The sequence below is a fragment of the Fibrobacter sp. UBA7003 genome (genome assembly GCA_002449765.1).
Taxonomy (GTDB): domain Bacteria; phylum Fibrobacterota; class Fibrobacteria; order Fibrobacterales; family Fibrobacteraceae; genus Fibrobacter.
The window spans coordinates 1-57,671 of record DJXN01000005.1; the positions used below are offsets into that span (position 1 = coordinate 1).

General features: G+C 55.7%; 51 protein-coding genes (1 of these 51 running past the window's edge). 35 read left to right on the plus strand and 16 right to left on the minus strand.

Annotation, left to right across the window (positions count from 1 at the left end; genetic code table 11):
- A partial coding sequence (locus B2952_RS03740; RefSeq protein ID WP_290781503.1) for an NPCBM/NEW2 domain-containing protein occupies positions 1–653 on the plus strand: 653 nt, incomplete at its 5' end.
- 16 nt (positions 654–669) lie between these two features.
- Positions 670–1,584, plus strand: a complete 915-nt coding sequence (locus B2952_RS03745) for a glycosyltransferase family 2 protein (protein ID WP_290734959.1) — start codon at positions 670–672, stop codon at positions 1,582–1,584.
- 93 nt (positions 1,585–1,677) lie between these two features.
- On the opposite strand, the gene B2952_RS03750 is transcribed toward B2952_RS03745, so the two are convergent.
- A complete protein-coding gene (locus tag B2952_RS03750; protein WP_290781505.1) occupies positions 1,678–2,640 on the minus strand; it encodes an FISUMP domain-containing protein in 963 nt (320 codons plus the stop codon).
- A gap of 73 nt (positions 2,641–2,713) precedes the next feature.
- On the opposite strand from B2952_RS03750, the gene B2952_RS03755 reads away from it, so the two are divergent.
- A complete protein-coding gene (locus tag B2952_RS03755; RefSeq protein ID WP_290732019.1) occupies positions 2,714–2,986 on the plus strand; it encodes a hypothetical protein in 273 nt (90 codons plus the stop codon).
- A 120-nt stretch (positions 2,987–3,106) separates the two neighbouring features.
- Here the strand turns inward: B2952_RS03755 and B2952_RS03760 are convergent, their stop codons facing one another.
- Positions 3,107–4,432 (minus strand): hypothetical protein, encoded by a 1,326-nt coding sequence (locus B2952_RS03760; protein WP_290734961.1) that lies wholly within the window; start codon positions 4,430–4,432, stop codon positions 3,107–3,109.
- Between the two features lie 189 nt (positions 4,433–4,621).
- Here B2952_RS03760 and gmk point away from each other — a divergent pair, with 189 nt between their 5' ends.
- The 11 genes from gmk (at position 4,622) to B2952_RS03815 (ending at position 13,101) form a co-directional block, all read left to right on the plus strand.
- The gene (gmk, locus tag B2952_RS03765) at positions 4,622–5,185 is read left to right on the plus strand and encodes a guanylate kinase (protein ID WP_173366190.1); all 564 of its coding nucleotides are present in this window, start codon (positions 4,622–4,624) and stop codon (positions 5,183–5,185) included.
- Positions 5,186–5,386: 201 nt separating this feature from the next.
- Entirely contained in the window at positions 5,387–5,806 is a 420-nt protein-coding gene (gene rpsP, locus B2952_RS03770) for a 30S ribosomal protein S16 (RefSeq protein ID WP_290732027.1), read from the plus strand.
- 76 nt (positions 5,807–5,882) lie between these two features.
- Positions 5,883–6,476, plus strand: coding sequence for a ribosome maturation factor RimM (rimM, locus tag B2952_RS03775; protein WP_290734963.1), 594 nt, complete (start codon positions 5,883–5,885; stop codon positions 6,474–6,476).
- Positions 6,476–7,180 carry a tRNA (guanosine(37)-N1)-methyltransferase TrmD gene (trmD, locus tag B2952_RS03780; protein ID WP_349679834.1) on the plus strand — a complete coding sequence of 235 codons (705 nt, stop codon included), beginning with the start codon at positions 6,476–6,478 and terminating at the stop codon, positions 7,178–7,180. Before rimM ends, trmD begins: the two co-directional genes overlap by 1 nt.
- Before the next feature lie 16 nt (positions 7,181–7,196).
- Positions 7,197–7,544 (plus strand): 50S ribosomal protein L19, encoded by a 348-nt coding sequence (rplS, locus tag B2952_RS03785; RefSeq protein ID WP_173382384.1) that lies wholly within the window; start codon positions 7,197–7,199, stop codon positions 7,542–7,544.
- Between the two features lie 25 nt (positions 7,545–7,569).
- Entirely contained in the window at positions 7,570–8,481 is a 912-nt protein-coding gene (locus B2952_RS03790) for a cyclic nucleotide-binding domain-containing protein (protein WP_173366194.1), read from the plus strand.
- Positions 8,481–9,410, plus strand: a complete 930-nt coding sequence (locus tag B2952_RS03795; RefSeq protein WP_290732034.1) for a cyclic nucleotide-binding domain-containing protein — start codon at positions 8,481–8,483, stop codon at positions 9,408–9,410. Before B2952_RS03790 ends, B2952_RS03795 begins: the two co-directional genes overlap by 1 nt.
- Before the next feature lie 56 nt (positions 9,411–9,466).
- Positions 9,467–9,850, plus strand: coding sequence for a preprotein translocase subunit YajC (yajC, locus tag B2952_RS03800; RefSeq protein WP_290734967.1), 384 nt, complete (start codon positions 9,467–9,469; stop codon positions 9,848–9,850).
- A 20-nt stretch (positions 9,851–9,870) separates the two neighbouring features.
- Positions 9,871–10,410 (plus strand): peptide deformylase, encoded by a 540-nt coding sequence (gene def / locus B2952_RS03805; protein WP_173366197.1) that lies wholly within the window; start codon positions 9,871–9,873, stop codon positions 10,408–10,410.
- A 10-nt stretch (positions 10,411–10,420) separates the two neighbouring features.
- Positions 10,421–11,776, plus strand: a complete 1,356-nt coding sequence (locus tag B2952_RS03810; protein ID WP_290734969.1) for a SpoIID/LytB domain-containing protein — start codon at positions 10,421–10,423, stop codon at positions 11,774–11,776.
- Entirely contained in the window at positions 11,773–13,101 is a 1,329-nt protein-coding gene (locus tag B2952_RS03815) for a MiaB/RimO family radical SAM methylthiotransferase (RefSeq protein WP_290734971.1), read from the plus strand. The genes B2952_RS03810 and B2952_RS03815 overlap by 4 nt, the downstream gene beginning before the upstream one ends.
- Before the next feature lie 69 nt (positions 13,102–13,170).
- Here the strand turns inward: B2952_RS03815 and B2952_RS03820 are convergent, their stop codons facing one another.
- On the minus strand, positions 13,171–15,903 hold the full coding sequence (locus tag B2952_RS03820; protein ID WP_290734973.1) for a fibro-slime domain-containing protein: 2,733 nt from the start codon (positions 15,901–15,903) through the stop codon (positions 13,171–13,173).
- A 219-nt stretch (positions 15,904–16,122) separates the two neighbouring features.
- On the opposite strand from B2952_RS03820, the gene B2952_RS03825 reads away from it, so the two are divergent.
- The gene (locus tag B2952_RS03825) at positions 16,123–16,737 is read left to right on the plus strand and encodes a hypothetical protein (RefSeq protein ID WP_290734975.1); all 615 of its coding nucleotides are present in this window, start codon (positions 16,123–16,125) and stop codon (positions 16,735–16,737) included.
- Positions 16,738–16,813: 76 nt separating this feature from the next.
- Here the strand turns inward: B2952_RS03825 and B2952_RS03830 are convergent, their stop codons facing one another.
- Positions 16,814–17,686, minus strand: a complete 873-nt coding sequence (locus B2952_RS03830; RefSeq protein ID WP_173382391.1) for a DUF3078 domain-containing protein — start codon at positions 17,684–17,686, stop codon at positions 16,814–16,816.
- Positions 17,687–17,793: 107 nt separating this feature from the next.
- On the opposite strand from B2952_RS03830, the gene B2952_RS03835 reads away from it, so the two are divergent.
- Complete coding sequence (locus tag B2952_RS03835; protein WP_290732051.1) at positions 17,794–18,294, plus strand: hypothetical protein; 501 nt, start codon at positions 17,794–17,796, stop codon at positions 18,292–18,294.
- A gap of 57 nt (positions 18,295–18,351) precedes the next feature.
- Here the strand turns inward: B2952_RS03835 and B2952_RS03840 are convergent, their stop codons facing one another.
- The 3 genes from B2952_RS03840 to B2952_RS03850 form a co-directional block, all read right to left on the minus strand.
- Positions 18,352–19,623, minus strand: coding sequence for an argininosuccinate synthase (locus B2952_RS03840; protein WP_290723486.1), 1,272 nt, complete (start codon positions 19,621–19,623; stop codon positions 18,352–18,354).
- A 42-nt stretch (positions 19,624–19,665) separates the two neighbouring features.
- On the minus strand, positions 19,666–20,481 hold the full coding sequence (locus tag B2952_RS03845; RefSeq protein WP_290734977.1) for a hypothetical protein: 816 nt from the start codon (positions 20,479–20,481) through the stop codon (positions 19,666–19,668).
- 75 nt (positions 20,482–20,556) lie between these two features.
- The gene (locus tag B2952_RS03850; RefSeq protein ID WP_290732060.1) at positions 20,557–21,552 is read right to left on the minus strand and encodes a tryptophan--tRNA ligase; all 996 of its coding nucleotides are present in this window, start codon (positions 21,550–21,552) and stop codon (positions 20,557–20,559) included.
- Between the two features lie 70 nt (positions 21,553–21,622).
- On the opposite strand from B2952_RS03850, the gene B2952_RS03855 reads away from it, so the two are divergent.
- The 11 genes from B2952_RS03855 (at position 21,623) to B2952_RS03905 (ending at position 36,952) form a co-directional block, all read left to right on the plus strand.
- The gene (locus B2952_RS03855) at positions 21,623–22,780 is read left to right on the plus strand and encodes a ribonuclease D (protein ID WP_290734979.1); all 1,158 of its coding nucleotides are present in this window, start codon (positions 21,623–21,625) and stop codon (positions 22,778–22,780) included.
- A gap of 3 nt (positions 22,781–22,783) precedes the next feature.
- Positions 22,784–23,374: a 5-formyltetrahydrofolate cyclo-ligase gene (locus B2952_RS03860; protein ID WP_290734981.1), complete on the plus strand. Its 591-nt coding sequence runs from the start codon at positions 22,784–22,786 to the stop codon at positions 23,372–23,374.
- 34 nt (positions 23,375–23,408) lie between these two features.
- Positions 23,409–24,371, plus strand: coding sequence for a TrmH family RNA methyltransferase (locus B2952_RS03865; protein WP_173364835.1), 963 nt, complete (start codon positions 23,409–23,411; stop codon positions 24,369–24,371).
- 39 nt (positions 24,372–24,410) lie between these two features.
- Positions 24,411–26,156, plus strand: coding sequence for an AAA family ATPase (locus B2952_RS03870; RefSeq protein ID WP_290734983.1), 1,746 nt, complete (start codon positions 24,411–24,413; stop codon positions 26,154–26,156).
- A gap of 54 nt (positions 26,157–26,210) precedes the next feature.
- Positions 26,211–27,554: a hypothetical protein gene (locus B2952_RS03875; protein ID WP_290734985.1), complete on the plus strand. Its 1,344-nt coding sequence runs from the start codon at positions 26,211–26,213 to the stop codon at positions 27,552–27,554.
- A 48-nt stretch (positions 27,555–27,602) separates the two neighbouring features.
- The gene (locus tag B2952_RS03880; RefSeq protein ID WP_173364832.1) at positions 27,603–28,787 is read left to right on the plus strand and encodes a LysM peptidoglycan-binding domain-containing protein; all 1,185 of its coding nucleotides are present in this window, start codon (positions 27,603–27,605) and stop codon (positions 28,785–28,787) included.
- Between the two features lie 128 nt (positions 28,788–28,915).
- On the plus strand, positions 28,916–30,955 hold the full coding sequence (locus B2952_RS03885; protein WP_290734987.1) for a sensor histidine kinase: 2,040 nt from the start codon (positions 28,916–28,918) through the stop codon (positions 30,953–30,955).
- 1 nt (position 30,956) lies between these two features.
- Entirely contained in the window at positions 30,957–31,664 is a 708-nt protein-coding gene (locus tag B2952_RS03890) for a response regulator transcription factor (RefSeq protein WP_173382595.1), read from the plus strand.
- Between the two features lie 5 nt (positions 31,665–31,669).
- On the plus strand, positions 31,670–34,201 hold the full coding sequence (locus B2952_RS03895; protein WP_290734989.1) for a PQQ-binding-like beta-propeller repeat protein: 2,532 nt from the start codon (positions 31,670–31,672) through the stop codon (positions 34,199–34,201).
- Positions 34,202–34,323: 122 nt separating this feature from the next.
- A complete protein-coding gene (locus B2952_RS03900; protein WP_290734991.1) occupies positions 34,324–36,096 on the plus strand; it encodes an ABC transporter substrate-binding protein in 1,773 nt (590 codons plus the stop codon).
- Between the two features lie 64 nt (positions 36,097–36,160).
- Positions 36,161–36,952 (plus strand): CDP-alcohol phosphatidyltransferase family protein, encoded by a 792-nt coding sequence (locus tag B2952_RS03905; RefSeq protein ID WP_290734993.1) that lies wholly within the window; start codon positions 36,161–36,163, stop codon positions 36,950–36,952.
- Here the strand turns inward: B2952_RS03905 and mpaA are convergent.
- The 3 genes from mpaA to ruvC are packed head-to-tail and all read right to left on the minus strand — an operon-like array spanning position 36,949 to position 38,903.
- Positions 36,949–37,641 carry a murein tripeptide amidase MpaA gene (gene mpaA / locus B2952_RS03910; RefSeq protein WP_290734995.1) on the minus strand — a complete coding sequence of 231 codons (693 nt, stop codon included), beginning with the start codon at positions 37,639–37,641 and terminating at the stop codon, positions 36,949–36,951. The two genes, B2952_RS03905 and mpaA, sit on opposite strands and share 4 nt — an antisense overlap.
- Positions 37,642–37,656: 15 nt before the next feature.
- A complete protein-coding gene (locus B2952_RS03915; RefSeq protein ID WP_290734997.1) occupies positions 37,657–38,331 on the minus strand; it encodes a M15 family metallopeptidase in 675 nt (224 codons plus the stop codon).
- A complete protein-coding gene (ruvC, locus tag B2952_RS03920) occupies positions 38,328–38,903 on the minus strand; it encodes a crossover junction endodeoxyribonuclease RuvC (RefSeq protein ID WP_173382035.1) in 576 nt (191 codons plus the stop codon). The genes B2952_RS03915 and ruvC overlap by 4 nt, the downstream gene beginning before the upstream one ends.
- Positions 38,904–38,980: 77 nt before the next feature.
- On the opposite strand from ruvC, the gene B2952_RS03925 reads away from it, so the two are divergent.
- Positions 38,981–40,861 carry a CHC2 zinc finger domain-containing protein gene (locus B2952_RS03925; protein WP_173364823.1) on the plus strand — a complete coding sequence of 627 codons (1,881 nt, stop codon included), beginning with the start codon at positions 38,981–38,983 and terminating at the stop codon, positions 40,859–40,861.
- Positions 40,861–42,051 carry a glycosyltransferase gene (locus tag B2952_RS03930; protein WP_290734999.1) on the plus strand — a complete coding sequence of 397 codons (1,191 nt, stop codon included), beginning with the start codon at positions 40,861–40,863 and terminating at the stop codon, positions 42,049–42,051. The genes B2952_RS03925 and B2952_RS03930 overlap by 1 nt, the downstream gene beginning before the upstream one ends.
- A gap of 153 nt (positions 42,052–42,204) precedes the next feature.
- On the opposite strand, the gene B2952_RS03935 is transcribed toward B2952_RS03930, so the two are convergent.
- Both B2952_RS03935 and B2952_RS03940 read right to left on the minus strand, forming a co-directional pair.
- A complete protein-coding gene (locus B2952_RS03935) occupies positions 42,205–44,826 on the minus strand; it encodes an MMPL family transporter (protein ID WP_290735001.1) in 2,622 nt (873 codons plus the stop codon).
- Positions 44,827–44,852: 26 nt separating this feature from the next.
- The gene (locus B2952_RS03940) at positions 44,853–45,866 is read right to left on the minus strand and encodes a hypothetical protein (protein ID WP_173382038.1); all 1,014 of its coding nucleotides are present in this window, start codon (positions 45,864–45,866) and stop codon (positions 44,853–44,855) included.
- Positions 45,867–46,011: 145 nt separating this feature from the next.
- Here B2952_RS03940 and rpiB point away from each other — a divergent pair, with 145 nt between their 5' ends.
- Genes rpiB through B2952_RS03960 form a run of 4 tightly spaced genes read left to right on the plus strand, consistent with a single transcriptional unit; the run spans position 46,012 to position 50,500 of the window.
- Positions 46,012–46,449 carry a ribose 5-phosphate isomerase B gene (gene rpiB, locus B2952_RS03945; RefSeq protein WP_173364819.1) on the plus strand — a complete coding sequence of 146 codons (438 nt, stop codon included), beginning with the start codon at positions 46,012–46,014 and terminating at the stop codon, positions 46,447–46,449.
- 51 nt (positions 46,450–46,500) lie between these two features.
- Entirely contained in the window at positions 46,501–46,995 is a 495-nt protein-coding gene (locus B2952_RS03950; RefSeq protein ID WP_290735005.1) for a hypothetical protein, read from the plus strand.
- Positions 46,996–47,016: 21 nt separating this feature from the next.
- Positions 47,017–48,870, plus strand: a complete 1,854-nt coding sequence (locus B2952_RS03955; RefSeq protein WP_290735008.1) for a UbiD family decarboxylase — start codon at positions 47,017–47,019, stop codon at positions 48,868–48,870.
- On the plus strand, positions 48,860–50,500 hold the full coding sequence (locus tag B2952_RS03960; RefSeq protein ID WP_290735011.1) for a hypothetical protein: 1,641 nt from the start codon (positions 48,860–48,862) through the stop codon (positions 50,498–50,500). The genes B2952_RS03955 and B2952_RS03960 overlap by 11 nt, the downstream gene beginning before the upstream one ends.
- A gap of 225 nt (positions 50,501–50,725) precedes the next feature.
- Here B2952_RS03960 and B2952_RS03965 read toward each other — a convergent pair whose 3' ends face one another.
- Genes B2952_RS03965 through B2952_RS03980 form a run of 4 tightly spaced genes read right to left on the minus strand, consistent with a single transcriptional unit; the run spans position 50,726 to position 56,210 of the window.
- Complete coding sequence (locus B2952_RS03965; protein ID WP_290735014.1) at positions 50,726–52,342, minus strand: glycoside hydrolase family 57 protein; 1,617 nt, start codon at positions 52,340–52,342, stop codon at positions 50,726–50,728.
- Positions 52,343–52,374: 32 nt separating this feature from the next.
- Positions 52,375–53,580 carry a DUF4912 domain-containing protein gene (locus B2952_RS03970; RefSeq protein ID WP_290735017.1) on the minus strand — a complete coding sequence of 402 codons (1,206 nt, stop codon included), beginning with the start codon at positions 53,578–53,580 and terminating at the stop codon, positions 52,375–52,377.
- A gap of 21 nt (positions 53,581–53,601) precedes the next feature.
- Complete coding sequence (locus B2952_RS03975; protein ID WP_290735019.1) at positions 53,602–54,843, minus strand: hypothetical protein; 1,242 nt, start codon at positions 54,841–54,843, stop codon at positions 53,602–53,604.
- Positions 54,840–56,210 carry a hypothetical protein gene (locus B2952_RS03980; protein WP_173382045.1) on the minus strand — a complete coding sequence of 457 codons (1,371 nt, stop codon included), beginning with the start codon at positions 56,208–56,210 and terminating at the stop codon, positions 54,840–54,842. Before B2952_RS03980 ends, B2952_RS03975 begins: the two co-directional genes overlap by 4 nt.
- Before the next feature lie 242 nt (positions 56,211–56,452).
- Here B2952_RS03980 and B2952_RS03985 point away from each other — a divergent pair, with 242 nt between their 5' ends.
- Together B2952_RS03985 and thrC are read left to right on the plus strand one after the other, a co-directional pair.
- Entirely contained in the window at positions 56,453–57,433 is a 981-nt protein-coding gene (locus tag B2952_RS03985; protein WP_290735022.1) for a hypothetical protein, read from the plus strand.
- Between the two features lie 66 nt (positions 57,434–57,499).
- Positions 57,500–57,671: the 5' end (the start) of a threonine synthase gene (thrC, locus tag B2952_RS03990; protein ID WP_290735025.1), read on the plus strand. 1,169 nt of this gene lie beyond the right edge of the window; 172 of the gene's 1,341 nt are visible here — the first part of the coding sequence; the start codon lies at positions 57,500–57,502; its stop codon lies beyond the right edge, outside the window.

Consider the following 57,671-nt stretch of genomic DNA (forward strand, 5'->3'; position numbering starts at 1 on the left):
CCCCGCTGCTCCTGAATTACAAGCTCAAGGAACAGGCAGAAGCGACCCGGAACTGGGCACTCCGGATTACGCTTGACAAGTTCCTGCTGAAAGATACAGTCTACGCCCCCGGAGAATACAACGTTCTGGTGGGTTATGACAAATTGCAGCCCGGTTACAACACCATCCGCTACATCGTCACGGACACGGAAAAGCGCACGAAGCTTGCCGATGTTTCAAAATACTACTTCAACGATGCCGGGGGGACAACTCGCCTTCCGCAGTCGATACTCGTCGAGCACCGCCAGGACTGGGGCAAACTCCACTGGGGCAAGAGCATCGAGAACCACGACATGATTCTCGACGGCAAGCACTTCGCCGAAGGATTCTCGACTCACGCCGCCTCGGAAACATCGTTCAATCTCGAAGGCAAGTACCGCGCGTTCCGCACATCGTTCGGGCTCGACGACGAAAGCCTCTGCAGCGAGGGCGTTTCGGTGCAAATCATCGGTGACGGGAACGTGCTTGCCACGAGCCCCGTATTCCAGAACGGAATCATCCACACGCTATCAGCAAACACCGAGGGAGTCCAGAAACTCACCCTCAAGACTATACCCAAGGGGAGCATCGACTGCAGCCACGTGGACTTCGTCCATCCCGTCCTGATTCCTTAATTACTATTATTTAGCCATGCTTTTATCTGTCATCATTCCCGTCTTTAACGAAGAAGAAATCGTTGCCGAAACCTACCGCGTTCTCGAAGAAGAACTCAAGGATATCGAACACGAACTCATTTTCGTGAACGACGGTTCGAAGGACAAGACGCGCGAAATTGTCGAGGGACTGCTTCCGGGCAATCCGAATAACAAGATTATCAACTTCAGCCGCAATTTCGGGCACCAGGCTGCCTTCAGCGCGGGGCTCGACCATGCAATCGGCGATGCGGTGGTGATTATCGACGGCGACCTGCAGGACCCGCCAAGCCTCATCCACGAAATGCTCGCAAAGTGGCGCGAGGGCTACCAGGTCGTCTACGCGCAGAGGAACAAGCGCAAGGGCGAAACCATCTTCAAGCGTTTTACCGCGTTCTGCTTCTACCGTGTCATCGGCAAGCTCACGAGCATCGAAATTCCGCCCGATACCGGCGACTTCCGCCTCATGGACCGCTGCGTGGTGGACCAGCTCAAGAACTTGCCGGAACGTAGCCGCTTCTTGCGCGGGCTTGTCTGTTGGGTTGGCTTCAAAAAGATTGGCGTCAAGTATGACCGTGCCGAACGCACTGCGGGCAAGTCCAAGTACCCGCTCAAGAAGATGCTGCACCTCGCCTTCGACGGCATTACCGGATTCAGTTCCGCCCCGCTCAAGGTCAGTTTCTACATGGGACTTTTTGCAACCGTTGTCGGTTTCGGCGTATTCGTATGGTCCATCCTCGAAAAAATACTGAGCCCCGCGACGACAGTCCCCGGCTGGGCTTCGCTCATGACGGCCATCGTGTTCTTTGCGGGCGTGCAGCTCATGTCAATCGGGATTCTCGGAGAATACATCGGCCGCATCTACGACGAAGTCAAGCAGCGTCCGCTATACATCGAAGATAAGAAGAACTAGCAGTCATCCAAAAGCAAGTCATCCCGGAGCCATCGGCCCCGGGATTTATACGGTTATATGTAGACGTTTAAATTAGGCGCAATACTATGAAAGCTAACGGCAGCTTGGATTTCGTATTAAGCGAATTGGATGATATTCAGCTACAGGGAGTTTAACGATTGATCCAGTGAGATCTTTTTTTATACAAAATGCATCCGACTCGTAAAATGCATCCGACTCGTCATATATTGCATCCGCAAACAACCAGAAACACGCTGGATATTCAGATTCTTCCACAGTTTTGAAAACCGCACCTTTTGCATAATGGCCCGATGGAACTATATCAAATTCAGCGGCATTCGTCCCTTCCATCCCAACAGATGCGAGTTTATCTACACCTCCAACAGTTTCTATTAATGTATTTACATCTGATTCTGTCGGAAGAATCCATTTGCTATCGTATGTGCTACACTTTTCATCAATTTGTTGCGAACTATTCCAAGTAAAATAGTTGCCATATACCCTGCAAAGAGCTTTATTTCCATCATAACACTTCTCTGCGACGCCAAAGTTATAATAATAGAGTAGGTTCTCCGCCATCCAAGTCTGGTCGCCTATTGTTACAGTCACATAAGTGCTGTCATAGATTTTTTCCTTTGAAAGTTTAATCGACAGAGAAGAACTTCTCGGTTCATTAAACATATTACCACTTGGCTGGACACAACGAACAGGTAACATTACCGACTTATCTTCAAAACCTATATTTACACTGACAATTTTGCCAGCCCCACCGTTTTTCTTAAGCGAAAAGACTTCGGCATAACCACCTGTAGTGTCACTGGTCCAATACATGCCCTCTTCGCCTACTTTGTGCCATTTAGTATAAAGGAAATAACCTGCCAAAGCACCACTATCATTAAAAGATGTGCTATTTTCTAAATTACGAGACTTTCTAATTTCCTCAGATTTCGGCAAGCGCCACCCATTCGGGCAAGCTTTCTTAGCCTCTGACCATGTGAAATATTTGGGAGCACCATTCCATTCACCTGAAGAATGCCCCCAAACACTGTTTACCAAATCCTGGTCCATCCAAATATAATTGTTATGTCTCACATAGCTTGAAGTGTATGTTTTACTATTGATCACATAAGTGAAGCTTCCGCTCGACCCGAAACTGGACGACGAAGAAGAGGTCTCCGAACTACTCGATTTTACCGAACTGCTCGACTTCGCGGAGCTACTAGACTTTGCGGAGCTGCTAGATTCAGCAGAGCTACTGGACAATTTCTCAGAACTCTGGGTCGGAACCGCTTCCGAAGACTGCGGTTCGGCACCGCTCGATGTCGGAACAGAAGATGACGACGGATTATCAACATCCGAAGACGAAGGCAACGGATCATCGTCTCCCGACGACGAAGAATAATCAACATCGTCCACATACTCAAGCGCCCCGAAGTTGTTGTCGAACTCTTCCTGGTAGTTGCTGCAGGCCGCAAAGAGGAATGCGAGGATGAGCGCAAAAATCTTTTTCATAGTTTCCTCCCTAGAATGCGATGCTCAGCCCGAGGCCGATTCCACCCACAATGGCAATGCCGATGCCCGCGGTGCGATACTTCTGGTACTTCCCGATGTCGTCGTGGCGTTTATTGAATTCTTCGCGCGAAGCCGGCATTTTTTCGCTTTCGCTTTTCGCCTTGTTGTTGTAAACCACAGCAAGCGTCGTGCCCGTAATGAGCGTTGCCGCCGAAATACCGATAAGCACCCAGTGCGTGTCTCCCGACTTTTCCGCTTCGGGAATGCCGGTATCGACCTTGTCGCCCGCCTGCGGGGCCGTTTCCGCTACCGGAGCGGCATTGGACACCGTTCCCGAGGCAGTCACCACCTCGGATGCAACCGTCTTCGTATTCATCTTGGGCATCGCCTTGATGGCCGTAGAATCGCGACCCCAAATCCAGCGGCCCACCAGGTCGTCGCTCGCCTTCTCGAATTCCACGCGGCCCTTGTAAGTGGCCATTTCGCCGTCACGTCCCTTCGGGAAGTTCACGGACTTGTCCTTCATGTTCACAAGCAGGTGCGCGTTCTCCTTGCCCGAAGGAATCTGCGTCACGTTGAAGAGTTCGGCGCCGCTCAGGTAGTACGCGCCCGCCACCGGCCTGTTCAGGTCCAGGTAGAGCGAGAGGTCGCTCGTATCGAGAACCACCTTCAGGTTCGTCTTCGTATGCAAAAGCGAGTCGTTCATGTGGTCGAGCGCCTGCACAAAGAGCGGTGCAAACTCGTCGCCCGACTTGCGCAGCACAATGTCTCCGCACTTCGAGAGCCAGAGTTCGGTAAAATGCTTCTGCTGGTCCATGCGGCGTTCGTCGTAGCGCAGCTTGAAGTTGTAAGATGCATCGAAAGCGCCCGCATGCGAGAGCGGTTCCAGGTCCACGCCGCCCTCGATTTTCAGGAGGTTCTCCTTGCTCGCGATAATGCGAGAAAAGGCGTCGGTACAGGCGTCAATCTGCTGCGTGCGCTGTTCCAGGTCGTTCGCCATGGTCACCACGCCCAGGCGCAGTTCGCCGGTCACTTCCATGTAGCGCGATTCGAATTCGGGGAGTTCCACGGCATAAAAATGACCGCACTCCTCGTCTAGCACGTCATTTATAGAAACCATGCTACACCGGTCGTTCATTTTCGCGATGCGGTTCGCACGGGTAATCAGGGAATCAAGTTCGGGGTTATCGCTCCCGATGCCCGCCTTCAACTGCTGCAAGTCAGCCTGTATCGCCTGGAACTCGGAGGCGTCCTTCACAAAGATAGATACAGTCGGGTCGGCAAAGGCCATGCCTGCAAGGCACGCCAACACAACAGCAATAAAACTAGATTTCATAGAATCTCCTAATCCCTTTCGCCAAGTGAATATAAATATAACAATCGCAAAACTTTTTTTTAACAACATCGCGGAGCTCTTGCGTCATATCACATCCTCGGCTTTCATTTATTTGAGCAAAATCAAATTCGCGGAGCCCCTTTTGTCAAAAATCACACCCGCGGGCCCGATTTTACTAAATTTTACATCATGAAGAACAAACTTTTCGTGATGAGTGCCGCGAGCGGCGCAGGCAAGACCACCCTCAAGGACAAGGTCATTGGCGAATTCCCGGACATCGTGTATTCCATCTCGGCCACCACCCGCGCCCCCCGCGAGGGCGAAGTAAACGGCGTGCACTACTTCTTCAAGACGAAGGAAGAGTTCGAGCAGATGATCAAGGACGATGCGCTGGTGGAATACAACCTGGTGCACGGCAACTACTACGGCACTCCCAAGTTCTTTGTCGAGGACATGCTCCGTCAGGGCAAGCGCGTCCTGTTCGACATCGACGTGTTCGGCAAGGTGAACTTCGACAAGGTCTACCCCGACGCGACCGGCATCCTCATCCTCCCCCCGAGCGAAGAGGAACTCGAACGCAGGCTCCGCGGCCGCGGCACCGACTCGGAAGAAGTCATCCAGACCCGCCTCCACAATGCGAAAAAGGAGATGGAATTCGCGAAAACGCAGGGAAAATACGAATATACCATCGTGAACGACGACCTCGAGAAGGCCGCAAATGAGCTCCGCGCCATCCTAAAAGGTGGCAACTAGCCCCCGGGCAGGGAATCCGCAAAAGTCTTTTTTTGGCGATTTTGAAGAAATTTCGCCAAATTTTATAGTTTTGAACGTTAATTTATACGTAAATGACGGAAAAATTTACATTTCCGTCCTTTACACACAAATGGTTTATTTCTATATTGCCCCGGCAAAAACAACAACCCCGGTCTCCGGGAACCCCAAAAAGAGGTTAAAATGGCAACTGTTATCCGTCTCGCCCGCTTCGGCAAGCGTCACAACCCCATCTACCGCGCCGTCGTCATCGACAACCGCAAGGCTCGCGACGATAGCTTTATCGAACAGGTCGGCTTCTACAACCCGAACCTCAAGAAGGCCGATATCCGCTTCGACCAGGAAAAGATCCTCAAGTGGCTCTCCGTCGGCGCCCAGCCGTCCGACACCGTCCGCAACCTCCTGAAGCAGGTCGGCATCCTCGACCTCTTCCACGAGATCAAGGCCGGCCGCTCCATCGAAGGCAAGACCGCCACTCCGCGTCCGGAAAAGAAGAAGGCCGTGAAGCTCGGCCCCAAGGCCCTCGCCAAGATCGAAGCCGAGAAAGCCGCCAAGGAAGCTGCCGAGGCCGCTCCCGCCGCCGAAGCTCCGGCCGAAGCATAATCAAGCTTTGCTAAAGAGTCCTGTGCCCCACGCACGGGACTTTTTTTATCCCCCGAACACTTCAAACCACTATAAGATGTCCGATTCCGAAGCCTACATCACCGTCTGCCAGCTCATGCGCACGCATGGCGTGAAGGGTTACATCAAGGCGATGCCCCTCACCCACGACATTACGCGCCACAAGAGCCTCAAGGACGTGCGCCTCAAAAAGACGAACGGCGAGGAACTGGACCTGCGTATCGAGGATTCCAAGCAGGCGAACGACATCTGGCTTTTGAAGTTCGAAGGCTACGACACGCCCGAATCGATCGCGCACTTCGTGAACGGCGACGTGATGATTCCTGAATCGGAGAGGCTCCCCGCACCCGAGGGCGAGTACTACATCGACGACCTGGAAGGCTTCCGCGTCCATACCGAAGACGGCAAGGACATCGGCGAAGTGCTCGAGGTGCAGGAACTCCCGACGGTCAACGCTTTCAACATCAAGTTCGACGGCGCCTTCCAGTCCGAATTCAGCAGCAAGTCCATCCTCGCCCCGTGGATAGACGACTGCGTGCTCGATATCGACGAGGACGGAGGGTTCATTGTGTGCGACGCGGCCTACCTGAAGGCGCTCTGCCCCGAGGACCACTCCTCGGAAGCGCTGCCCGAGAACAGCGGGGAGGCATGATGGTCATCGACTGCATCACCATATTCCCCGAGATGTTCGCCCCGATGAAGCAATCCATCATGGGGCGCGCACAGGCGAAGGGCCTCATGGAATTCAACACGGTCTACCTCCGCGACTTCGCGATAAACGACTACGGCCAGGTGGACGACGTGCCCTACGGGGGTGAACCGGGCATGGTGCTCCGGCCCGAACCGCTCGCCGCAGCCATCCGCAGCACGGGCGTAAAGCAGGACGGCGGGAAGGTCATCTACCTCACGGCAGACGGCGTGCCCTTTACGCACAAGATTGCGGAGGAACTCTCGCACGAATCCCACCTGGTTCTCGTGTGCGGGCACTACAAGGGCATCGACGACCGCATCCGCCAGACCGAGGTCGACATGGAGATTTCCATAGGCGATTTCGTGGTCAGCGGGGGCGAACTGCCCGCAATGCTTTTGACCGACGCGGTCGTGAGACTCATCGACGGGGCGCTGGGCAACCGCGAGAGCGGCGACACCGACTCCTTCGCGCAGGGCGTACTGGGATGGCCGGTCTACACCCGCCCGGAGGAATTTGAGGGAAAAAAGGTGCCCGAAGTGCTGCTTTCGGGCCATCACAAGAACATTTCGGAGTGGCGGAGGCAGGAATCCTTGAAAAGAACGCAAGAAAGACGCCCCGACATCCTTGAAAAAATCAAATTAAATGCTAAATTTGGCGACAAATAATTAAGAGGTACACATTATGTCCCTGAACATCGAAGCAATCCACAACGAAAACGTGAAGTCCGATATTCCGGCTTTCCGCGCCGGCGACACCGTTACCGTGAACGTCAAGGTCATTGAAGGCACCAAGGAACGTATCCAGCCGTTCAAGGGTGTCGTGATCCAGCACAAGAACTCCGGCATTTCCAAGACGATCACCGTCCGCAAGATGTCCGGCTCCGTGGCCGTCGAACGCATCTTCCCGGTCAACAGCCCCCGCATCGACTCCATCGTTCTCGACCGCGCCGGCAAGGTCCGCCAGTCCCGCATCTACTACATGCGCAACCTCCGCGGTAAGGCAGCCCGTATCGAAGAACGCGAGGCCTAATTAGGCTTCAAGGGGTAGTTTCCCGATGAACGGGAATTCCCGGCAGCAAGTTATCCCGCCCACGCATTCGCGCGTGAAGGCGGGTTTTGTTGTATATTCTCCGGACTCCGGAAATCGGGAACTCATCATCCTCGACGAGGGCGAACTCGTCGCCGTGGACAAGGCTGGTGGCAACCGAACCGTCAAGTTCAAGATGCAGCCGGGCGATATCGTCGGCGTGGCATCGCTTTTCGAACGCGAGCCCCTGCGCTACACCATCGAGGCTTCCGTAGATTCCGAAATCACCGTGCTCTCGGAAGAATGTCTCGAATCCGAGCTCAAGAACATCCCCGTCTGGCTGCTCGCCATCCTGAAGAACCTCGCCGTAAAGACTCGCCTGCTAAAGGAATCCGCACGCACGACCCCGGTCGAGAATACGCTGATGAGTCTCGCGGAATACTGCGCCCACCTGGAATCGGGGCACAAGTACGCATTCGAAGATCTCGTCCGTGAATTCAACTGGATTACCCGCATCCCGGCAGCGACCATCAAGGAAGACGTGAAGGCCCTTGCCCGCCGCAACTTCATTGCCATTTCGAAAGACGGCGATTCGCTCTACCTGCAGGTCCACAACGCGATGCTCATGCAAATCTATTCGGACTACCTGTTTGCGCAGGACGAAGGCATCTCATGGGAACCGCTCCGGCTGAGCCTCCCGCAAAAACGCATCCTCGTGCACCTCACCACGCTCGACGAGACCGTCGAGATGGAAGCTCCCGAATGGATATCGCTCCTGAACGAGAGGGAACTCCCCATCGATGTCGCGCAGTGGATTACGCTCCAGGACCTGGGCTGCTTCAAGGAAGGGCTTTCGAACAAGTTCCACATCGACCTCAAGAAAATTGAATACTTCCTCACGGCGCTGCGTTACGACTCCAACCTCCGGGGGGCCGTCTGATGCTCGTCAAGGAAGGCGAATACCTGTTCCTCGAAGGCGACAAGGCATCGAGCCTCGTCATCGTCAAGTCGGGCATGCTCGTCGGCATGTCCAAGCAGCTGCGGCAGAGGCACTGGCAGAACTTCGGGCCCGGCTCGCTCATCGGCGAATTCAGCCTCCTCGAAAGCGCCCCCCGCGAATACACGGTCCGCGCCGCCGAAAATAGCGAAATAGTCTTCATCGAGCAGGCGGCACTCCAGCGTGAACTCGAACTCAAGCCTGCCTGGTTCCGCTCCACGCTTTCATTTATCGCAAACCACTGCCACATCGCCGAGAGCAACCAGAAAAAGCACAAGATCGTGCAGGCGCTCCCGGCACTGCTGTTCCTTTTCAGCAAGCACCTTTCTACCTCGGGCGCGGACAACATCCCGGTTACGACCATCCGCAAGAAGATGCTCGTCCTCAACAACACGGACGCGTCCGACACAGACAAACTATTGCAGATTCTCGAGGGCATCGGACTTTTGAAAGTCGAAGGCGAAACGGTGAGGGTCTCCAGCCTCCAGATTGTCCCCATGCTCTACGAGGCCCTCCGCTACCGCGCCATCAACAAGCAGGTATCGCCGAACATCCTTTCCATCACCGACCAGCTCGTGCTCACCGCATTCGTAAAGGCCGTCCGCGACAACGGGATTCCGCTCAAGAACGGGCATGCCACCGTTCCCATGGATACGTTCGAGTCGCAGGCAAAAAAGACCCTGTTCGGAAGCACACTTTCGATGCGCACGCTCGCGCCGCTACTGCAAAGCGGGACACTCCAATCCGAGCCTGCGTTTGGCGAGGAATCCGCCCTCGAAAACATCGAGAGCATCTCCGGCGACTTCGAGCATATCCTCGACCTGCTCGAACTCAACCGTATATTCCCGCTGCTCGACAAGAAGCTGGTATAGCGAATTTTTCTATATTTCCGCGCGAAACAAACAATCACCTTAAAACAAGGCTAAACATGAAACTTTCCGCACTCCTCGTGACCCTTTCCTCCATCGCCGCATTCGCCCAGGAAGCCGACCCTGCACAGCAGCCCGGCGGCGGCATCATGGGATTCCTTCCCATCATCCTCCTGTTCGTCGTGATGTGGCTCTTCTTCATCCGCCCGCAGAGCAAGGAAAGGAAGAAGATGGAAGAAATGCGCAAGGCCCTCAAGAAGGGTGACAAGGTCATGACGACCGCCGGCATCATCGGCACCGTCACGAACATCGAGGATTCCACGGGCTACGTGACCGTGCGTACATCCTCCACGACCCTCATCGAATTCGAAAAGGGCGCCATTCTCCGCGTGCTGAACGCCGAAGCAAAGTCCGCCGAAGAAAAGAAGGACGAAAAGAAGTAATCCGCGACAAGGAATAACCCATGGCCCTCCTCCCCATCCGCATTTACGGCGACCCGGTGCTCCGCAAAAAAAGCGAGCCGATTACCGAAATCACTCCGGAACTGCGCCAACTGGCACAGGACATGCTCGAAACCATGTACGACGCCCCGGGCTGTGGACTTGCCGCCCCGCAGATTGGCAGGAACATCCGCCTCGTGGTCATCGACACGGCCATCCCCGGCGAGGAGGACCCGCGTCCCTACATCATGTTCAACCCCGAATGGGAACCCGAAGAAGATGCGAAGCCCGTGGACTACGACGAAGGCTGTCTCTCTCTTCCGGATATCTTCTGCAATGTAGTGCGCCCGGACAAGGTGTGTGTGCGCTTTTTCGACATCAACGGCGAACCGCAAGAAATCCATAACTGCGAAGGGCTCTTTGCCCGCTGTATCCAGCACGAGACGGACCACCTGAACGGCGACCTGTTCGTGGACAAGATTTCTACCGCCGACCGCACGATGAACCAGTCCAAGCTCCGCAAGATGGCGAAAGAGACCCAGGCAAAACTGAAGAAGAAGTGACCGGCGGTTGGTGATTGGGTGTCCTAAATTTTCCGCGCTCTGCGTTTTCGCACTTTCGGCAATAGCGTTTGCCGACGATTTTGAACTGCCGGTTTTGCCCGAGACAAAACCCGTCCAGCAAGCTCTACCGCAGGACTCCGCCGGACAGAAGCAGACAAACGACGAATCCGATTACGGGGCACCCGTAAATTTCACACCGATCGAAGCGACAAGCGTCTCCGAAACGCACAACGCAAGCGCAAACTTGCCGGCAGGCGTCATCGCAAAAAAGATTCCCGAGAACCTGAACCGCCCCCTGAAAGTGGGAGTCTATGTCGGCGTCAAGGAACTCTACCTGAAGCTCGAAGGCGAGACCATACACATAACCCCAGCGGGCAACAAGGTGAAGTTCCAGGGCAAGGAAAACGCCGCCACGCTCGACAGCAAGGAAATCTACGGCGAAGGGAATTGCATCTCTATCGCGCCGACGACAAAGGAACTCGCCACCGCGTGCTACCCCGGGCACTTCTACGTAAGCGCAAGCAAGGGTTTGATAAACGCAGTAAACGTGGTCGACGTAGAGGACTACCTGCGCGGTGTCGTGCCCTACGAAATCGGCAAGCTCGACAGCAGCAGGTTCAGTGCCCTCGAATCGCAGGCCATCGCCGCGCGCACGTATGCCTACAAGCACTTCGGCAGCCGCGAATCCATGGGCTTCGACGTGTACGCCGACACCAAGGACCAGGTGTACAAGGGCCTACAAAGCGCAACCCCGCTCACCGACAGCGCCGTGAAGGCGACCGCCGGAATCGTGATGACCTACAACGGCGAATTCATCATCGCCTACTACCATTCCACCTGCGGCGGCGAAACCGAGACGCTCGCCACCTGGGAACGCCCCGACCTGCCCTACCTGAAAAGCAGCCCCGACCTGCGCCCCGACGGAACGCCCTGGTGCAGCGAATCGAGCTACAGCAAGTGGGAACGCAAGTTCGGCGACAAGGAAATGGAAACGCTCGCGAAAAAGAATGCGAAAGAGGCCAAGGCGAAAGCCCCGGACTTCAAGAAAATCAAGGACATCGCCATCAAGGATACGCTCCCTAGCGGAAGAATCCTCACGCTCGCCGTCGAAACAGACAAGGGCAAGTTCGAAGTCCGGGGCGACAAGGTGCGATGGCTGTTCAAGAAGGGCGGGACAATCCTCCCGTCGTCGTTCTTCAGGATAGAACACAAGAAAGGCGAATGGACAGTCTCCGGCAAAGGGTTCGGACACGGAGTCGGCATGTGCCAGATGGGCGTCCGCGCCCGGAGTGCCGCGGGCCAGGATTTCAAGACCATCCTCACGCACTACTATCCGGGAATCACGCTGGAGCGGTTCGAGAAATGAGTGCCGAGAATCCGGTTTTTGCCGTAATCAGCCAGGGGTGTGCCGCAAATTTCGGCGACGGGGAACGCATAGCAAGGGCGCTAGCCACCCTACACCCGGATTGCCGAATCCTGTTCAGCCTACCGGAAGCGAAGTCAACCGCACAAGGAAAGCCAAGTCAGCAGGTTACGCCTGATGCCATCTACCTGAACGTCTGCACCGTGAAGGGCAACGCGGGGGCTCTGAAGCTTTTACGGGCCGCATCCGAATCGTTTCCGGATGTGCCGCTGTTCATCACAGGGTGCGCCCCGAAGGACTTCCGCGAGGAAGCCTCCAGGTTCACAAACAAAGTAGTTTTTACGGATTTAAAGGAAATCTCCGCCACCTCTGGAATTAGCAACCTTGTCGCGGAATCCAAAATTCCGATGCAAGGCAGGATCCTTCGAGAATCGCCGTTCACAGGAATCGTGAATATCGAGGAAGGCTGTCTCGACGCCTGCGCGTTCTGCAGCACGCACCTCGTGAAAGGACGTCTCAAAAGCTACGCTCCCGAAGGAATCGTCGAGCAGGTCAAGCAACTCGTAGCTGACGGCTGCTCCGAAATCCAGCTTACCGGCCAGGACTGCGCCTGCTACGGGTTCGACATCGGGACAAACCTTGCGAAACTCACGCAGGACATTCTCGCGCATGTTCCCGGCGACTACCGGATACGCCTCGGCATGGGAAACCCGCGCCACATGCAGCAATACGCAGATTCGCTCTGGGAATGTTTCCAGGACGACCGTCTCTACAAGTTTATCCACATTCCCGTGCAGAGCGGAAGCGACAGCATTCTCAAGGCGATGAACCGGAGACACTCCGCAAGTGACTTTTTCCGGCTCGCCGACGAATTCAACACGCGCTTCCCGCTAGCGACCCTCAGCACCGACCTCATCGTCGGATTTCCCGGCGAAACGGACAGCGACTTCGAGGCGACACTCCAGCTGCTCCGTAACACCCGACCGACGGTATGCAACATCACGCGCTTTGTCGCCCGGCCGGGAACGGCCGCCGCGCGGATGGAGGCCGACACGGCACTGCGCGTGCCCGACCGAGTCAAGCACGAACGATCGGCCATCCTCGCCGAAGCCTTCCAAAAAATCGCGCAACAGAACAATTCCCGATGGATGGGTCGCGAGTGCCGCGTCACCGCCGAAAAGGCGGGCCACCGGAGTGGCACCTCCATCGCGCGGAACGAGGCCTACCGCCCGGTAGCCCTCGTCGGCGACATTCCCGCAGGCAAGTCGCTAAAGGTCCGCATCACAGGTGCAGAACCCTTCGCACTCATCGGGGAAAAACAGGACTAGGGCGGGCCTCGAGCATATATAAAAAAGGCCCGGCTTTTGCCGGGTCCTTTTCAAGCTTGTCCTTCCGAACTAGTTTCCACGGCGGAGGTAGCCGCGAGTCGTCGTGTAGGAGGCGCGCTGGTACGGGGCATCCACGAACTGCGTGGCGCCATTGCCCATGTAGGCGCAGTACTTGTAATGTTCCTTAATGATGGACACCTGGTAGATGTAGGGACCCGTGCCGAGCTTGCGGCCCTGCTGAGAAATCGGATACATCTTGATGGTCACCATCATTTCGGCAACACCGCTCGTCTGGACCGGTTCGCCCTTGTCCGGGAAGCAGTATTGACCCTGCAGACCAGCATTCACAACCGGGTCCGTCACCATCTGGCGGAACACGTTGGGATCCTTCACGCTTTCGGTGTACTGGCTGATGAAGTGGCCAAGGTGGTCAAACACGCGCACGTTCACCTGGAAAGGCTGCGACGTACGGAACGAGATGCTGGAGCAGCTTTCGGTGCCGTTCGCATCCGCATAGCAGCGGCCCATCACCGGAGTCCCGTTATCGCCCTGCACACCGTTGTTGTTTTTGATCTTGGCGTTCGGCCATGTCACAGCAGCACCGGCATGGCCATCAGCACCAACCGGAGCTCCCGTAATGGCGTCCCAGTTGTCCTTGAGCCAGCCGTTCTGGTCTCCGCCATCAATAAAGTCTGTCGGAAGCGGAGTAATCAGCAACTCGGCAGTGGCGTTATTCTTAAGCATTCCGTCATCGGACGCTTCGGCCAAAGCCGTCAACTCATCCACATAGAATTCCGGACGGACAAGCGTCGTATCCTTCATGTCGATAACCGTAGTCGGGTTCACAATCAACTTCGTCGAAGCCCATTCCGTCGGGAAGCTTTCAACCGTCTTGCCCGCCGAAGAAGTGATGTAGACCGGAACCAGCTGACCCAATTCGTTTACCACGAACATCTTTTCGCTCCAAGCGTTATGCGCTTCGCTCAGAGGATCATTGTTCGGATAGTTGAACGCAATCATATCGCCACCCTGAAGGGACTTTTCTACGTTATTCTTGTCCTTCACTTTGCCCTTGATATCGTAGACAACACCTTCGGCACCCTTGTCCATGACAAATTCCACGCTGGTCACATACATGCCAAGCGTATCATAAGCGGCACAGGCACCGGCGGCAGCATCGTAGTTGGTGCAGTGCGCCACGACGAGGGTCGGAATCTGTTCCGAGTTGCCGCCTGCAATCATCATGGCAATCGTCTCGTCAGAAAGCGGCGTATTCAAAATAAGGCTTGTCGTCGCCACACCGTCGGTCACGGTAACAGCGGCATCCTTGACTGTCGGCTGACCATACTTGGTCGGAGCAAGTTCAGCAAGGGAAGTCTTCATGTACATGTTGGAACCGTCGGACTGGCGGTCCGCATAGAAGAAGTGCAGGTGATGCCAGGTGTTGTCTGCCCAATGGACAGAGCCATCGCCCTTCGGCTGGCAGTTTTCACCCGTTCCCGTCTTGTTCGCAAGAGGAGGTGCCCCCAGAACGGCAAGGGCAGGGTCCGTCACGCAGCCATGACCATTCGCAGCAAGCGTCTCGATATCGACACGGCCCGGAGCGGCAAGGTGTGTACCGCCAAGGTCCACGGCAAGCACGCCGTCCACGAAAATCCACATATCGTCGTCACCCGTGAACTCGAAGATTTCGTGGTTCGGGGACTGGTTCTTGGAATGATACTTGAACTTGGCGTAACCCATCATCGTAAAGCCGTAGTTGCGGAGGTGTTGCTTACCGAGCGTACCCGCACCGTCAGCAGCAGCCTGGGCGGCCGTCGGAGTACGGGGGCCACCGTTAGTAAGCCAGGAATTGCAGAGGGCATTGGTCTTCGAGCCCATCATGTCCGTCTGGTCACCCGCATACTGGTAATCATACGGCGGGCAGAAGATGGAGAGCGTCTGCGGACCCCACTGGTCACACTGGTCCGTCGAGCAGCCGCCGTTCGCCTTGGTCGCCATATCAATACGCATCTGCGTGTTCGTATCAACGATATCGAGCGGGAAGTATCCGCCGTTACTGTAGTTATAGTCAATGGAATAGACACCCGTAGATACAGACGGGAGGACCAGAACCGTGTTGCTACGCTTGCTCCAGCCGTTTCCGTCGGCATACCACTGGTCGAAGAACTGGTTGTCGCACAACGGAGCCCCGGTTCCCAGGATTTTCACGCCGTCAAGCATGTCGAGTTCTCCCGTAGCGGGATCGGGGATAAACTGCAGGTAGGACTGGACCATGCCGGGAGTATAATACACCGTATTAGCCCAGAAGTTTCCGGACGCACATTTAGCTCCACTAATTGCACCCGCCTGGTAAGCTTCATAACCACGACGGGTCCATCCCCTGGCCGTCTTGTCGTTACATTCGCCGTACTTGAGTTCCTGGGCCGTCGTAACCCCCTGCAGGTACGTTGGCAAATACGGGTTCAAAACATTAGGCTTGCCATCCTGTCCAATCCATGCACCGGCCTTGGAACGGCCGTTACCGCAAGAATTGTGATAAGGAGCGAGTCCATACCACGCCTGGTCGTAACCGGGATAGTTCTTGGCCAAAATCTTATTGCCGCATTGGCCACCACAGTAGTTTCCGTCACCCGTGCTGATGTATTCTTCGGAAAAGTTCTCGAAGTCCGGATGATTCACGGGGAAATCGCGAACGATGATATCCAGGTTCGCCGCGCCAGCGACATCGGCGTGAACCGGAGTTAATCCAAACAATCCGACAAAAGCGACGGAGAGTCCTGCTACCAATTTTGTCTTCATATAATCCAATCTCCACCTACTCAACATAGGTTCTATTCGTATATATACATACTAAATATAAACCAAAATCGACGATTTATTCTCTTTTTTTTTCAAAAAGCACCGCAAAAAAGCTGTTTTACGGTTTTGCGTGACAAAAAACATGAAGTTTGGACCTCCAGTCGGGGTCCAAACTTCCCTTTTCGTCAAATTTGTGTGACCCAGTTCTATATTTGGGACATGAACTGGTCCATTATTTTCGCCATCGCCATCGCGCTCATCCTGCTAAGGGTCCTCTACCTGCGCATCAAGGCCAACAGCCTGGAATCGGATTCCTTCAAGAACATGCTCCCCAAAGACAAGCTCGCCGTGCTCAAGGAATGCCTGCTCAACAACCCCACGCGCACCACCCTCGCAAACCTCGACACCTTCCTCAAGGAACAGGGAATCGAGACGGACACCGAAAGCTACCGTCCCTACATGGAGCGCCAGTTGCAGCTGTTGCGCAAGAAAAACGCCATCGCCGAAGACAACGAGCTATACGCCGAAGAAACCGCCTGGGTCGACAGGATCCGCCCCCTGGAGTTCACCGAAGCCGAGAAGGCTTTTGCCGAAGGAAACGAGGACTCGTTCGTCGACCACACGCTCGAAGGCATCTCGCGCCTCTATTCCGACGATGCCATCCTTGACGAACTTTCGAAGCTCGAACCACGCTATGCCAAGGCAACTTCCCTTATCGACGGCTACAAGAAACTCATCGCGCTCCGAGACGAAAGCGGCGCCGACGACAAGTCGCTCGAAGCGCTGCGCAAGCACCGCGATGCCTGGATGAACGATTTGCTCACCCGCGCCTAGCAGTTAAAAAAATTAGTTTGTACAAAAAAATTCCCCGGCTAGGCCGGGGATAAAATTTTTTCCGTTCGCGAGTCGATTAGAACCAGCGCCAGGTGAGGCCGAAGAGTACCATCGTCTTGTACTGGGCGTCGCGGTCCAAGTCCTTGTCGTAGGCCATATCGTAGCCGACCTGGAGTTCCACGTAAGGAACGAGCGTCACGGCGAGGAGGTTTTCCCACTTGCCGTCGATTTCGTCAATGCCCTTGAAGTTCACGAAAGCCCACAGACGGCTCTTGAAGCTAGCAATGTTGGAGAACGCATACTTGAATTCCGTGATGGATTCAAGGCCCGGTTCATCCTTGAACTTTTCGAACTTTTCCGTATCCTTGTCATCGGCAAAGCCATAGCCGTTGGAAATCGTCATGCGGTTAGCAAAACCGAGACGCTGGCTGAACATGTCGTTCGGGATGAAGGCCACACCGGCGACCTGCGTTTCATATGCAGGATCCATGAAGCTAGATACGGCCTTCTTCACTTCGTTGCCCTCGTCGTCCGTGCTGTAAGTATAGCCGGCGAGGAACTGGGTCTCGAAGCGGTTACCCGCGTAAAGCTTGAACTTCTCGGTGATGTTGAAGTCGACCATGGATTCCCAGAAGATCTTGTCAGCGGACTTGCGCTGACCAAGGCCATCTGTCCAGGTCTTGCCCACGGCGAGGTTCACGAGGTTGCGCCAGTTGGCCACCTTCCACTTGCCCGTCACGTCGGCATCGAAGGACACAAGCCAGGTGTAGTTGGAAGTTCCATCCTGCTGCCAGTTGGAGAAGTTGTAGTAGTTCCACTTGACAGCGGCGACCACATCGGCAGTCCAGTTCTCGGGAAGCGAGCCCTCGAACATGCCGCCTTCCGCCATGGCGGGAGCAGCAAATGTGCAAGCGGTAGCGCATGCCAAAAGAAGCGATTTTATTTTCATGTTGTTTTCCTCGTTTTGGCCCGGGCGTAACCCACAGGGCCGGATGTTCGTTTTAAAGATAGCACTTTTTTCGGCAAAATGGGCAGGCGTTTTCTATTATTGCACACATGACCCGCGTAGCCGCGACACTGATCCTGCTCCTGAGCATGCTCGCACATGCCCAAAACGCCTCTCCCTGGAGGTTCGAAGCCGGCGTATCGGCAGGGCAGCCAACCCCGGTCATGATAGAAGCGGGAATCGGCTACAAGGCGCTGACCCTGCACCTAGAAGGGCTCGGCATCCACAAGGGCGAAAACGACTTCTGGTGCGGATTCCGCGGCGGGTTCGACTGGACTTTCTTCCGCGAACTCCCGTTTAGAGTAGACCTGGGCGTCGGTGGCGGCTACGAATTCGCAGAAGCCCCCAACAAGATGCACCAGGCATTGAACAAGGCGAACGGGGCCATGTACCTCTACCCCTACAACTACAAGGAATCCCTGGACGTTTCCGCCGAAATACGGATCCACCTCTTCGGGTTCTTCACCCAGATCGCCTACCCCATCTACTACTTCATGAAGCACGACGAGCCCGCAATCCTCTGGCGGGCCGGGTACCTGGCAGAATTCTAATGCAAAAATCCCCCGGTTTTGAACCGAGGGATTTTTCATGCGGACAGGGCTGCCGAATTACTTCTTCGGGAGCTTGACTTCCTTGCCGAAGTCCACGTTCGTCTTGTTGCCGAGCAACAGGGCGCGCGTCTTGAGCGGAAGGCCGAAGCAGCGGATGAAGCCCGTCGCGTCCTTCTGGTCGTACATGTCGACGTCGGTGAATCCACCGAGGCCCATATCGTAGAGGCTGTAGGGGCTCTTGATGCCGGCCGGGATGATGTTGCCCTTGTAGAGCTTGAGGGTCACGTCACCGGTAACAACCTTGTTCACTTCGGTGAAGAAGGCGTCCATAGCCTGGCGGAGCGGAGTGAACCACTGGCCATTGTACACGAGGTTCGCGTACGTCATGGACATCTTCTGGGCTTCGAACAAAGTTTCCTTGTCGAGCACGAGCTGCTGCAGGCATTCGTGAGCCTTGTACAGGAGCGTGCCACCCGGAGTTTCGTACACGCCGCGGCTCTTGAGGCCAACGAGGCGGTTTTCGACGATGTCCAAGAGACCGCAAGCGTTCTTGCCGCCAATCTTGTTCAGGTATTCGAGGAGTTCGACAGCGCCCATCTTCTTGCCGTCGATAGCCACCGGATTACCCTTATCGAAGGTAATCGTCACGTGGTCGGCCTTGTTCGGGGCCTTTTCGTACGTGGCGGTGTGCTTGAGGAATTCGTACTTGTGTTCCTGTTCCGGGAATTCCAGAACGCCACCTTCGTGAGAGAGGTGCCACAGGTTGCCGTCTTCGGAGTAAATCTTCTTCTTGCTGATGCCGTTCAGCGGAATCTTGTGTGCGGCAGCGTAGTCGATAGCGTCTTCGCGGCTGTGGAACGTCCACTTCGGGTCCTTCCACGGAGCGATGATCTGGAGCTTCGGGTTGAGAGCGGCGTAGGTCAGTTCGAAACGGACCTGGTCGTTACCCTTACCGGTAGCGCCGTGAGCAACAGCGTAAGCGCCTTCCTTCTCGGCAATCTTCACCTGGTACTTGGCGATGAGCGGACGGGCGAAAGAGGTACCAAGGAGGTACGTGCCTTCGTACTTTGCACCGGCGCGAACGGTCGGCCAAACGTAGTCTTCAAGGAATTCCTTCTTGAGGTCGAGAACGTAGCACTTGCTAGCGCCGGTCTTGAGGGCCTTGTCTTCGAGGGCCTTAGCGTCCGGGAAGTCGTTCTGACCGAGGTCGGCAGCGAAAGCGATCACTTCGCAGTCGTAGTTTTCCTTGAGCCAGGGGATGATGATACTCGTATCGAGTCCACCGCTATAGGCGAGGACCACTTTTTTCTTGGATTCTTTCTTAGCCATTGTTTTTCCTTTGAGAAAATTTTAGACGAATCAAATATAGAATTAAAAACCGATCATGGCACCCAGGTAGGCAGACATCGCCCACGAATCCACGGACCTGTTGAAGAAGCGCTGGAAACCCATTTCGAACGAGACCCACATCGTCGACAGCCGCTTCTTCGCCCACGACCAAACCTCCTGCATGTCGAACGCCACGCCCGGAGCTAGCGTCAGGAGCTGGGCCCCGCCAAAATTGTATTCGTAAAGGATGCTTCCCGTCGCTCCAAAATACGTAAGGAACGCGACTCCCGCCCCGGCTTCGACTCCAATAGAGAATCCATCCAACGAGAACATCTTTTCGCAGTCCTCTATTTCCTGTTTTTCGTTTTTCGTCCCCCCCGGTATCGGAAGCCACCATTCATCGTCTCGCTGGTGCCATTCTTCGCGGATGTCCTCAAGGTCCGTATTTTCCAGTTCCACAATCGGGCCTACGAACCAATCCCAAAAGCCCTGCGGGAAATGGAACCGCGTATTGACCCGGTACCTCTGGTAGCGAAGCATCACGTCCGTATCAAGGTCTCCCCCGAAAAACCGCACGTCCCCCCCCGCACTAATCCAGTCGCTATAGAAGTATTCAAACTGGCCCTGCCAAACGCCGAGGCAATCGCATTCCTTGGTCGGATTGAAGATTCCTGCCGCAAGCCCCACCAAAAGTCCATAACCCGTATAGGCAGACTGACGCGGGAGCGGGACACTCTTCTTGGCAGTTCGTTCCGTAGAATCCGCGACAGAGGGTTCTATAGCCAACGAGTCCTTCACCGCAGGTTCAGCGGCCAGGGACGCAAAGGCCAAAAGGAATGTCAAGACAAGGACTCGCATTACCCATAATCTATAAAAACCCAGTAGCCGATGCAACTGGGTCAAATGGGATTCTGGCAATCTTGTTTATCTTGATTAGTATGTGCCCAACAGGGAACGCACCTTCTCCATCATCGCCTTCGACTTCACGCGGGCCTTCTCCTTGCCGTATGCGAGAATCTTGTCTATTTCTTCGGTGTGGTTAAGCAGGTAGAAGTACTTTTCGCGGGCAGCACCCAAGTGTTCTTCGAGAACGTTCTGGAGTTCCTGCTTCGCGTGTCCCCAGCCCATGCCACCGGCGCGGTAGCGGGCGGCGAGCGCCTCGGTCTGTTCCGGCGTGGCGAAGAGTTTGTACAACTTAAACACGTTGCAGGTATCCGGATCCTTGGGTTCTTCGATACCCTGAGAGTTCGTGACAATCTTGCCGATTTTCTTCTTCAAGGCCTTGCTTTCAAGGAAGATGTCGATGACGTTGTCGTAAGACTTGCTCATCTTGCGACCGTCGAGACCCGGGATAATACCGGTCGTTTCCTGGAACACGGGTTCGGGAATGGTGAAAACGTCCTGCCCAAAATGTTTGTTGAACTTGATGGCGATATCGCGGGCAAATTCCACGTGCTGTTTCTGGTCCTTGCCCACGGGCACGATGTCGGCGCTGAACATCAAAATGTCGGCGTCCATGAGGCACGGGTAGCAATAGAGGCCCATGTTCACGTTCGCATCAGGATCTTCACCGGCGGCGTTGTTCGCCTCGACCTTCGCCTTGTAGGCGTGGGCACGGTTCATGAAACCCTTCGGCGTAAAGCAGCTGAGCGCCCAGCTGAGTTCAAAAATTTCAGGAATGTCACTCTGCTTGTAGAACAGGCCTTCTTCCGGGTTCAGGCCAAGGGCAAGCCAGGTCGCCGCAATCTTGTAGATATTCGCACGCATTTCGGCACCGTTCTGCACGGTAGTGAGAGCGTGGTAGTCCGCAATGAAGTAGACCGTATCGTAGGTCTTCGAAAGTTCAAGAGCGGGGCGGATTGCACCGAGATAGTTACCCAGGTGAGGTGTGCCGGTGGGCTTGATGCCCGTAAGGGATATCTTTTTCATGGGCGCAAATATAGCAAGATTTACGGGGCGGTCTAAAACGGCAAGCGTTATTTATTTAAATTTAAAGAAAATGATGCAGAACGAAAAATACATCCTGGTCGACAGCGAAGAAGGCCTCGCGAACCTTATCGCGGACCTCGAACTCTACGATATGGCTGCCGTGGATACCGAGGCCGATTCCATGCACCATTATCTTGCAAGGCTCTGCCTCATCCAGATTACGATTGGCGAACACCACTATATCGTCGACCCGCTCTGTGCCGTCGATATTTCACCGATTTTTTCGACACGGGCCATGCAAACGGTCATCTTCCACGGGGCCGACTACGACCTGCGGCTCCTGTGGCAGACCTACAAGTTTTCACCCAAAAGCATTTTCGATACCATGCTTGCGGCCAAGTTCCTGGGCGAAGAACACCTGGGGCTTGCAGACCTCGTCCGGAAATTTTTCGGTGACGAACTCAAAAAGGAAAACCAGCGCGCCGACTGGACCATTCGCCCACTCCCGCTCGAAATGTGCGAATACGCCATCCACGACACCTTCTACCTGCACGAACTGTGCGCCATCCTTTCCGAAAAGCTCATCGCCGCAGGGCGCTACGGCTGGCTCATGGAACAGGGACGCGTTCTCATCGAGCACGCGAAGAACCCGGGAGAAAAGACGAACGACCCCTGGCGCATTTCCGGTTCCAACATTTTTCCACCCTGCGGGCTCAACATTCTCAAGTTTCTTTGGGAATGGCGCGAAAAGCAAGCCGAAGCCATGGACCGCCCACCCTACAAGGTGATGCCCGCCGAACTCATGCTCGCCATAGTGCGCGCGGCCCAAGCGCATTTCCCGAACGTGAAGGTAGAACAGCTTCCAAAGCTTCCGCGAAACTTCAGGGACGAGCGTCTCGATTCCTTCAAGGAAATGCTGCAACAGGCCGTTTCCACCCCCGAAAGCGAATGGCCCGAACGCAAGCCCAAGGCTCCGCCTCCACCAGTAATCCCCCACTCGGAACTCCTAGCCGCCCTCAAGATATGGCGCGACGAGGAAGCCGAAATCCTACACCTCGACCCCTCGCTCCTGGCAAACAAAGGGCAGCTCATCTGGCTTGCCGCGCCCGGCAACATGGCCTGGGAAGAACGGTATAGCGAAGCCCACCTCATGTCGTGGCAAAAGGACCTCTGGAACGGGATTCTCCGGAAGAAACTCCCGACAGCAAAACGCATAGGCGAGGATTAGGCCATGTCCCTTCTACCGGCAATCGCACTCGCCATCCTCGTGATGCTCGTATTCGGCAGTAGCCCCATCGTCGACCTCGTCCTCAAGAAACGGCGCGAAAAGAACGGCGACGACGTCATCAAGGAACCCTGGGTGCAGATTCACGAGATTCCGGGCTACAGGGACTCGCACCACATTGCCGCGTTCTACCCGCTCAAGGGAGAGCCCAACCTCTTGCCCATTATCGAGGAACTCGCACGCGAAGGCAGGCTCCTGCTCCCGCGCTGCGAAGGCGAGGGCATCATGAATTTCTACAAGGTCGCGAACCTGAAAAAGGATCTCGTTCCCGGGCACTTCGGCATCATGGAACCGCGGGAAGGTCTCGAAAAGTTCGAAGGCGAAATCCGCGTCTTCCTCGTACCGGGAGTAAAGTTCAACTGGAACGGCAACCGCATCGGCCACGGCAAGGGCTACTACGACCGTTTCCTCGCAAAATACCCGGGCGCCTACAAGGCGGGAATCGCGACCCCGGCACAGATTTCCAAGGAACCGCTGGAACAAAAGGCGACCGACATCAAGATGGATACCGTCATCGCCTGCAAGCCAAGGTACTAGACAATACTCAATAGTTTTTCAACGGAGCAACAGAATGCAATTTGACAATGACGACAATCGTCGCGGTCCCGGCAGCGACCGCAAACCCGGTTTCGGACGCCGCTTCGACAACCGCAAGTTCGGCAACCGCGATTTTGAAAGCCGCAGTTTCGGCAGCCGCGATTTCAAAGGCAATGATTTCAGGAGCCGTGACTTCGACCGCAGGCCCCGTCCCGAAAACATCGTCACCGCCATGGGGGACGCCGAATCGCAGCCGCAGGTCGCCGTCGGCGGGATCAGGGAAGTCTCCGAGCTTCTCGCCAAGGAGCCCTTGCGCATTCACCGCATCCTCTTCATGCACCAGTCCGGGAACCCCAAGCTCTACGAACTCCAGAAGGCCGCAAAACGCGCTCACGTCCACGTGCAGCAGGTAGACTCGAAAATTCTCGACAGCTACGCAAGGCCGAACCAGGGCGTCGTCGCGCTCATGAACGAAAAGGAACTGCTGAACTGGATGGATGTCCGCGAGGAATTTTTCAATGCGGTAGACAAGGGCGAAAAGAAACTCATCGCCGTCGCGACCAACATCGAAGACCCGCGAAACCTCGGCGCCTGCATCCGTAGCTGCCTCGCCCTGGGAGTCGACCTTTTCATGATTCCGGCAAAAGGCATGTGCGGAATCACCCCGAGTGTCGCGAGGGCATCGGCGGGAGCACTCGACAAAATGCGCGTCTGCCGCCCCGACAACCTGGAAGGCGCCATCGAAGAACTGAAAATGGCCGGCTATCAGATTCTCGGTCTCGACGCCGACACCGAAACAAACCTCGCCGGGTTCGAATTCAAGGACCAGGCGGTCATCGCCGTAGGCGGTGAAGACGTCGGACTTCCGCCTTTCATCAAGAAGAAATGCGACGCCGTCCTCCGCATCCCGATGATGCCCGAAGCCCACTCCTACAACGCATCCGTAGCTCTCTCCCTCGGACTCTACGAATGTGCGAGACTCCGCATCAAGGCCTAAATAAATTTATCTTGGAATAAAAACGGAAGAGAGGTCCGTATGGAAAGCGCAAGAAAAGTCATCAACCAGTTCCTCAAGACAAAATACAGTCCCGCCGAACTGAAAAGCGAACTCTTCAAGGTTGGCGAAGCCGCCAAGGAAGAAGGCTGGACCTTCATGGACGCAAGCTTCCAGCTCGGAGGCAAGGCCCGTGACGACGGCATGGAACCCGACGAGGTTGAGCAGATCCTCCGCAGGGCATTCTCTACCGAAAAGCGCTCCACCGACCGTAGCGAGGAAAAGGCCGCCGCTGCGGCTGCTGCTCCCGCAGCACCGGGCGAAGCCCCGGCGACAACAGTCGCCCCGCAGCGCGCAACAATCATATCGCCAATGCCTGCCGGCATGATCTCGATGGAGCAGATGCTTGCGCTCGGCCTCGACACGCAGTCCATGGAACTGCTGCAGAACTTCAAGATCGACCCCGAGGCTCTTTCCATCCCCTGGCCCGCCGCCGACTGGCGCAAGGACCTCGCGAAGCTCCTCGAAGTCACCTTCGAAAACGACGAGACCATCGACTTCAAGATTTCCGACACGCCGACCGCCACTTCCGAACTCGTCTCGAACATCGTTGACCGCGACGACACTATCAAGAAAATCATGAAGAGCCTGGACAGCCAGGAAGGCGCGCTCATCTGCGTGAACGCGACCAAGGGCGGGGCCGACGCAAGCGACGAAAGCTGGCGCTACCGCTACGCCGTCGTCGACAACCCGAAGATGTCCCTTGCAAAGCAGCTCGCCTACTACAAGGCATTGAACCTCCCCTGCGCCGCCCTCGTGAACACGGGTGCGAACTCCGTACAGGCCTGGATCAAGATTGGCGCGAACGACCGCGAAGAATACGACGAGCGCATCGAGTTCCTTTTCAAGACGCTCGACTCCCAAGGCTTCAAGGTAGATTCCGCGAACAAGAGCCCCACCATGATGGCCCGCATGCCGGGCGTGCTGCGCGGTGGCAAGCAGCAGTATCTCATCGGCCTCGAACAGGGGGCGAAAAACTTCAAGGAATGGCAGGAATGGGTCGAGTACTCCCTCGACGGAAAACCTCTCATCGAACTTGCGAGCGACAGCGAAGAGGCGCCCAAGAAAGATGCGAGCATCATCGAGAACATGCTGCGCGCAGGCGAATTCTTCCTCTTCCAGGCACCGCCCAAGAGCGGGAAGTCGCTTGCCCTGATGGACATGGGGCTTTCAATTTGTTACGGAGAAGACTGGTTCGGAAGTTCCACTTCTTCGAACGACGTGCTCTTTATCAACTTCGAGCTCACCAAGTCCGTATTCCTGAACCGCCTCCACATGCTCGGCAACAAGCGCGGGCTCAGCGCCAACACGCCCAAGTTCGGCTTCCTCAACCTCCGCGGCGTAGCGCTTTCACCCATCGAGACGGCCCAGCTTATCGCGAAGCGCATTCAGGGAGCAAAGAAACTCGAGAACCACGACTACCGCGTCGTCGTCATCGACCCCATATCGGCAGTCCTCCACAATCCGAAATCCATGAGGCTGACCGGGTCTCCGCACCAGATTCTCATGCAGATGGTCGACACGATTATCGCCCTTACCGGATGTGCCGTGGTCACCGCCTGCAACAACGGAGAATACCCCTACCTGGAATCCCGCGCCGACAGCGTCATCTCGCTCACGCCGGTCGAAGGCGGCCTCAACCTGTTCCAGATTAACGGTTCGTTCCGCGAGTTCCCGAAGATGCTCGCACGCGAATGTTCCTGGATCTATCCGCGATTCCTCGTGTAGCATACAACAATTCCGAATAATTCGAAGATTCTAAAGCATCAAGAGCCCTAACCGATGTTCGAAAAAAACGAAAGAAAATTTTCCACAGGACGCGCCCCGAAAAAGCTTGTAGCAGGCAAGTTCCATACAGGTTCTTCCAAGCAGTCCCGTACAAAGGAACAGCCCGTAGCACAGGCAAGGCCTATCCGCCGTGCGCTGACACTCGACGAGAAGAAGCAACAGCTTACGGCTTGGGCCGAGAACGAAAAAATCCCCGGCAAGATTCAGGCCTGGTTCACCAAGGATGCGCAAAGCGACCATTCGGACTGGAGGATCCTGAACAAGCTTGTGGACGGGCACGAATCCATTTCTCTGGAGTCTCCCGCGAAGGACATGCCCGCACCCGAGTGTGTCCAGAAAATTCTGGAGCAGCTCCACAAGGAACACCTTCGCCCCTTCAAGAGAGCCCTCCGTCAAATCTGGTTCCGGGCGACCGGGGACGGCCGTTTCGCCATGCTGATCCAGGCCAACCTCCACGGCAGCACCACCGCCCACGCGAGCAAGACCTTCCTCGAGTTCGTCGAAAGATTCCATCCCGAAATCATCAGCTGCCACCAGCTCCGCTGCACACCGAATTACCTATTCGACCCGACCAAGCCGCTCAACATGCGCGTCGAGGCGAAGGCCGTCTTCGGAAGCGACTTCATGCCCCTTTCCAGCACGGGACTTTCAATGCACGTCCTCGACTGGGCCCCGAAAATCAAGGATGCCTGGCTGGAATTCCCGCAGAGAATCCGCGACGCCATCCACCCCGCTCCCGGAGACAAGTTCTTCGAGTTCTTCAGCGGTTCCAGTTTCGTTTCGGCAAGCCTCTCTAACGATTTCGAACGCATCGACGCCCTTGACTGTCGCGAAACAGCCATGCTTTCTACAAAGCACAACGCGCGCACCCTCCTCGAAGACAACCTGAGATTCCACAGGGCGCACCTGGAACCGGCTTTCCTAGAAAAATTCTTCTCCAAGGACGAGAACGAAGGCCGCTGGACGTTCTACCTGAATACCGGGAGCGACACGACCTTCAACGCCGAGCTCGCCCAGGCCATCGCCTCGTCCCGCCCCGAACGAATCCTCCTGCAGACATCCGACCTCGAAAACGCGGCGAAAGAAATCAAGCGGTTCCGTGACAAGGGCTACATGCTGCGCAAGACAATTCCCCTGGATCTCGAACCCGGGACCGCCGGATTCGAGCTCCTGATGCTGTTCGTCCCCGACCGGGCAGGCCTTTTGGGCGGTTTCGGGGCCAAAAAGGCCGGAAAACGCCCCGTCCAGCGCCCCGTCGAACGCGTTACGCCCCAAAATAGGGGCGATATTCCCCATTTTGTCCAAAAAAGTTCTCCCCGCAGGCAAAGAAAAGATTAAATTATTATTAGTTAACTCGTTTTCATTCAAAGGGTTACAAGGTTCTATATGAATTTTTTCAAGTGTGCGACAATCTCCCTCGGCCTTTCGGCCCTGATCGCCTCCGCCTACGTTGTAAAGGAGGGCGACACCCTTTGGGACCTGAGCGACGAATACCTACACGACCCGTTCGCCTGGCCCGACCTCTGGGAAAACAACCGCCACATCCAGGACCCGCACTGGATCTACCCCGGTGACTCCATCTACCTGGGAGACAGCATCCGCGAAGAAGGCGTCATGCAGATTCCTTCCGACAAGAAGAAGTATCCCTGCAGCGCGGCACTTCCCGATTCCGCCCTCCCCAAGGGCAAGGGCTATTCTGTCGAGAGCGCCGGTTGCGACGAAAAGGACGAACGCACCGGCGAATTCGAGAACATGCTCGGGAACCTCCGCGACAAGGACAAGAAGCAGAAAAAGAAAAAGCAGGAAGCCGACACCTATTTCTACAAGCAGCGTTCGGCTCCCAAGATTTTCAACGGCTACTACCAGATACTCGCCCCCGAAGTCTACACCATCGACTCCCTGAGGAACGACAGCAGCTTCTTCTCCATCCGCTCCGGCGAAAAGAAGGAACCCATCCTCCACATTCCCGAGATGGAAGTCGTTGTCGGCATCGGCAAGAAGAACATGCCGGGCCTCAAGAAGGGTGACCTCGTCGAAATTCTCGAAGCAAAGCCCATCGAAGTAGCAAGCAAGCAGTCGCACAGCTTCGACAAGTTCGCACTGCTCCGGCTTTCGGGCATCGCAAAGATTACCGCCATCGGCGACACCCTTTCGCGCGCCATGATCATGCAGAGCTTCCGCGAGATCAAGATCAACATTTCCAAGGCCCGCCTCAAGAAGCCGCTCAACACCATCAACGTCAGCGGCTACTCCGACGAAAAGCAGGTCACCATCGATTCCATGGCCCAGATCCGCTATGCGATGGACCCGATGCTCATCATCGGCAGCTACTCCTACGTGCTCATCGACAAGGGCATCGAACAGGGCTACAACACCGGCGATGCCGTGGCCATCTGGGAAGAAGACAACTCCGACGACTCCATTCCGCCGCGTCTGCTCGGACGCGGGCTCATCGCCAGGGCCGCACCGAACGAAGCCGCCGTCCTCATCCGCGAGGTCTATTCCAACAATCGTCGCATCGAGATGGGGCACAGGGTTTCCATCACCCATAGGGCAAACATAGTCAAGTGACAAAGGCGCTATTCATCACGGCCGCTCTGGCCCTCACCTTGATGATGCTGCTCATGGCGAGCAGCGTGCTCGTCCTGCTGTGTCCGGGCATCTCCGCCAGCCTCCCCCTGTAGGAAGGGGGAATGGCGATGCACTTTTCCAAAGGCAACCTGGTCCTCATCCTCCTGTTCGTGGGCGGAATCATCCTGCCTACGGCAATACTTACGTTCCTCGGGTTCAGGAACATCCAGAACGAGATGTTCCTTGCGCAAAAGAACTTCGACGAGAACCAGGCCGCGCTCCAGAAGGAAATAGAAGACGCCGTCGAGAAAGAACAAGAAAAGATATATCAGGAAACAAAGGCCGCCTCCATCTTCCTCTACGAGCAACCGCGAAGCCTGCTCGAATTCGGTAACGCGGCATCCTTCAAGGATGTGCAAGGCATCGAGGCCATCTTCCTCTACAACAACGGGAAGCTCGTCTATCCCGACATCTCGTCGAAGCACTTCTACAAGACTCACGATTTTTCTTCCATAGTCGCAAGCATAAACGAGCAGCGGCTCTTCGAAGCCGAACAGGACACCACCAGCCGGGAAGTTCTCCTCCATAGGCTCATCAAGGCGAATTCACCTTTCGCCACCAAGAACGAGCAGGTACTGAACATCCTCGGAATCGTGCGCCTCTGCTACAAGGAAAAGAACTACGATGAAGCGCTCAAGTGGCTAAGGTTACTCGAAAACAATCCGCACCTGCAGGGCTACCTGCACGCGGACCTCACCCGCTCGGTGAACCTGCTGCACTTCGAAATCCTCGTCAAGCAAAAGAAACACGCCGAGGCCGAGGAATACAGCCTCTCCGTACTGAATCAGTTCTTACAGAGCGAAAGCATCGAGGACATTCCTTCTGCCAAATTCTTCTTCGAGACCGCATTCTCGCAAATTCTTTCCTTTGAAGACCTTCCGCAAGAAAAACGCGAGGCGTTCTGGAACCTCCGGTCAAACTTCAACCGGCAGCTGGGGTACATGGAAATTCTTTCCAAGTACAGGAACCTCTTCCAGGAACTTCTGGACAACGAGTACGCTTCCAGCGAAGGCATTCTCTACCGCAACGATTCCGAAATCACCTTATTTAAAATGAACTACCCCTTCCTGTCCGGGAACCAGGTCGTCATCGCCAAAATCGACCGAGACGCCTTCAGGGCGAGACTTATAGACAAAGTAAAGAACATTTCCCAGCGCTGGAAAAACGTTCCCTTCTCCATCATCGACGAAAACGATTCCCTACTCGCAGGCGCTATTCCGGACAGTTCTAACATACTCTCGCAATCCCGCATTTCCGAAGCTTTCCCATGGGAATTCTCGCTCTACGAGAAGGACGTCTCGGAAATACGCAAGGAATCACGCCAGAGGATGTTCCTCATGTACGGGCTCCTCCTGTTCTCGCTCATTACCGTCATCTTCGGCTCGTTCTTCATGCTGCGTTTTATTATCCAAGAACACAAGCTCCTTGCCATGAAGACGAACTTCCTCTCCAGCGTCTCGCACGAACTCAAGACCCCGCTCACTTCCATCAAGATGTTTGCAGAAATGATGGCGCGAGGGCGCGTCGTGAAAGTCGAAAAGGTCCAGGAATATTCCGGGCTCATCGGCAAGGAAGCCTCCAGACTCGAGAACCTAATCGGAGCCATTCTCAACTACACGCGCATGGAACATGGCACGGGAGCGTTCAAGTGGGAGCGGCTCGACTTTTCCGTGTGCGCGAAAAAGGTATTCGATGCCGTCGAAGACATCGGGGTCGAAAAGGGGCTCGAATTCCACACAAAGTTCGAGCCGGGCACCTACGTCATGGGCGACTACACGGCACTCTACAGCCTAGCCCAGAACCTCATCGAAAACGCAATCAAGTACACGAACGCACCCGGCGAGGTGACCATCAGCGTCTACAACGAAGAGGACCGCACCGTATTCTCGGTTGCCGATACGGGTGTCGGCATTGCCTCCTCGGAACAAAAAAACATCTTCAACGACTTCTACCGCGTGGGAGACGAAATGACCCGCAGCACCAAGGGTTCCGGACTCGGGCTTGCCATCGTGAAGAGAGTCGTCAAAACACACAAAGCGACCATCTCGCTTTCGAGCAAACCCGGCAAGGGTTCTACATTTACCGTTAGATTCAAGAGGGTTGACTGATATGCAACACAAAATACTCATCGTCGAAGACGAAGAAATCATCCGCCTCGGGCTCCAGGACAACTTTGAACTGGAAAACTACATCGTCGAGACCGCGGCCGACGGCGAAGAAGCCATCGCGAAGGCAGATTCCTTCCTCCCGCACCTGGTCATCCTCGACCTCATGATTCCGAAGAAAAGCGGCTTCGAAGTCTGCCGAGTCATCCGCAAGAAGCATCCGGAATGCTTCATCATCATGCTCACGGCAAAGACTGAAGAAACAAGCAAGGTCGCCGGTCTCGAAATGGGAGCCGACGACTACGTCACCAAGCCGTTCTCCATCCTCGAACTGCTCGCCCGCGTAAAGGCGTTTCTCCGCCGCACCGAGACGGTCTCCCAGCCCGAACCCGCGCCGCAGACAAGCGATGCCATCGATTTCGCAGACATCCACCTCGACTTCAAGAAATACGAGGCAACCAAGGCGGGAATCCCGCTCGAAATGTCGGCGCGCGAATTCCAGATTCTAAAATACTTCTGGCAGCACCGTGGAGAAGTCGTACTCCGCGAAGACCTGCTCACCGACATCTGGGGATACACTCCCGACAACATGCCCTCGACGCGCACCATCGACAACCACATCGTGAACCTGCGCAAGAAACTCGAGGACGACCAGACCAATCCCAAGATCATCGTTTCCATCCGTGGAGCCGGCTACAAGTTCGACGCCTAACAGCAATGCATAGCACGATTCTACATACGACGGCCCGCACGGCCCTGAAGCAAGGACTCCTGAAAGTCCTCGCTTTCCTCTGCGTATGCAGCGTCTGCGCCCATGCCGAAAAGATGAACGCCTCCATCCAGGAGGCCATCTACCGCTTCGAGATGAAGGGCGAAACGGCAGAAGCCATCCGCATCCTCGAAAAAGTCACAAGCCAAGGCGACCGCGAAGACCGAGAAACGGCCTACTTCTACCTAGGGAAAATCCGGGAACTCTTCGACAACCAGAATTCGGCAAACTTCTACTACCAGCAAAGCCTTGCCAATACGAAAGAGACCAGCAAGGCCTACTGGCTTTCCGAGCGAGAGGCAAGTACCAGCAGCACCCCCGAAGCGCTCCTGAAAAAGTCCTGGACCCTCCACAGCCCTATCGCGAAGGCCTTCCGCGGAACATCCACCTACCTGCTCCTGCAAAACGGATCCGTCAAGAAGGTCGTGAACGACACGATTATCGATGTCCGCGTGGGGTCAATCGCAAGAACCAGGATTCTCCATATTGACGATTCCGGGATATGGTACCAGAACGAAAGCGGGGACAGCCTTCTCTACAGGCCGCTAAGCAACAAGCTCCCGTCGAGGGCCTATCCCATCGCCGGCAATATCGAATTCTATTCGAACGGAGACGAAGCGATTGTCCAAAACGAAAACGCAGTCACCCTGCTCAACAAGAAGGGCATCTCGTTACAGATTAACGACAAGTACAGAGGCTGCCATATCGAGGGGCGCTACTCCCCCACGAGCCACTACATCTTGAACTGTCCCGACAACGCCCTCCACTTCATTTCCGATATCGACGGCGCCGAGACCTACACCATATCCCTCTACGACGCCATCCAGAAAGTCCTAGTCCAAGGCAACGACATCGTCCTTTTCTCCGGCGGGATTCTCTATTGCTTCGAGCCCAAGGCGGGCCCAATCCCCCGATGGAAGCTCCCCTTCAACAACATTGAACAGATCCTCCCCTTCGAAAACAACTTCGCAGTACTCGAAGCCTCCGGAAGGATTTCCCTGATAGAGCATTCCAGCGGCATCCTGAAAAACGTCATCCGCAGCGACGCCGCAAGCATCTACCCCCTCGCCCAGGGAACCATCGGGCTATTTACCAACGAAGGTTCGCTCACGGCCGTCGACACGCTTCTAATCCCGCTGTGGCATTTCAACTTTGCAAGGCCCATCTCGGCCCCGCCCATCCACACCGACGAATCCATATTCCTTGTTTTCAAGGATACGCAGCTGCAAGGCATCGCCCCACACTACTACGGCAAGCGCCCCCTGCAATCGGACCTGCTTACCCTGAAGGTCGCCGCCATGGCCGAAGCCCGAGCCTGGAAGGAACTCACGCCGTTGCTCGATTCCCTGCTCAAGCTGGAACCCGGCAATGCCGAAGCCTGGCTCTACAGGGCGCTTCTGCTCGAATCCAGCAAGGGAAGCGAAAAGGAGCGCCAGAAAGCCTGGTCCGAAGCCGTCCGCCTTTCCATCAGTTCTTCGCGCACGAGTTCCCTCGTGCTGGACCGCTACAGCAAGACCATCAACGCGAAGTTCGTGAGCCTTCTCGCCATTTCGCCAAAGACAATCTACCCGCAGTTCTTCGGAAACAAGAAAAACCTCTACACGGTCGATCCTGCCGCCGAGAAGCTCATCTGCATCAACGCCGAAACCGGTGAACAGCGCTGGTCCAGGACCCTCGAGAAGATGACGAACAGCCCCGTCATGGCCAATGACGACGTTTCGCTTGCGCTTTCTTCCGGATACAACCTGAGTCTCTACGACCTCGAAAAGGATGTGCCCCCGCAATCGTTCCAGCTACCCGGGAAGGCTTTCAGCATCCAGCTATCGCCCTCCTCCATCTACGTTTCCACTTGGAACGGGTTCCTTCTCAAAATCAACCGCTCCGAATATCGCCTCGCCTGGTCCAGAAAGATCTTCACGTCGCCGTTCCTGTTCGCCCTGCACGACGCATCCATCTACACGGCAAGTCTCGATGGCGACATCCGCTACGTCGTCGAAAATTCGGGGCAGCCTCTCGAAATCGCCCCCAAGCGCGCCGGCAGCATCTCGTTCCTAGTCCAGGCAGATTCAGCCGTCGCGGTCGCCACCGACAACAACAGGATATTCCTCTACAGCGCATCCGATCCTGCGCGCGAGCCTGCACAGATCCTTCTGGAAGCGTCCATCGTCTCGCTCCAGTCTACAGGCGGCCACGACAACAACATCCTCGTGGGGCTTGCGGACCAGAGCATCCTCCTCTATTCGCCCTCCGGCAGCCCGCTCTGGAAATACCAGGGTAGGAGCTCCGTATTCACCAAGCCATTCATATCCGGATCGCTTGCCTGGATAGACCAGGGCAGCGAAGTCATCGCGCTCTCCCTCAAGGACGGGACGGTCGCCCATCGCTTCAACACCCCTGGCGGCGCAGGGACTCCGTTCGTCATGAACAGGACACTCTACAGCGCCTCACCCAAGCGACTTCTCTACAGCTTTTCCCTGTGACGGGCGTCACATTTTGAAAAATAAAGGCAACATTTCGATTTTTGCCCATTTTATTCCATTTTAGAAGACCTGTAAATAAAATTTAATGGCAAAAAAACAAAAATCTCACTACATTTATATGTATGAGCGCAATAGGCAAATTTTTCAAATTCGTAGCGTCTGGGTCCCTCACCCTCGTCGCGTTTGGTCTTATGGCCTGCGAAGACGAGCCCAAGGAAAAGGCAACAGCCGATAATTCCGAATATCCTCGTTCGGAAACCTTATATATCGGCGGATTCGACTGGGCCCCACCCACGACCTTCAATCCCCTCGACTACGACCCCAACTTCCCTATCGACGGGAACGTCCGTCTCATGTACGAAACTCTGGTCACCTATAACCAGATTAGCGACAACCTGGAACCCATGCTCGCTGACAGCTTCGTGAAAACGGATTCCAGCATCACGGTCCACCTCGATCCGAAAGCCAAATGGAACAACGGCACCCCGGTGACGGTAGAAGACGTCCTCTACACCTTCCATATCGACTCCATCCTCCCGACCCCGCGTCACGGGAACTGGGAATATATAGAGTCCATCTCGGCCGACAAGTCTAATAACATCGTCATCAATTTCGCGAAGGGCAACAAGAATCCGCTCATTATCTTGAACGCCATCGCCGAAACCTCTATCCTCCCGAAAGCGGTCTTCGAGCCTATCATCGAAGGCGCCAAGGAAGGCAAGACCTACAACTTCGCCAAGATTACCGAATTCAAGAACGACGCGAACCCGATCGTCTCGGGTCCCTACAACCTGAAGACGTTCTCTCCCGACAAGATTGTCCTCGAAAGGAACGACAGCTACTGGGGCAACGCGAACCACGGGGGGAAGCTCCCCGCCCCCAAGTACATCGTCCATTCGCTCTACAACGGCAACAACCATTTCAACAGCGCCATGACCAAGGGGCACCTCGACGTGTCTTCCATCTTCCTGCCCCGCATTTGGGATAAGGCCAAGGACAGCATCCGCGCCTGGAGCCGCCAGGAGCCCTACCACCAGCCGGGATCCATCACGACGCTCATCATCAACCACCAGGTGGAACCGTTCAACGACTCCGCCTTCCGCCAGGCTCTCGCCCGTTCCGTAAACTTCGAAAAGATCAAGAGCCGTGCCATCTCGAACTACACACCCGCCATCCAGCCGGGATTCATCCTGCCCTTTGGCCCCGAGAGCCGTTTCTTCAACAAGGACGATGCAGCCAAGTTCGGCTACTCCTTCAACGTCGACCAGGCAAAGGAAATCCTTACCGCCGCGGGCTATACCTGGAACACCGAAGGCAAGCTCGTTAACCCGAAGGGCCAGACCGTCCGGACCATCAGCATCGAATGCCCGCAGGGCTGGACCGACTGGGAAGACGCCATCAAGGTCATCGTGGAATCCTTCCAGGAAGTGGGAATCTCCGCCGAAGAAAAGTTCGTGGACTACAGCGTGTGGGACAAGGACCTGCGCCAGTGCACCTTCGACCTCGCCATGAAGACGCAGACCGCAGAACTTTCCGCGGCAACCCCCTGGACTCGCTTCGACCAGGTGATGGGACATGTCGGACTCAAGCCCGTCGGCGAGGACGCCTTCTCGAACCAGGGCCGCTTCAAGAACGACGAAGCGAACAAGGTCATGGCGAAGATCCCGACCATCACCTCGCAGGAAGAACTTACGCAGGCCTACCGCGAACTCAACAAAATCTTCATGCAGACGATACCTGTGCTGCCAGTCATGTACCGTCCTACGCAGTACTACCAGTTCTCCACCAAGCACTGGACGAACTTCCCCACCGAAGAAAACCCCTACGCTCCGCCCCAGCATTTAATTGTGGCCGCAGGCGTCAAGGCTCTGTGGGAAATCAAGCCGGTCAAGTGACATTCAAACGCGCCTCCACGGCGCGTTTTTTTATATTTTCAACGCAACGTCAAAGGAGATTACCGTGGACAAGATTCGCTTTGTTTTCCCGAACGCTTTTACTAGCATGAACTTTTTGCTGGGTGTTTTCTCCATCTGCTGGGTGACCGGGACATTCTCTGCCAACGACCCGATTCTCATGGGCGCCTATTTCATCATCCTTTGCGTGCTGCTCGACAAGCTTGACGGTTTTGCGGCCCGCCTCGTGAACGCAAGTTCCGAATTCGGAGCCCAGTTCGACAGCCTCGCCGACCTCATCGCGTTCGGCCTTGCCCCCGCATTCTGCATTCTCTTTGCCTACAAGACGCTCGCGACCCCGTTCTTCGATGCGAACATACCCCTGATGGCGGTCGCCTTCTCCATCTACGTGCTGTGCGCCGCCATGCGACTCGCGAAATACAACGCCTGCGACAGCGACTCCTACCATCACCACTTTTCCGGGCTCCCCTCCACGTTCGCAGGCGCAATCAACGCCATCCTGATCGTATTCCTCAAGAATATCGGACTTTTCAGCGACACCGGCAGTTCACTCATCTATCTCCCCATCGCGGTTCTCCTCGTGACGGGAGTCCTCATGGTGAGCCCGCTATTCCTTCCCAAGCTGCAACCCCGCAAGAACAAGGCCTTCAATATCTTCCAGGCCGTCCTTATCGTCATTACCTACGTGTCGGGGTTCATGTTCATCACCGAGAAGATGATCATCCTCGAATACCTGCTTGTCCTCGTGGCCTGCTACCTCATCATCGGGTTCACGGTCGGACTTGTCCAGCGCGGCAGGATTATCGAAGAAGCGAAGGCGGCAAAGGCCGGAAACTAATCTTGCGCCGCGAGGAAGCGCGCGAAGGATTCACCATAACGTTCAAACAGGAGCTCCGGCGCAAGGCGCGGGAGCTCTAGCGTTATGCATTCGAGAGAGCGTTCCTTGCACCATGTCCCGAAACTTCCCGGAGTCGGGTATCCGATATCGGGTTTCCACGGCAGGTCGAACGCTCTCTGCAGACGTTCCACGACAGGCGTGAACCGTGGGGCATCGATGCAGCCGATTGGGGAATGCACGGAGATTACCGATTCCGGTTGCAGCCGTTCGACAAGGGAAACTAGAGCGCGGGTTTCCGGCTCGCATCCCGGCGATTTCCCCGGCGAAAGGGAGGTATCGCGTTCGGCTTCCAGAATGGAGCGCGAAAGCACGGGAGCGGCCACCCAGTTCGTAGTCGCGAAGTTGCGGTTCAGGTCGACCCCGTCCGCGTTTCCGCGGGTGCCAAGGGCGACGCCGTCGGGATTGGCGCACAGCACGACGGCGATATGTTCGAAGTTCCTTTCGAAGGCGCGTACGGCCCGGGAAAGCAGGAACGTCGTTTCGGGCTCTTCGCCATGGATTCCCGCAAGCACAAGGAGCCTGCACTTTTCGCGGCTCGGGTAGCAGAGGAGTGGCGCGCCCAGCACGGAGCGGCCGTATTCAAAACTTTCCTGGCGAAGGATGCCGCGTGTTTCCGGTTCGAATTTCATCGCGCCCCCATCGTTCTAGATAAAGTAGGGATAGATGAAGTTTTTGGCAAGAGTATCGAGGTTTGCAAGGATTGCCTCCTTACAAGCGATGTCAATCTCGCGGTAGATGTCGCGGAGGGCTTCGAGCGAGAAGTTCTCCAGCAAACGGCGCGATGTGGGCAGGTGCGCGATATGCCAAAGCTCCGGCTTGATCTTGCCGCGGCCGGGAACGAACACGCGGTTGAAACCGAACGCATCTCCTGCGGCAAAGCGGGAATCCAGGAACTCGTGAAACTTGCCGAACATTCCCGTAGATTCCTCGGGAGTGAGTTCGACCTCGTAGCCTTCGGGGCAAGCGTTCGCATCGACCACGTCGAGGTCGGTCCCCAAATGGTGGCGGCTTGCGCCGGGGAGTGCCGACCACGTGAGGATGGCGAACATCAGTTTTTCCTCATCCTGCGGGCGTTCCATGGGCCTGCCGAATTCGTCGAGCAGGGCAAGTTCCCCGCGGGCTTTCCGGTTCCAGATGGAAAGCTGACGTTCGAACGGACGGTAGGCCGATTCGAGGCGCAAGGAAAAGCCGCAGTCGCGGGCCAAGGAGCAAAGGCATTCCAGGTCCGCCACAACATCCTTGTGGACAAAATAACCTTTCTGGAATTCGACAAGATCGGGCGTCCCGAGACCATAGGGCAAAAGGCTGTTTCCGTTCACGGCAGGGTTCCTCCCATCTTTTCGACAAGGGCACGCCATTCGGCGGCACTCGCCTTCTTCCGAGCGGAAGCCCTTTTTGCACGGGAGCCCAGAACCGCAGAGAGTGGCGAGGGGTTCGCATGCGTCCAGGCGATAGCGAGGGCGTCAGAGGCATCGAGAGGCAAGTCCGAGGGCTCGATTCCGAGACGCGCGAAGACCAGGTTCGCGACCTGCTCCTTCGATGCGCTGCCATCGCCCGTGACGGCCTGCTTCACCGCCTTCGGCGGATACTCGCTGAACGTCATGCCCCGCTTGCGGCATGCGACAAGGACCGCCCCGCGCACGTGCCCGAGCACGAGCGCACTCTTCGCGTTCTTCGCGAAGAACACGCCCTCCATCGCGAGGGCGTCGGGGCGGTAGCGTTCGAGCAGCGCTTCCAGATCCGTCACGATATGCAGCAGGCGGTCTTCCACGGCATGCGATGCCGGAGCATGCAGCACCCCGTATTCGAGGACGCGGACTTTCCCATCCGACTTTTCGATAAAGGCATAGCCTGTCGTGATAGAACCCGGGTCGATTCCAAGAATAATCATGCCTCCAAATTAGATAAATATCATTTGCCCGATGCCTTCGCGGCAAATTCTTATTAGATTTTGACAGAGAGGTTTTTATGGTCATCGATCAAGAACATGCCGGAATCATGCGCAAGAAAACACACCCCAGACAGCTCGGTGTTCCCCTGAGCCGCTGGGGCCGCAACCTTATCGCAAGCTGCCCGTTCCATTCGCCCGAAGAGACGTCGCTATTCTTCTACGATGCGCTCGGCTACTGGCGCTACCGCTGTCTGCAATGCGGAAGCGAAGGCGACCTGGTCGAATTCGTGATGAGGAGCCGCTTCAACGGCCTCGATGAACCTGCCGCACGCGCCGAAGCGATGGAGTTCCTGGGAGCCCAGGAAACAGAACAGGATTCCGAACCCGACGAACATCCCTGGATCAAGGAAATCGGCGGCGAAAAATCCCGCGTGCTCGAAAACTTCGTGCGCTACTGCCACTGGGCCGCCTGCAAGAGCCCCTCTTCCGCCGACTTCTTCGCCCAGCGCGGCTGGAGCATCGGACAGGCCCAGCTCTATGGTCTCGGTTACTACAGCGGCGACCCCGAACCCTTCTACAGCTACTGCATGCTTTCGGGCATCGAACGCCACCAGGTCGCGTTCTTCCTCGACAACCTGGAAGCCTACCACGAGCCCCGCATCACCATCCCCGCACGCAACTCCAAGGGACTCATCCACTCCGTCTACGGACGCTCCATGGAAGACGACGGGATGCACAACCCCTACATCTCGTATGCGTCCGGCCCGACCGACATCCCCTTCAACATCCAGCCCGATAACGAAAGCCCCATCATCGTCGAAGGCATGTTCGATGCGCTGACAGCCGACCTCGCCGGCATCCCCGGAGTGGTCTCGACCATGTACCAGGACCTCACGATGAGCCACCTGTACAAGCTCAAGGCCTGCGGGGCAAACTCCGTCACGCTGATCCTGCGTCGCGAAGCGAACCGCAGGGAGCAGGAATTCCGCATCCAGAACTACCTGAAGATGGCGGAAACGCAGGGACTCCGCTTCAAGTCCATCGTGCTCCCCGAAAACGTGACCGTCGACCAGCTTGTCCGTAACGACGGCGCCGACCAGCTTCTGAACCTTATCGACTCGACCGAAGAGGACACCGTCCACACGCACCGCCGCTCCATGCTGCTGCAGGACATCAAGGAAAACCTCGACACGGCGATGGGATGCCCGCCCGACGAATGCGTCGGGTTCCCGCTGGACTCCTTCCCGAGATTCACCAAGGAAATCGACGGCATCCAGTCCGGAATCTTCTACGTGTCCTCGAATCCGTTCAACCTCAAGACGTCGCTCCTTTCGAGCATGGCACTCGACCTCATCGAGACAAACAAGGACCTCAAGCTTATCTACATCGCGCTCGAGACTCCGCGCCGCCAGATCTTCGACAGGATGGTCGCCATGCTGACCGGGCTCTCCGTGCTCGATGTGCGCAAGCGCAACAGCGACGAGGGCATCAACGCAAAGATTCTCGAAGCGACCCGCAAGCTCATGGGCTATGTCCGAGACAACCGCATGGAAATCTGGGAAGACCAGCCCGCATTCGACAACAAGGAACTCCTCGCCACCCTCAAGGAAGAACAGCGCGAGCACCACGACCTCGTCGTCATCATCGATGGTGTCGACCATTTCAAGGTAACCGACCGTCCCGACCTCGCGGATATCTACGAGCGCCGTTCGTCGGTCATGCTAGACATCTACAAGACGCTCGACATCCCGCTGTTCATCGGCGGAGAGCTTGTCGATGACGACGGCCAACTGATAGCGCCCCGCGCCTACCTGCGCGACTCCGACGCCATCTACTGGCTGGAAGCCAAGGACAACGAGCTCTTCCTGACGGTCAATTCCAAGCGGCTCGGCAACAACAACCTCTACAAGGGCAAGCTCTCCATCGACGAGAATTCCAACCGCATCTGGGAAGCCTGATGTTCACCATCGTAGACTTCAACAACTTCTGGAGTCCGTCGGGCGGTGGCGTGCGCCGCTACCATCTGCAAAAGATGGCTTTTTACGAGAAACTCGCTTCGGCAAGTCCCGATGCAGGTGTCCGTTCCGTTTTCGTGATGCCCGATTCAAAGACATTCACCGAAGTCAAGAGCAATAGCCTTATCATCGAGCATGTGCAGGCGTTCAAGTTCCCCGGCAACTGGGAATACCGCTTTATCTGGAAACTCTCGCAGGTGGAACCCGTACTCGCGAAATACAGGCCCGATATCATCGAGGTGGGGTCGCCCTATATCCTCCCGACCGTCGTGCGCAGGGCGGCAAGGCGCGTGAGTCCCGAATCTAAACTTGTCGGGTTCTGGCATGCGGATTTCCCCGTGACCTACGTGGGCCGCCCCGTCGCAAAAAAACTCGGCGTAGGCATCGGCACGTTCGCCCGCAAGGAAGCGTTCTGGTATGCCCGCAAGGAATTCAAGGGCTTCGACTGCATCCAGGCATCCTCGAAAGAAGCGATGGCGCGACTCCGCAAGAACGGGCTCCCCGACCCGCGCTGGATTCCGCTGGGTTGCGACATCCAGATGTTCTCGCCTACAAAGCGAGACGAAGCCCTCGTCCAAGAACTCAAGGCGGGATGTCCCGAACGCCTCACCATTTTCTTCCCCCACAGGCACTGCAACGAGAAGGGAATCGACCTTCTGCTCGGCGCCTATGACATCCTGACGCAGAAACTTCGGCACGAGCCCGCCATCGTATTCGCGGGCACGGGGCCGAGCCTCCCGCTGGTCGAGGAAGCGGCACGGAAGTACGAACACGTGCGCTACATCGGGTTCGTCAATTCCATCGACGAGATGGCGCGCTACTATGCAAGCGTGGACCTGGGGCTCGCCCTATCGAGCTGGGAAACCTTCGGGCTTTCCATCCTCGAGAGCATGGCAAGCGGGAACGCCCAGGTGGGAGCCGCCGCGGGAGCCGCCTTCGAGCACGTGACGGAATCGGGAGCAGGGACCATCCTCAAGGAACGCACCCCCACAGCGCTCGCCGACGCCATCGTGGAACTCTACCATTCCGACATGGCCGCCATGAAGCAGAAAGCCCGTGCCTACGCCGAAAAATTCAGCTGGAACGACTGCTTTACGCGCCAGCTGGAACTCTATAGACAAATTCGCAAGTAATCTTTTTCGCCAGTTCTAAAGCGAGAACGAAGCTGGCCGAAGTTTATTTCAAAACCGATGCTAGAAGCGAGCAGAACGACGCCGCAGGACCGAAGCTGTACATAAGTACAGCGAGAGTCCGAGAAGGAAGTTATGCGAAGCTTATAGCGAGGCTCACTTTTTCTTGAGCCAGGTTCCGCAAAGGAACATCGTGAACACGATACTCGTGATGAGGAACATAGCGATACTGATGCAGGCGAGGTCGCCGATGCCCTTGAGACCGCGATGCGTCGTAAACAGGAACCCGACAAAGCCCGCGATAGTCGTCGTGGAACTTGCCATCACGTTTCTGCCCGTGGTGTCCATCAGCTGGCGAAGGGTCATGTTCTTGTCGCTCATCCAGGATGTTATCATGTGGATGGTGGAATCGATACCGATACCAAGCGCCATCGGAATCACGATAACGTTGTATATACTGATTTTCCCGAACTCGAACAGGTCGGTAAGGACACCCAAAAGTCCAAGCGTCAGGAGCGTTCCCATTCCAAAGGAGATGCAGCCCGCCGCAAACAGCTTGGGTTTCCGGAACGAAACCACGAGCGTACCGAAAATAACCAGGATTATCACGAGAGCAAGCCTGAAGCTATCCTGCTTCACGGACTCGATGACATCGGAAAGGATGAACTGCGAAGAGAACGTGCGCAGGTCCTCGCCGTCGAAATTCCAGTGGCTGTAGCGATCCTGGAAGTTATGAAGCGCCTTCGCATCCCAACTCGGGAAATTGCCGTAGATAAAGCCAATCTTTCCGTAGCTGCCGTCCTTTTCACGGAGCAGGTCGAGCGCCCATTCGGGAATATCCTCGGCCGTAAAAGGCTTCTCGACGGAGGCCAGGTTCCGGAGGTTCGCGATATTTGCGGAATCCTCCCCTTCGGCACGGTCAAACACGCGAGCTTCGACCAGGTCTCGGATTTCCTCGATAATTTCGAGGCGCCGTTCCTGGGAATCCAGCGACGGCACGAACGACTTCAGGGTGAGGAAACTCCGGAGCGTAGGATCCTTTTCCACATGCAGACGCACCATCAGGGTATCGTAAAGCATGTCGAGCTGTTCGGCCTTGCTTCCCATGACGGCCGCAGGAGTAGAAGTGGCCCGGTTGTTCGTACGCGTCACGCTCGTGTTGATGCCGTTTTCCTGTTTCTTTTCCGTCGAGACACGACGCAGGTTGCGCAGGTTGTGTTCAAAGTCCACATCCTGGGCAAACCAGAGCGAAACGGCACCGAGCGCAAAGCCTGCAAGAGCCGCGTACTTGAAAAAGCGACGGATTTTATCCTCGTCCCAGGACTTGGGCAACAGCGTGTTATCGGGCGCCTTCGGGATCCCCCCCATGCACTTGATAAAGACCGGAAGCACGAGCACCGAGGTAAGCATACTGAACAATACGCCCATCGACGCCACCACGCCGAACTCGTAGAAGCCGCGGAAGTGTGCCGCAAGCAAAGTGAGGAACGCGGCGATAGTCGTGAAACTTGCAAGGAAGAACGGCTTGAGCATCTTCCTCTGGGCCGCTTCCAGGACTTCTTCCAAAGTCGCATGCTTGTGCAGCAACTTCTGCGAAGTGCCCAAAATGTGAATCGAGTAGTCGATGCCGATGCCCAGAATGATGGAAGCGACAAATACCGTGAACGGATTCAGCTTCCCGTAGAAGAGGGCAGTAAACGCAAGCGTCGGGAGGCAAGCGTACAGCACCGAAGCAGTCACCAGAATCGGGCCCTTCACGCTCCTGAAGAAGAAAATCGTGAGGAAGATGATGAGCACCAGGCTGATGCCGAACGAGAAGATGGAATCGTTCGCCACGTCATCCACTTCCTTGAGGCCTTCGTAAGTCCCTTCCACCGTAAAGCGCGTCGGCACGGGATATGTCTTGGAGTTGAAATAAGCAAGCAGGGAATCGGTCCGCGCGAGAATGCGCGTCACGAACTCGTAATCGGTCGAGGGCCTGAGAAGTTTCGCGTTCACCACGCCGTTGAAGAGAATCTTTCCGGTACTGTCCGGACGCGGGCAACCGATAAGGCGCGTCTTCAGGTGTGCCGGGACAGGCTTTTTCTTGTCCCATTCCTCGGCTTCGGGAGACTTGTCGTCCTTCTTTGCGGATTCTTCCTCGCCCTTCTTGAAAAACGTATCGAACGCGCTCACCGCCTCGTCGGGAAGTCCCAGTTCCTGCGGCAGGTTCGCATCGAACCACACGCGTTCCTTCTTGGTGGGCGCCGCAGATGCCGTTCCGCCTGCAGAATCGGAAGCGGGAGCATCGCCCAGCAAATCGACGACCAGGGGGCCGTTCTTGCGCCCTATTTCGAGTTGCAGGTCTTCGAGGTTGTCGCGGATGTGTTCGAGATGCTTGACCGGCAAGTAGAGGAGCGCATTGTCCTTGAAAAACTTGTTGTCGTTGTCCACCTGCGTCGAGACGTAGTCGCCCTGCCAGTTCTTGCGGATGTAATCGCTGATGGAATCCTGCAGAGCGGCGACCAGTTCCACGTCCTCGCTCTGGATGGCAATCATGAAGCGGTCGGTAGATCCGAAACGCTGGTAAGATTCTTCAAGAGCCTTCACGCTCGGCGTATTTTCGGGAAGCAGGTGCGAGAGGTCCGCATCGAGTTTGAGCCCCGGCTTTACGAGAATCGGGAACGCACAGAGGACGGCGAGCAGCAGGTAGAAGGCCAGCGCCTTGTACTTGTGGGCACAAATCAGGGGTATGTACCAGTTCGAAAATCTTTCAATCAGGGATTTCTTTTCGTTCATTTTTTTACCTACGCCACAGTTTCGTTCTAGGAGAAAATCTTTCCGAGCAATTCCAGGGGTTTCACGAGTATAGGGATATTCTTGTATAGCCACGCAAGCGATTTTGCGAAGGCGTAGCTACGGATAATGTAGGCACCGGCTGCACCCACCTTCTTCGTCTGGAATTCGAAGGCTTCCTTCGCATGCGCAATCACGTCGTCGTAATACCCGTCGATATGCACCGACCTGTCGGCATTGACCGTGACAGGCAAATTTTTCAGGTTCGTATAGAAATCGCGACGTAGGATTTTCGGCAAGAAAAGGTTCATACTCTCGGGAACCTTGCGACCGCGCGTATCGATAATGCGGGACCCGAAAAAGTGGAGAACCTTCGCCGTAGGCAAGAACCGGTTACCGTAAGCGAGCTGGCAGTTCCATCCACCAGGCATCTCCTTGATGGCATAACCCGACCTGAAATCCGTCTCGGCGAGGCTCGCCATATCGTAGGGGAATCCCTTCGTCACGCACTCCTCCCAGAGCGTATGCCAGGTCTCGAAGAACTTGTGCATTTCGGGAGTGTCCGGCACGTACATTACACCGCTGTTGAAAAGCTGGTCGTTCAGAATCGGCGAAAATCCCATGCGTTTCGCGTTGTTCAGAACCTTCTTGCGGTTGATTGCCTTCGAGAGGTTCGTGTGGAAGTCGAGCACCGCGTAGATGCCGCCTTTCCATTCCTCTGGAATTGAGAGGTCACCCACGACAGCGATATCGGAATCGAGGAACAAGAAATCGCCATCAATCACGTTCCTTATCGAGGTCTTCAGGAAACGCGAACGAAGCATCGGGGTGAGTTTTTCGTCAAGCGTGAGCGCCTTGATCTCGTCGACCGCATCCTTGAGGGCGGCACGGTTACCGGTGAGAGTCGCAAGCGTCCTGTCGTCGGTCAAGAGCGTCACAAATGCACCCGGATTGTGGACCCGGAGAGATGCAACCGCCACGAGCGTCTGCTCGCAATAAAAATCCTTCGGGGAACTTGTCAGGACAAAAACATACTTGGTCATGGAATCAAACCTCTCAAATGGAAAAATAGATTTATTTGCGCACGAACGGACCTCCAGCCCGGTCATTATCCGATGAATTAACTATATTGCAGGACGAAATAAAGCGGGGAAGAACCTTTCCTTCCGCAACTCCAGGAGTCAAAAAATGTTCAAGACCATCGCTATCGGCTGCGACCACGCCGCGTTCGAATACAAGGAAAAGCTCGTCAAGTTTCTGGAAGGCAAGGGCTACAAAGTCCTTGACATGGGAACGGACTCCACGGAATCGTGCGACTACCCGATTTTTGCGGACAAGGTCTGCAACAAGGTGACTAGCAAGGAAGCCGACTGCGGAATCCTCATCTGCGGCACGGGCATCGGCATGAGCATGGCCGCGAACAAGCACAAGGGCATCCGTGCGGCAGTCGTAGGCGACCTCACCTCCTGCGAATTCACGCGTCTCCACAATGACGCGAACGTGCTCTGCATGGGAGCCCGCATCATCGCCTACGCCCAGTGCGAAGTTTTCGCCACCAAGTTCCTCGAAACGGAATTCATGGGCGGCAAGCACAAGAAGCGCATCGACATGTTCGAGCCGGCATAATCACAACTTTTTGCTCCTTTTTCGCATTTTTTTTGCTAAATTACTTGATGTATGGTACAGTTTAGTCAAACTTCATGGCAAGAGTTCTCGCTTCCCAATGTCCTGGAAACGCTTCGATACGCTCCCATGAACTTGACTATCGGGAAAACCCCGCTCCTTCACTACGTATTCCCCCAAGAACTCGTTCCCGGTGCGACCATCCGCTACCACCTCCAGTGCGGGTTCAAGGCCATCAAGTGGACCGGCATCATCAGTTCGGTCAAGGAAAACCAGGTCACCGTCCGCCTGGGGCAGGGTCCGTTCCGCGGATTCACGGGCAGCCATAAGTTCGCCCCCGAAGGCCACATGACCGCCTGCTACGACGAGTTCTCCTTCCAGGGCTTCATCGGCATATCCGAGGAGGTCTTTGCGGGGCTCATGGCGAACGCGAACCTCGTTTACGGCATTTTTGCCCGCAAGGATACCCGCGACGTGATGCTTTCCATCGAATCCCAGAAAAAGACGCAGGCGTTCGAATCCCTCGACCTGGGTGCCACGGCGGGTTAAGCCCGCACCGGGGGTTCCGCCATGTATTCCTCACTGGAACAAGCACTGCTTGACCTGGAAAAGGCAGACATGCTCAGACGTATCCACGAAGAGGTGGACCCGTACCTGGAAATGGCAGAAATCGCCCGGCAGGCATTCGACAGCAAGGGGCCGGCACTGCTTTTCGAGAAGGTAAAAGGGAGCAGGTTCCGCGCCGCATGCAACATCTTCGGCACGCGCGAACGCATGGACTTTTTGTTCCGCGACACGCTCGAAAGCACAAGGACCGCGGTCCTGTTCAAGTCGAACCCCGCAGAATTTTTCAGGCATGCGGGCCCCGCCACGTTGTTACGCGCGGCAAAAGCGGGCATACGCTCGCTCCCCAGGTGTTCGGGCAGTATCCGCGATTTCGATGAATGCAAGCTGGCCGACCTCCCGCAGGTCGTCGGCTGGCCCGAAGACGGCGGTCCGTTCCTCACGCTTCCGCAAGTAGCTACCCTCCCGAGCGAAACCGCGAAGATTCTCACCGCAAACCTCGGCATGTACCGCGTGCAGATTGCGGGGAACGACTTTGCACCCGACGAATGCGGCATCCACTACCAGATAAATCGCGACATCGCACGGCACCACCGGAAGGCCATCGAAGAAGGCCGCGCGCTCAAGGTGAGCGTGTTCTTGGGCGGGCCGCCCGCGCATACCATTGCCGCGGTGATGCCCATGCCCGAGGACCTTTCGGAACTGACCTTCGCCGGAATGCTCGGCGGGCGGCGCTTCCGCTACTTTATGCACGAGGGCTACATCGTCTCGAGCGATGCGGACTTCTGCATCCTGGGAGAGGTCGCTCCCGAACTCAAGCCCGAGGGGCCATTCGGCGACCACGTGGGCTACTACTCCGGCAAGCACCTGTTCCCCTACCTGAAAGTGAAGAAGGTGCTCTGCAAGAGGAACGCGATTTACCCGTTCACCTCCATAGGCAGGCCTCCGAAGGAAGACACGATTTTCGGCGAGTTCATCCACGACATTACAAGGCCGATGGTACCCTCGTCGCTCCCAGGCGTAGAGACGGTCCACGCGGTCGACGCGTCGGGAGTGCACCCGCTGTGCCTCGCCATTGCGAAGGAAAACTTTATACCCTACATAAGGCCCGAGGAACGCGAACCGCTCGAACTCCTGAAGACGGCCAACGCGTTGCTCGGTTTTAACCAGGTGTCGCTCGCGAAGTACCTGATGGTGGCCGCGAAAGAAGACGCCGCAGGTCTCGATGTCCGAGACATCCCTGCATTCTTCGCGCATGCGCTTGAGCGCATAGACTTCGCACGTGACCTGCATTTTCAGACATCTACCTTCATCGACACGCTCGACTACACGGGAACGCGTCTCAATCACGGCTCCAAGCTCGTGATTGCCGCAGCAGGCGTCAAGTGCCGCGAACTACGCAAGTGCACGGGCGACCTCGATACGCTCAAGCTGCCCGAGGGATTCAGCAATGCACGAATCGCCATGAAGGGCGTACTCGCCATACAATGGGATGGCGGCAATAACGGCGGCGTATTAAACGGCGGCGCCCCCGCTCCCGAAAACATCGCGCAACTCCGCAACGTCCTCGCAAGCTGGGAATACCACGAAAACTACCCGTGGGTGAGCATCGTGGACGACACCTCCACCATCGGTGGCAACTCGCAAAAGAGCCTGGACGATTTCCTGTGGCTAACGTTCACGCGTTCCGACCCCGCGCAGGATATCTACGGACTGAACGAACGCTTTGTTCAGAAGCATTGGGCTATAGAGGCCCCGCTCATCATAGACGCGACCATCAAGCCGCGCCACCAGAAGGCGCTCGAAGTTCCGGACAACGTTGTTTCAAGAGCGAAGGAGGTTCTAGAAAATGCACGCTAGAGCCACCCCCGCCATATCCAGGGCTCTACTTTTAACGGCGACAATCCTCGCCGCAGCGATTGTCCCCGCACAGGCGCACAAGTGCGGGACCATATTTTCCATCGACAATTTTCAAAAAAAGGGAAAGGCGCCCATCTCCGCGAGAACCTCGCCAAACTACTGCGAAGCCGAAGCCTACTACGACAGCGTCTACAGCGAAGAAACGGAACACTTCCAGATTTTCTATACTCTCTCGGGACTCCACGCCACGACGCTTCCGTTCATCGACAGCCTCAAGGCATCCCTTGAAAACGCATTCGAATTCGAAGTCGACAAGCTCGGCATGCGAAAGCCACAGGGCCGCGATACGACGCACCATTACAGGCAAGCCGTCAAGGCAGGGCTCTACCCCATCGAAGTTGCCGAAATCGATTTTTTGCGCGACCCCTACGACGTCCTAAAAGCCGCAAGCTGCAACGGATGCTTTGGTGTCACCCATCCCGACTATAAAAAGGACTACCGCAAGTCGCAAATCATCATCGACAACGACTTCTATTACGTCCCCGAATCCGGAGTGACGACAGATACGGTAGATGTCGGAGGCAAGTCCTGCCCGTACACAGTTTCTACCGAACCCCTTACCAACGCCGCATACGGATACTCCTATGCGGAGGAATGGGCGAAGGGCATCCGCGTCACCGCATTCCACGAATTCTACCACGCAATCCAGTTGCAGTACATGGACCTATTCAAGTACAGCACGTTCTGGACAGAAGCTTCCGCGGTCGGAATCGAGGAAGCCGGCGCTCCCGACATCGACGACTACTTTTTCCACATTTCCACCTTCATGCAGGAAACGGGGTCATCCATCGACAGGATGAGCGACTATGGCGTGAGCCTCCTGTTCATCGACCTCTACAACCACATCGACAAGTTCTTCGACAGAAACATCTGGGAACAATACGCGAAGCATCCCGGCACACCATTCGAAGAGGTTCTGAAGGCCGTTCTTGGCCAAAAAGGACTCGACATCGGAAACGTGTTCCACGACTTTGCAACCAGGCTCTCCTTCTCCGGGATCCGGGCCGCCGCCATCGATTCCAGCGAATGGATTTCGCCCGATCAGCCGCGCTGGAACAATCCGCTGATTCGTACGAGGGAATCGTTCGAGCCCGACACCACCAACTTCGCCTACTCGTTCTTCAGGGGCGGAATCCCGAACATCAAGGACTTCAAGGGAAAGATAACGGCGGCTCTCTTCCAGTTCGGCAAGGCCGAACTTCGCAAGGTGCACACGACGGCGACTCTTGATTCCATCGTGAACGACAGTTTTGCCGCCGATTCCCTCACATGGATTTTCAGCCGCATCGATACCGCAAAATACATTCCCATCCTCGTTCGCGATTCCACGCTGCGAGCCTACCCCGTGCCCTGGCGCGGATCCGGGCAGCTCTGCTTTACCCCGCTGCCCGAGTCAAAAAACTTTATCGAGATAAGGAACGGGCGCGGGGAACTCGTCATGCGCGAGCCCTACACGAGAGCGGCGCACTGCATCGACGGCGACGTCATCAAATCGAAAATGAAGCCGGGCGTATATCGCTTCCGCGCCGGTTCCAGCGGGAAGACGGAAAAGTTTATCGTCGTTTATTAGAAGTCAAAATGCCCGTATCGGCAAAAAATAGGACTAAATCGAAGAAAAAACCGTTTTAGTCCTATCTTTGAAGCGCAAAATCACTAAATCATAGGATTAAACACTCCAAAAAAAGTGATTTAGTCCTATCTCAGCAAGAAGTTTTGGCGAGTTGAGTTAAAACGCTTAGCAAAAACGGGTCTTTGATAGGACCAAACGCTCCAAAAAAGGCAGGTTAGTCCTATTTTAGAGTAAATCCCCGATCCACGGGAAGAGATTGTCCTGTCTTTCGAGTTTGACAAGGAGCGACGTATCGGGTTTCTTGCGGCCCATCGCAAGGCCAGTCATAGCTGCGGCATAAAGGGCGCAAACATTCTTGTAATGGCCGTTTTCACGAGCCTTCGCATATTCGGCGGCAGACCTGTTGTGAATCATGAACGCCCAGTCCGAAGCCTGGAACAGCAGGAGTTCGCGCGCCATCTGCTCGTAGAACCGTCGGAAGAGTTTTGTCTGCGCGTTCTTGCCGCTCTTTTCGCGGGCGACAAGAGCCTTCTTGAACGAATCCATCATCCCGCGCATACGGAAAAACAGCGGATAGGCAAAACAGACCTCGTCGTTCATCCAGACTTCGCCGAAGCCGCCCTCGCCCCATGACGAGAATATGGGACTGTGGACATCCGAATCGCAAGAAGAATGCATCGTGGATTCGAGCGAGGCCATTTCCACGACATTCGAACTTGCGGCACGTTCAAACATTTTCTCGATAAAGAGCGGTCCTTCGAACCACCAGTGCCCAAAGAGTTCCGCATCGTAGGGACAAAGTATCGAAACCTTATTGCCGTCCATCTTCGGGAGAAGCTCGGTGACGGTCGCCTCGCGGTTCGCAATAAAGAGTCGTGCGTGGTCTTCGGCAAGGCGCATCGCATTCCACGGGCGGTAAATCTGTTTTTCCTCGCTGCCAGTAATCCGGTAATACTTGAGGCCCGTTTCGATAGGGGTATCGCCCGCCATGAAATAGTCGCCGAGATAACCAGGGGTGCGTTCGGTCGCGATATCCTTGAAGAACTCGCGATACTCGGGATGCCCGGGATAGCCCGTTTTTCGGCTCCAGACTTCCATCGAGCTGCTCTGCTCGCGGCCCATGCAATAAAGCCCCGCAGGGGTCTTTATTGGCGCAAATACGCCGTATTTGGGCGCGGGCTTTGCCAAAAGCACGCCATGGGTCTCGAGGAAGAAATATTCAAAACCGAATTCGGCAAGCAAAAAGTCGAGTCCTTCGAAGTATCCGCATTCCGGAAGCCAGAGTCCACGCGGCTTGCGCTCGAACGCTTCCTCGAACGCACGGACCGTAACGCCCAGCTGCAAGCGGATGGACTGCACATCGGACTGGTACGCAGGCAAGAAGGGATGCGTCCCCACGCAGGTCAAAAGCGTAAGTTTGCCGCAATCCTCCAGGCGCTTCAGCACGGGAACAATTTCGCAAACGCAATCGTTCTCCCAACAATCTATCAGCGCAATCTGGCGACGGTAATAGAAATCCACCACCGTAGCGAGATCCTCGTTTCCGTAGGTGCGGTCCCGCTCTCTCTCGATGAGATCCAGCTGTCGACGCAGATGCTCCGTAAACTTTTCAAGGAGCAAGGGATCGGTCATCATCGCAAGCAGCGACGACGACACGCTCAGGTTGAGAATCCCCGGCACGCCCTTCTCCTGCAGGCGCCAGAGCATCTGCACCAGCGGCAGGTAGGTTTCCGCCATAGCCTCGAAGAACCAGTTCTCTTCCAAGAACCGGTCATAGTCGGGTTCGCGCACAAAAGGCAGGTGCGCATGCAGCAGCAGATGTATTTTGCCGGGTGCGGTCAATCAACCCTCCCTGTCCAATCGAGCAGGCTCGCCTACTCGGTGCGCTTGACCACGATGGGGACAATCGTTGTCGGGAAGTCGCCATCCTTGTCGGTCGCGAACACCGGGATGATCTTCGTGGAATCGGGCAGATCCTCTTCGAAACTGAAAGTGCCGTCCGGGTTCAGCGGGAAGGGTTCTCCGCGCACCTGCAAATGGGCATCGGGACGCGTTCCGCCGTAAACGATAAGGCGAGTTTTCACCCACAGGAAAAAGTCCTTGCCATAATTCACGGAATCCTTCGGGAGTTCGAGCTTGTTGCTCTTGAGCGCCGCACTCGAAAGCGCACCCGAGGAAATGGAGCCCGAGGAACTCGAAAGGCCGCCCGCCATCTGTTCGAGCCAGGTTTTCGCGGACATGCTCGAAAGCCCCGAGCTGCCGAAGCCGCCCATGGCGGCACCGCCGAGGGACGCCTTTACGAACACGTCATCCACATTCACTTCGGAGCCTTCCGGAGAATAGGCCTGTACGGGTACGGATTCCACGAGCGGCATGAAGTTCTTGCCGTCGGCGAAACCGAGTACGGCGACCGTGGATGCGGAAGCCTTGTTTTCCACATACCAGCTGCGGGCGTCGGCGGGGACTTCCACGTCGCGGAACTTGCGCTTCTTGGCGCGCTTCACGGTGAGGTCGCCGGCAACATCGAACAGGCGGAGCACAAGCTTGCCCTTGCCCTTCTTCGCGCGCTTGATACGGTCTTCGGAGACTTCCCAGAAGGCCTGCATCCAGTTCGGATCCTTCTGCATGAGCACGAGGTATTCCGGATCAAAATTCTGGGCCATGCTCGCCGTCTTGGTGACAGGCTTCGCGGCAGCCTTCGCAGCAGGAATCTTCACGGCAGGCTTTGCGGCAACCTTGGCCGGCTTCTTGGCGGTCGACTTCAGTACGACATCGGTCTGCTCGGACGCCTTCGGGGCGGACTTGGCAGAAGCCTTCGCAACAGGCTTCACCACTGCGCTTGCAATGGTCTTTGCGGCAGTCTTCACAATGGACTTTGCCGTCTTTTTCGGAGCCGTAGCCTTCGCGGCCTTATCGGCTGTCTTTGCCGCCGGCTTCTTAGCCGAGACCGTTTCGGCAGCCTTGCTTGCCACCTTCTTCACAGCCGACTTGATTGTCGCGGTCGTCTTCTTCACGGCCTTCTCGACCGTCGTCTTCGACGCTTTAGCCTTAACTGTAGCACTTGTCTTTTTCGTAGCCATTACAGCCTCCTTCAATAAAACTTACCTGCGCGTCTGTCCCCAGGACCCGATTCCCATCAAGCCGAGGCGAATCGCCATGAACGTCTCTTCCCAGTTGGCCTTGGAATCAGAGAAGCGCTTGCCGCCCTGCAAAGCAAGGTCGATGGTCGTCCCCTTCTTTCCGAGAGGGAATGCAGCGCCAATAGAACCGCCCATCTCGAACACGTCCTTGATGTACCAGTTCTTGTACCAGGCGCCCGCACGATAAGAAATCCTGTCCCAGTAGGGGTCGTAGTAAAGTCCGCTTCCGTCGCGCTGGTAACCGACGGACACGACAAAATCGCTCTGCGTTTCCGTATAGGAGGGCATGTCGTAGCTGTGTCCGATATTTTCAATGTCGGCATCCCACGAGCGCCACTGCAAGTCCGCCATCACGTTATGCCGCCTGGCCAGGCGGTAATTGATACCCGTCGCAAACATTGCAGGGACATCGATGGTACGGTCGATCCTGTTCGGCACTAGCGTGTCAAGTTCCGAGAAGCGGAAATCAAAGTCGAGCTTGTTCAGGAGCGTATGCCCCGTAGTATAGGAGAAGTAGAATGACGCCACGCGGCCCCTGTACATCACGGAACCCGTGTAGTAGGCAGGATGGTTCTCTATTTCCCAAGAACCTTCCACGTAGTCCGTGAGCAAGGAGTTATTGGTCGCCCATGCGTCATCCTCGGAAACATCGCTGTTGTCGGGGCCAAGCGTAAGGCTCCTCATGTTGCTGCCCAGGACGATGTGGACCGAGAAGCCCAGCGAAACACCACGGAAGAACGGGAGCCTCACCGCATAGCTCGGGATAATCTCGTAGACGCTACCCTGGTATTCAATCTTGGCATCGGCATTGCTTACGGAATCCTTCACGTCCTCGAGAAGCGACGTCGAATAGCTCTGCCAGAGCGAGAGTCCCAAAGCACCGAAGTCCCCCATCGGGAAGGAGAGGTTGAACGAGGGAAGAGAAAGCGTCTCGGTGAAATAGCTCTTGCCGTGGCTCTCGGCAGAATACAGATCCATCAAGAAGTTCAGGTTGAACACGACCTTCGTATCGAAGGCGATTCGTGCAGGGTTCGTCACGACAAAGCCTTCGGCCTCGCCCGTCTTGGCACCGCCCGCAAAGCCACGACCCGCGGCCCCCGCAGACCCGCTAGCAATCTGCTCCTCGCCCAGAGCATCGACGCCAATCATCGAGGCAGAGGCAAAAGCCGCAAAAAAGAGGATCAATCCAAAAAGCTTTTTCATTCTTCACCCCGCTTGGTTGCAAGCCAGAGCTTCAGGGTCGCCGGCTGGTTCATCATCGATGTAAAGTCGTAACGGTTGTAATCGAAAACGCCGAGGAACACGAAGCTCGTATCCCCTTCCGCCGTCTCGTAGTTCATGTAGGTCGAATCCTTCGCCTGCAACACGGGGAAGCCAAGGCGGAGCATCATCTTGAAATTGTCCCCGTTTCGCGCCTGATTGATGAAGCTGCGCATGCCCAGGGTGACCTGCAACGAAAGGGAATCCCCATCAAAGAAAACCATGTTCGGATGTCCGGATTCGACAACCTGCGGGCGGTTCAGCTTGTAGTTTTCCATTTTGCGCAATTCGGTGCCCATACTGTCGATGAACGAGCCAACAACAACCTGCACGGGCAGTCCCAGTTCGCTCTCGCTCCCGGAATCGTCCCGGGCAAAGGTGAGCTGAGCAAGGACCACGGCCTGGCGCACGTCGAAGCCATCGCCTTCCGCAAACGGGAAGTCGTCGCCATAAAATTCTGCCAGGGCTTCCATAATCTCCTTGGACGGGAACTCCACGACCAGGGAATCGAAGGCACCGCCATGAAGCACCAGGCAATCGCCACAATCTTCGTTATAGGTAAGCACGTTCGCCATTCTAAAGGGCGAAGCAGCCTTATCCTTATATTCTTCATCCAAGAAAGTCCTCATGCGGAATATGGTCGCAAAGGAAGCATTGCTCGATCCGTAAAAACGGTACATGTGTTTCGCGTTCGGTGCAGAGAGACGTATCTGCAAACGGCAGGCAGGGCCCGCCTTCTTGATATCTTCCATGATGGCGAGGGGCAAAACGAACGTCACCACAGAATCCTTTGCCCCCACGGAAATTTCATAAGTCGTGTCGGCAGAATTGTCCGCCTCCCATTCCTCAAGTTCCGCGTGCCATGTAGAATCGGCAATCTTCGCAATGCTGTCGTTGAAATCCTTGGATTTTCCGCGTTCCACCTTCCAACTGACGTTCATCTCGAGCGTTTCCTCATAAGGCAAGGAATCGCTGGGGAACTCGTCCGCGGTATAGAATGGGTTGAACACGTAAAGGGCAACGAAGGAGATTGCAGAATCAGCATTGTCAAGCTCGGCAAAGAAGGCAGAATCGCGGAAAGCGATATCGAGCACCAAGTCGCGCGAAATTCCGGCCTGCGCCCCCAAGAGGGCGCGATCCGAAGCAGAAAACACCTTGCGCCCTTCATACGTCTTTGCAGACACGGGCAAAAGTCCGTCTACCGTAAGCGTCTGGACCCTGTAGCTATCCGGCAGGCCCTGGTCTTTAAGCCAGCCGCTGAGGGCGTTGTTGTCGGAATCAAACAGGCACGCCGACAGCGTTAACGCCAAAATCGTCAAAAAAGACAATAAAACAACTTTTTTCTTCTTCACTCGGTACTCCGTATCGAATTGAACACTTTTTTCGGGCATAAATATAGAAAAAGAGCCCTGTTTTCGCCCAATTTTCCCATCCAAAAGACCGTCATATCGCAATAAGCCGTCCATAGACATAAAGTCAACGGGAAAAACCAGCACTACGTGTACGCCGTTCAAAAAAAAACATATATTTTGAATAAAGTAGGAGGATTTTCATGAAGTTCAGATTACGACTAGGCAAGTTTTTACTATCCGTAACGGCCGTTTTTTGGGCAAGTTGCTCCGACAACGCCCAGCCCCTTTACGGCACTATTGGCACCGACGATTCCGCCCCGGAATCGAGCGAGTCCCTCAAACCGCCTTCTTCGGCCTCTATTGAAGAGACATCCAGCAGTTCCGAAGCGACATCGAGCGAATCTCCCGAATCGTCTTCCTCGACTCCGGCAGAAAACCTCTCCAGCAGCAGCGCCGAGCAATACAGGCTCGCCAGCGATTCGAGCGTCACCTGCACCTCAGAGCAAATCATCTACAGTGAATGTGTGTACTTAAGCACAAAAAGTGATAGGTCCAGAACCTGTCCTTCTCTACAAGCTGATCTAGAGAACAATACGACACGTTCTATCGAGGAATTGGCCGAAATAGAAGACGACCTGGAAAATTGCTCCGACTTCTATGCGGAACCTGTTTACGGGGTTCCTGCATGCATGAACCAAATGAGAGTCCGCTTTGAATACAAGTGTTCCGACGGCAAGACCTATACAAATTTAAGGGCGAAGGATGGGCTAATTTATACAGAAGCCGCATATGACAGTTTGTTCAACAGCAGTTCCAGTTTCACTAGCAGCTCCAGCGAGGCTTCCAGCAGTTCCGCGGCCCCGTCCCCGCTTTGCCAAAAAACGGATTTCGCAGAAAAAAACGAAGTTTCCAACAACTGTATAAATGAAAAACTGGACAGTCTCGCTGCAGCCGGCGAAAACGTCACCGACAGCGTACGCACATGCGTCAATCGTTCGTTCCCGTATGACGAGGGCGAATACGCAAGGACCCAGATTTGTGACGGCGACACGACCGTAAACCCGCGCTACCAGGCAAAACTGGACTCCATCCGCGAAGAAGTCGGCAAGGCAATCAAGGACTGTAAAACGCCCGATGTTCCGGCCGATAGCACAAAAGCACCCGCAGACAGTCTTCTCTAGCAACAAACAACTGGCAACTAGTTGCCACAATTGCTATATTTGCGCTCGTAAAATCAAGAGGACATTATGGCCCAATTCAACGCGCATTTCAGGAACATCAACGGGGACGATACTTACCCGCTGACCGACGTCATTTACAGGAGCAAGGTGGACGGAAGCCTGCTCGAAGTCGAACATGACCGTGCAGCACTTGCCGAGAAGAGCCCCGACGAATGGAAGAAGCTCTTTGCCGAACGCC

What these genes read in the sequence shown, in the direction of transcription:
- B2952_RS03745 (WP_290734959.1), top strand. Translation starts at nt 670, where the DNA reads ATGCTTTTATCTGTCATCATTCCCGTCTTTAACGAAGAAGAAATCGTT.
- B2952_RS03760 (WP_290734961.1), bottom strand. Translation starts at nt 4,432, where the DNA reads ATGAAATCTAGTTTTATTGCTGTTGTGTTGGCGTGCCTTGCAGGCATG.
- gmk (WP_173366190.1), top strand. Translation starts at nt 4,622, where the DNA reads ATGAAGAACAAACTTTTCGTGATGAGTGCCGCGAGCGGCGCAGGCAAG.
- rpsP (WP_290732027.1), top strand. Translation starts at nt 5,387, where the DNA reads ATGGCAACTGTTATCCGTCTCGCCCGCTTCGGCAAGCGTCACAACCCC.
- rimM (WP_290734963.1), top strand. Translation starts at nt 5,883, where the DNA reads ATGTCCGATTCCGAAGCCTACATCACCGTCTGCCAGCTCATGCGCACG.
- trmD (WP_349679834.1), top strand. Translation starts at nt 6,476, where the DNA reads ATGGTCATCGACTGCATCACCATATTCCCCGAGATGTTCGCCCCGATG.
- rplS (WP_173382384.1), top strand. Translation starts at nt 7,197, where the DNA reads ATGTCCCTGAACATCGAAGCAATCCACAACGAAAACGTGAAGTCCGAT.
- B2952_RS03790 (WP_173366194.1), top strand. Translation starts at nt 7,570, where the DNA reads ATGAACGGGAATTCCCGGCAGCAAGTTATCCCGCCCACGCATTCGCGC.
- B2952_RS03795 (WP_290732034.1), top strand. Translation starts at nt 8,481, where the DNA reads ATGCTCGTCAAGGAAGGCGAATACCTGTTCCTCGAAGGCGACAAGGCA.
- yajC (WP_290734967.1), top strand. Translation starts at nt 9,467, where the DNA reads ATGAAACTTTCCGCACTCCTCGTGACCCTTTCCTCCATCGCCGCATTC.
- def (WP_173366197.1), top strand. Translation starts at nt 9,871, where the DNA reads ATGGCCCTCCTCCCCATCCGCATTTACGGCGACCCGGTGCTCCGCAAA.
- B2952_RS03815 (WP_290734971.1), top strand. Translation starts at nt 11,773, where the DNA reads ATGAGTGCCGAGAATCCGGTTTTTGCCGTAATCAGCCAGGGGTGTGCC.
- B2952_RS03820 (WP_290734973.1), bottom strand. Translation starts at nt 15,903, where the DNA reads ATGAAGACAAAATTGGTAGCAGGACTCTCCGTCGCTTTTGTCGGATTG.
- B2952_RS03825 (WP_290734975.1), top strand. Translation starts at nt 16,123, where the DNA reads ATGAACTGGTCCATTATTTTCGCCATCGCCATCGCGCTCATCCTGCTA.
- B2952_RS03830 (WP_173382391.1), bottom strand. Translation starts at nt 17,686, where the DNA reads ATGAAAATAAAATCGCTTCTTTTGGCATGCGCTACCGCTTGCACATTT.
- B2952_RS03835 (WP_290732051.1), top strand. Translation starts at nt 17,794, where the DNA reads ATGACCCGCGTAGCCGCGACACTGATCCTGCTCCTGAGCATGCTCGCA.
- B2952_RS03840 (WP_290723486.1), bottom strand. Translation starts at nt 19,623, where the DNA reads ATGGCTAAGAAAGAATCCAAGAAAAAAGTGGTCCTCGCCTATAGCGGT.
- B2952_RS03845 (WP_290734977.1), bottom strand. Translation starts at nt 20,481, where the DNA reads ATGCGAGTCCTTGTCTTGACATTCCTTTTGGCCTTTGCGTCCCTGGCC.
- B2952_RS03850 (WP_290732060.1), bottom strand. Translation starts at nt 21,552, where the DNA reads ATGAAAAAGATATCCCTTACGGGCATCAAGCCCACCGGCACACCTCAC.
- B2952_RS03855 (WP_290734979.1), top strand. Translation starts at nt 21,623, where the DNA reads ATGATGCAGAACGAAAAATACATCCTGGTCGACAGCGAAGAAGGCCTC.
- B2952_RS03860 (WP_290734981.1), top strand. Translation starts at nt 22,784, where the DNA reads ATGTCCCTTCTACCGGCAATCGCACTCGCCATCCTCGTGATGCTCGTA.
- B2952_RS03865 (WP_173364835.1), top strand. Translation starts at nt 23,409, where the DNA reads ATGCAATTTGACAATGACGACAATCGTCGCGGTCCCGGCAGCGACCGC.
- B2952_RS03870 (WP_290734983.1), top strand. Translation starts at nt 24,411, where the DNA reads ATGGAAAGCGCAAGAAAAGTCATCAACCAGTTCCTCAAGACAAAATAC.
- B2952_RS03875 (WP_290734985.1), top strand. Translation starts at nt 26,211, where the DNA reads ATGTTCGAAAAAAACGAAAGAAAATTTTCCACAGGACGCGCCCCGAAA.
- B2952_RS03880 (WP_173364832.1), top strand. Translation starts at nt 27,603, where the DNA reads ATGAATTTTTTCAAGTGTGCGACAATCTCCCTCGGCCTTTCGGCCCTG.
- B2952_RS03885 (WP_290734987.1), top strand. Translation starts at nt 28,916, where the DNA reads ATGCACTTTTCCAAAGGCAACCTGGTCCTCATCCTCCTGTTCGTGGGC.
- B2952_RS03890 (WP_173382595.1), top strand. Translation starts at nt 30,957, where the DNA reads ATGCAACACAAAATACTCATCGTCGAAGACGAAGAAATCATCCGCCTC.
- B2952_RS03895 (WP_290734989.1), top strand. Translation starts at nt 31,670, where the DNA reads ATGCATAGCACGATTCTACATACGACGGCCCGCACGGCCCTGAAGCAA.
- B2952_RS03900 (WP_290734991.1), top strand. Translation starts at nt 34,324, where the DNA reads ATGAGCGCAATAGGCAAATTTTTCAAATTCGTAGCGTCTGGGTCCCTC.
- mpaA (WP_290734995.1), bottom strand. Translation starts at nt 37,641, where the DNA reads ATGAAATTCGAACCGGAAACACGCGGCATCCTTCGCCAGGAAAGTTTT.
- ruvC (WP_173382035.1), bottom strand. Translation starts at nt 38,903, where the DNA reads ATGATTATTCTTGGAATCGACCCGGGTTCTATCACGACAGGCTATGCC.
- B2952_RS03925 (WP_173364823.1), top strand. Translation starts at nt 38,981, where the DNA reads ATGGTCATCGATCAAGAACATGCCGGAATCATGCGCAAGAAAACACAC.
- B2952_RS03930 (WP_290734999.1), top strand. Translation starts at nt 40,861, where the DNA reads ATGTTCACCATCGTAGACTTCAACAACTTCTGGAGTCCGTCGGGCGGT.
- B2952_RS03935 (WP_290735001.1), bottom strand. Translation starts at nt 44,826, where the DNA reads ATGAACGAAAAGAAATCCCTGATTGAAAGATTTTCGAACTGGTACATA.
- B2952_RS03940 (WP_173382038.1), bottom strand. Translation starts at nt 45,866, where the DNA reads ATGACCAAGTATGTTTTTGTCCTGACAAGTTCCCCGAAGGATTTTTAT.
- rpiB (WP_173364819.1), top strand. Translation starts at nt 46,012, where the DNA reads ATGTTCAAGACCATCGCTATCGGCTGCGACCACGCCGCGTTCGAATAC.
- B2952_RS03950 (WP_290735005.1), top strand. Translation starts at nt 46,501, where the DNA reads ATGGTACAGTTTAGTCAAACTTCATGGCAAGAGTTCTCGCTTCCCAAT.
- B2952_RS03955 (WP_290735008.1), top strand. Translation starts at nt 47,017, where the DNA reads ATGTATTCCTCACTGGAACAAGCACTGCTTGACCTGGAAAAGGCAGAC.
- B2952_RS03960 (WP_290735011.1), top strand. Translation starts at nt 48,860, where the DNA reads ATGCACGCTAGAGCCACCCCCGCCATATCCAGGGCTCTACTTTTAACG.
- B2952_RS03970 (WP_290735017.1), bottom strand. Translation starts at nt 53,580, where the DNA reads ATGGCTACGAAAAAGACAAGTGCTACAGTTAAGGCTAAAGCGTCGAAG.
- B2952_RS03975 (WP_290735019.1), bottom strand. Translation starts at nt 54,843, where the DNA reads ATGAAAAAGCTTTTTGGATTGATCCTCTTTTTTGCGGCTTTTGCCTCT.
- B2952_RS03985 (WP_290735022.1), top strand. Translation starts at nt 56,453, where the DNA reads ATGAAGTTCAGATTACGACTAGGCAAGTTTTTACTATCCGTAACGGCC.